This window comes from Mycobacterium sp. 852013-51886_SCH5428379, assembly GCF_001665575.1.
Lineage (GTDB): Bacteria > Actinomycetota > Actinomycetes > Mycobacteriales > Mycobacteriaceae > Mycobacterium.
The window spans coordinates 56,100-112,440 of sequence record NZ_LZSU01000022.1 but is presented as its reverse complement, the minus strand read 5'-3'; the positions used below and the strand labels follow the sequence as shown (position 1 = coordinate 112,440).

Annotated in this window: 56 protein-coding genes, 1 tRNA gene, 1 other RNA gene and 3 pseudogenes (2 of these 61 only partly in view); 30 read left to right on the top strand and 31 right to left on the bottom strand. The window is 68.5% G+C overall.

The window, feature by feature from the left end; translation table 11 throughout:
* Both A5757_RS11060 and A5757_RS11055 read left to right on the top strand, forming a co-directional pair.
* On the top strand, positions 1-159 hold the end of the coding sequence (locus A5757_RS11060) for an Rv1355c family protein (protein ID WP_066833170.1). 1,977 nt of this gene lie to the left of the window's left edge; only the last 159 of its 2,136 coding nucleotides appear in the window; the start codon falls outside the window, past its left edge; the stop codon is at positions 157-159.
* A 68-nt stretch (positions 160-227) separates the two neighbouring features.
* Positions 228-1,964, top strand: coding sequence for a bifunctional diguanylate cyclase/phosphodiesterase (locus A5757_RS11055; RefSeq protein WP_066833290.1), 1,737 nt, complete (start codon positions 228-230; stop codon positions 1,962-1,964).
* On the opposite strand, the gene A5757_RS11050 is transcribed toward A5757_RS11055, so the two are convergent.
* The gene (locus tag A5757_RS11050) at positions 1,911-2,789 is read right to left on the bottom strand and encodes a hypothetical protein (protein WP_066833169.1); all 879 of its coding nucleotides are present in this window, start codon (positions 2,787-2,789) and stop codon (positions 1,911-1,913) included. The two genes, A5757_RS11055 and A5757_RS11050, sit on opposite strands and share 54 nt — an antisense overlap.
* Positions 2,790-2,940: 151 nt before the next feature.
* On the opposite strand from A5757_RS11050, the gene A5757_RS11045 reads away from it, so the two are divergent.
* The 4 genes from A5757_RS11045 (at position 2,941) to A5757_RS11030 (ending at position 6,739) form a co-directional block, all read left to right on the top strand.
* Positions 2,941-3,612, top strand: a complete 672-nt coding sequence (locus A5757_RS11045; protein ID WP_066833168.1) for a TetR/AcrR family transcriptional regulator — start codon at positions 2,941-2,943, stop codon at positions 3,610-3,612.
* Positions 3,609-4,256, top strand: a complete 648-nt coding sequence (locus A5757_RS11040; RefSeq protein ID WP_066833167.1) for a ScbR family autoregulator-binding transcription factor — start codon at positions 3,609-3,611, stop codon at positions 4,254-4,256. Before A5757_RS11045 ends, A5757_RS11040 begins: the two co-directional genes overlap by 4 nt.
* Before the next feature lie 107 nt (positions 4,257-4,363).
* A complete protein-coding gene (locus A5757_RS11035; RefSeq protein WP_066833166.1) occupies positions 4,364-5,596 on the top strand; it encodes an acyl-CoA dehydrogenase family protein in 1,233 nt (410 codons plus the stop codon).
* On the top strand, positions 5,597-6,739 hold the full coding sequence (locus A5757_RS11030; RefSeq protein ID WP_066833165.1) for an acyl-CoA dehydrogenase family protein: 1,143 nt from the start codon (positions 5,597-5,599) through the stop codon (positions 6,737-6,739). It begins immediately after the preceding gene.
* 18 nt (positions 6,740-6,757) lie between these two features.
* On the opposite strand, the gene A5757_RS11025 is transcribed toward A5757_RS11030, so the two are convergent.
* Genes A5757_RS11025 through A5757_RS11015 form a run of 3 tightly spaced genes read right to left on the bottom strand, consistent with a single transcriptional unit; the run spans position 6,758 to position 8,657 of the window.
* Positions 6,758-7,399 carry a nucleoside/nucleotide kinase family protein gene (locus A5757_RS11025; protein ID WP_066833287.1) on the bottom strand — a complete coding sequence of 214 codons (642 nt, stop codon included), beginning with the start codon at positions 7,397-7,399 and terminating at the stop codon, positions 6,758-6,760.
* Positions 7,400-7,422: 23 nt separating this feature from the next.
* Entirely contained in the window at positions 7,423-7,929 is a 507-nt protein-coding gene (locus tag A5757_RS11020; RefSeq protein WP_066833164.1) for an SRPBCC family protein, read from the bottom strand.
* Complete coding sequence (locus A5757_RS11015; protein ID WP_066833163.1) at positions 7,926-8,657, bottom strand: DUF899 family protein; 732 nt, start codon at positions 8,655-8,657, stop codon at positions 7,926-7,928. Before A5757_RS11015 ends, A5757_RS11020 begins: the two co-directional genes overlap by 4 nt.
* Before the next feature lie 182 nt (positions 8,658-8,839).
* On the opposite strand from A5757_RS11015, the gene A5757_RS11010 reads away from it, so the two are divergent.
* Entirely contained in the window at positions 8,840-9,895 is a 1,056-nt protein-coding gene (locus A5757_RS11010) for a hypothetical protein (RefSeq protein ID WP_066833162.1), read from the top strand.
* Position 9,896: 1 nt separating this feature from the next.
* Here A5757_RS11010 and A5757_RS11005 read toward each other — a convergent pair whose 3' ends face one another.
* From A5757_RS11005 to A5757_RS23955, 3 genes are all read right to left on the bottom strand, one after another.
* Entirely contained in the window at positions 9,897-10,619 is a 723-nt protein-coding gene (locus A5757_RS11005; protein ID WP_197497314.1) for an LpqN/LpqT family lipoprotein, read from the bottom strand.
* A gap of 93 nt (positions 10,620-10,712) precedes the next feature.
* Positions 10,713-11,663 (bottom strand): GlxA family transcriptional regulator, encoded by a 951-nt coding sequence (locus A5757_RS11000; RefSeq protein ID WP_066833161.1) that lies wholly within the window; start codon positions 11,661-11,663, stop codon positions 10,713-10,715.
* A gap of 317 nt (positions 11,664-11,980) precedes the next feature.
* Positions 11,981-13,339: a PGRS repeat-containing protein gene (locus tag A5757_RS23955; protein ID WP_066833160.1), complete on the bottom strand. Its 1,359-nt coding sequence runs from the start codon at positions 13,337-13,339 to the stop codon at positions 11,981-11,983.
* Between the two features lie 789 nt (positions 13,340-14,128).
* Between A5757_RS23955 and A5757_RS10990 the strand changes: the two genes are divergently transcribed.
* Complete coding sequence (locus A5757_RS10990) at positions 14,129-14,932, top strand: GGDEF domain-containing protein (RefSeq protein WP_231983949.1); 804 nt, start codon at positions 14,129-14,131, stop codon at positions 14,930-14,932.
* 20 nt (positions 14,933-14,952) lie between these two features.
* Here the strand turns inward: A5757_RS10990 and A5757_RS10985 are convergent.
* The 3 genes from A5757_RS10985 to pgm form a co-directional block, all read right to left on the bottom strand.
* A tRNA-Ala gene (locus A5757_RS10985) sits at positions 14,953-15,025 on the bottom strand.
* Between the two features lie 54 nt (positions 15,026-15,079).
* Entirely contained in the window at positions 15,080-16,342 is a 1,263-nt protein-coding gene (locus tag A5757_RS10980; protein ID WP_066833159.1) for an MFS transporter, read from the bottom strand.
* Positions 16,339-17,973, bottom strand: coding sequence for a phosphoglucomutase (alpha-D-glucose-1,6-bisphosphate-dependent) (pgm, locus tag A5757_RS10975; RefSeq protein WP_066833158.1), 1,635 nt, complete (start codon positions 17,971-17,973; stop codon positions 16,339-16,341). Before pgm ends, A5757_RS10980 begins: the two co-directional genes overlap by 4 nt.
* Before the next feature lie 72 nt (positions 17,974-18,045).
* Here pgm and crcB (A5757_RS10970) point away from each other — a divergent pair, with 72 nt between their 5' ends.
* The 5 genes and pseudogenes from crcB (A5757_RS10970) to mbtN all read left to right on the top strand — a co-directional run bounded on the left by crcB (A5757_RS10970) (position 18,046) and on the right by mbtN (position 21,312).
* Complete coding sequence (crcB, locus tag A5757_RS10970; RefSeq protein WP_066833157.1) at positions 18,046-18,438, top strand: fluoride efflux transporter CrcB; 393 nt, start codon at positions 18,046-18,048, stop codon at positions 18,436-18,438.
* The gene (gene crcB, locus A5757_RS10965) at positions 18,435-18,803 is read left to right on the top strand and encodes a fluoride efflux transporter CrcB (protein WP_066833156.1); all 369 of its coding nucleotides are present in this window, start codon (positions 18,435-18,437) and stop codon (positions 18,801-18,803) included. Before crcB (A5757_RS10970) ends, crcB (A5757_RS10965) begins: the two co-directional genes overlap by 4 nt.
* Positions 18,800-19,822, top strand: coding sequence for a DUF190 domain-containing protein (locus A5757_RS10960; RefSeq protein WP_066833155.1), 1,023 nt, complete (start codon positions 18,800-18,802; stop codon positions 19,820-19,822). The genes crcB (A5757_RS10965) and A5757_RS10960 overlap by 4 nt, the downstream gene beginning before the upstream one ends.
* A gap of 24 nt (positions 19,823-19,846) precedes the next feature.
* A pseudogene (locus A5757_RS10955) lies at positions 19,847-20,146 on the top strand (acyl carrier protein); the annotation flags it as partial.
* Positions 20,143-21,312 (top strand): mycobactin biosynthesis acyl-ACP dehydrogenase MbtN, encoded by a 1,170-nt coding sequence (mbtN, locus tag A5757_RS10950; protein ID WP_066833153.1) that lies wholly within the window; start codon positions 20,143-20,145, stop codon positions 21,310-21,312. The pseudogene A5757_RS10955 and the gene mbtN, both read left to right, overlap by 4 nt.
* Positions 21,313-21,429: 117 nt before the next feature.
* On the opposite strand, the gene A5757_RS10945 is transcribed toward mbtN, so the two are convergent.
* From A5757_RS10945 to lnt, 3 genes and pseudogenes are all read right to left on the bottom strand, one after another.
* Positions 21,430-22,566: a transglycosylase family protein gene (locus A5757_RS10945; protein ID WP_369815934.1), complete on the bottom strand. Its 1,137-nt coding sequence runs from the start codon at positions 22,564-22,566 to the stop codon at positions 21,430-21,432.
* A 135-nt stretch (positions 22,567-22,701) separates the two neighbouring features.
* Positions 22,702-22,998: pseudogene (locus tag A5757_RS23635) on the bottom strand (transposase); the annotation flags it as partial.
* A gap of 28 nt (positions 22,999-23,026) precedes the next feature.
* A complete protein-coding gene (gene lnt / locus A5757_RS10940; RefSeq protein WP_231983948.1) occupies positions 23,027-24,562 on the bottom strand; it encodes an apolipoprotein N-acyltransferase in 1,536 nt (511 codons plus the stop codon).
* 53 nt (positions 24,563-24,615) lie between these two features.
* Here lnt and A5757_RS10935 point away from each other — a divergent pair, with 53 nt between their 5' ends.
* Positions 24,616-25,125: a ceramidase domain-containing protein gene (locus A5757_RS10935; RefSeq protein ID WP_066833151.1), complete on the top strand. Its 510-nt coding sequence runs from the start codon at positions 24,616-24,618 to the stop codon at positions 25,123-25,125.
* A 23-nt stretch (positions 25,126-25,148) separates the two neighbouring features.
* Positions 25,149-25,688, top strand: a complete 540-nt coding sequence (locus A5757_RS10930; protein ID WP_066833150.1) for a nuclear transport factor 2 family protein — start codon at positions 25,149-25,151, stop codon at positions 25,686-25,688.
* On the opposite strand, the gene A5757_RS10925 is transcribed toward A5757_RS10930, so the two are convergent.
* On the bottom strand, positions 25,628-26,275 hold the full coding sequence (locus A5757_RS10925; RefSeq protein ID WP_066833149.1) for a GNAT family N-acetyltransferase: 648 nt from the start codon (positions 26,273-26,275) through the stop codon (positions 25,628-25,630). The two genes, A5757_RS10930 and A5757_RS10925, sit on opposite strands and share 61 nt — an antisense overlap.
* An 81-nt stretch (positions 26,276-26,356) precedes the next feature.
* Here A5757_RS10925 and A5757_RS10920 point away from each other — a divergent pair, with 81 nt between their 5' ends.
* From A5757_RS10920 to A5757_RS23625, 3 genes and pseudogenes are all read left to right on the top strand, one after another.
* Entirely contained in the window at positions 26,357-26,557 is a 201-nt protein-coding gene (locus tag A5757_RS10920; RefSeq protein WP_066833148.1) for a hypothetical protein, read from the top strand.
* Between the two features lie 55 nt (positions 26,558-26,612).
* A pseudogene (locus tag A5757_RS23630) lies at positions 26,613-27,521 on the top strand (DUF1460 domain-containing protein); the annotation flags it as partial.
* A 21-nt stretch (positions 27,522-27,542) separates the two neighbouring features.
* Positions 27,543-28,256 carry a DUF1460 domain-containing protein gene (locus A5757_RS23625; RefSeq protein WP_308195056.1) on the top strand — a complete coding sequence of 238 codons (714 nt, stop codon included), beginning with the start codon at positions 27,543-27,545 and terminating at the stop codon, positions 28,254-28,256.
* Here the strand turns inward: A5757_RS23625 and A5757_RS10910 are convergent, their stop codons facing one another.
* The 13 genes from A5757_RS10910 to prfB all read right to left on the bottom strand — a co-directional run bounded on the left by A5757_RS10910 (position 28,257) and on the right by prfB (position 40,550).
* On the bottom strand, positions 28,257-29,711 hold the full coding sequence (locus tag A5757_RS10910) for an SDR family oxidoreductase (protein WP_066833147.1): 1,455 nt from the start codon (positions 29,709-29,711) through the stop codon (positions 28,257-28,259).
* A 55-nt stretch (positions 29,712-29,766) separates the two neighbouring features.
* Complete coding sequence (locus tag A5757_RS10905; protein ID WP_197497313.1) at positions 29,767-29,976, bottom strand: hypothetical protein; 210 nt, start codon at positions 29,974-29,976, stop codon at positions 29,767-29,769.
* Between the two features lie 295 nt (positions 29,977-30,271).
* The gene (locus A5757_RS10900; RefSeq protein WP_231983947.1) at positions 30,272-31,069 is read right to left on the bottom strand and encodes an SDR family NAD(P)-dependent oxidoreductase; all 798 of its coding nucleotides are present in this window, start codon (positions 31,067-31,069) and stop codon (positions 30,272-30,274) included.
* A 103-nt stretch (positions 31,070-31,172) separates the two neighbouring features.
* Positions 31,173-32,000, bottom strand: coding sequence for a cutinase family protein (locus A5757_RS10895; protein ID WP_066833144.1), 828 nt, complete (start codon positions 31,998-32,000; stop codon positions 31,173-31,175).
* Between the two features lie 173 nt (positions 32,001-32,173).
* Positions 32,174-32,541, bottom strand: a transfer-messenger RNA (tmRNA) gene (ssrA, locus tag A5757_RS10890).
* Positions 32,534-34,906, bottom strand: a complete 2,373-nt coding sequence (locus tag A5757_RS10885; protein WP_066833143.1) for a bifunctional diguanylate cyclase/phosphodiesterase — start codon at positions 34,904-34,906, stop codon at positions 32,534-32,536. The genes ssrA and A5757_RS10885 overlap by 8 nt, the downstream gene beginning before the upstream one ends.
* 92 nt (positions 34,907-34,998) lie before the next feature.
* Entirely contained in the window at positions 34,999-35,844 is an 846-nt protein-coding gene (locus tag A5757_RS10880; protein WP_082929406.1) for a DMT family transporter, read from the bottom strand.
* Complete coding sequence (smpB, locus tag A5757_RS10875) at positions 35,841-36,335, bottom strand: SsrA-binding protein SmpB (protein WP_066833142.1); 495 nt, start codon at positions 36,333-36,335, stop codon at positions 35,841-35,843. Before smpB ends, A5757_RS10880 begins: the two co-directional genes overlap by 4 nt.
* A gap of 3 nt (positions 36,336-36,338) precedes the next feature.
* A complete protein-coding gene (gene ftsX, locus A5757_RS10870) occupies positions 36,339-37,235 on the bottom strand; it encodes a permease-like cell division protein FtsX (RefSeq protein ID WP_066833141.1) in 897 nt (298 codons plus the stop codon).
* Positions 37,235-37,924, bottom strand: a complete 690-nt coding sequence (ftsE, locus tag A5757_RS10865) for a cell division ATP-binding protein FtsE (protein WP_066833140.1) — start codon at positions 37,922-37,924, stop codon at positions 37,235-37,237. The genes ftsX and ftsE overlap by 1 nt, the downstream gene beginning before the upstream one ends.
* A 40-nt stretch (positions 37,925-37,964) precedes the next feature.
* A complete protein-coding gene (locus A5757_RS23620; RefSeq protein WP_082929405.1) occupies positions 37,965-38,492 on the bottom strand; it encodes a hypothetical protein in 528 nt (175 codons plus the stop codon).
* On the bottom strand, positions 38,489-39,445 hold the full coding sequence (locus tag A5757_RS10855) for a mechanosensitive ion channel family protein (RefSeq protein ID WP_066833138.1): 957 nt from the start codon (positions 39,443-39,445) through the stop codon (positions 38,489-38,491). The genes A5757_RS23620 and A5757_RS10855 overlap by 4 nt, the downstream gene beginning before the upstream one ends.
* Positions 39,435-40,550 (bottom strand): peptide chain release factor 2, encoded by a 1,116-nt coding sequence (prfB, locus tag A5757_RS10850; protein ID WP_066833261.1) that lies wholly within the window; start codon positions 40,548-40,550, stop codon positions 39,435-39,437. Before prfB ends, A5757_RS10855 begins: the two co-directional genes overlap by 11 nt.
* A gap of 180 nt (positions 40,551-40,730) precedes the next feature.
* Here prfB and A5757_RS10845 point away from each other — a divergent pair, with 180 nt between their 5' ends.
* On the top strand, positions 40,731-42,131 hold the full coding sequence (locus tag A5757_RS10845; protein WP_066833137.1) for an FAD-dependent oxidoreductase: 1,401 nt from the start codon (positions 40,731-40,733) through the stop codon (positions 42,129-42,131).
* Between the two features lie 4 nt (positions 42,132-42,135).
* Here A5757_RS10845 and A5757_RS10840 read toward each other — a convergent pair whose 3' ends face one another.
* Positions 42,136-42,495, bottom strand: a complete 360-nt coding sequence (locus tag A5757_RS10840) for a hypothetical protein (RefSeq protein WP_066833259.1) — start codon at positions 42,493-42,495, stop codon at positions 42,136-42,138.
* 24 nt (positions 42,496-42,519) lie between these two features.
* Here A5757_RS10840 and hisN point away from each other — a divergent pair, with 24 nt between their 5' ends.
* The 3 genes from hisN (at position 42,520) to A5757_RS10825 (ending at position 46,099) form a co-directional block, all read left to right on the top strand.
* Positions 42,520-43,329 (top strand): histidinol-phosphatase, encoded by an 810-nt coding sequence (gene hisN, locus A5757_RS10835; RefSeq protein WP_066833136.1) that lies wholly within the window; start codon positions 42,520-42,522, stop codon positions 43,327-43,329.
* Positions 43,330-43,412: 83 nt separating this feature from the next.
* A complete protein-coding gene (locus A5757_RS10830) occupies positions 43,413-44,822 on the top strand; it encodes an acyl-CoA dehydrogenase family protein (protein WP_066833135.1) in 1,410 nt (469 codons plus the stop codon).
* Positions 44,823-44,887: 65 nt separating this feature from the next.
* Complete coding sequence (locus tag A5757_RS10825) at positions 44,888-46,099, top strand: acyl-CoA dehydrogenase family protein (RefSeq protein ID WP_066833134.1); 1,212 nt, start codon at positions 44,888-44,890, stop codon at positions 46,097-46,099.
* 4 nt (positions 46,100-46,103) lie between these two features.
* Here the strand turns inward: A5757_RS10825 and A5757_RS10820 are convergent, their stop codons facing one another.
* Positions 46,104-47,102: an acryloyl-CoA reductase gene (locus A5757_RS10820; protein WP_066833133.1), complete on the bottom strand. Its 999-nt coding sequence runs from the start codon at positions 47,100-47,102 to the stop codon at positions 46,104-46,106.
* Positions 47,103-47,189: 87 nt separating this feature from the next.
* Positions 47,190-48,164 carry an esterase family protein gene (locus A5757_RS10815; protein WP_066833132.1) on the bottom strand — a complete coding sequence of 325 codons (975 nt, stop codon included), beginning with the start codon at positions 48,162-48,164 and terminating at the stop codon, positions 47,190-47,192.
* 248 nt (positions 48,165-48,412) lie between these two features.
* Here A5757_RS10815 and A5757_RS10810 point away from each other — a divergent pair, with 248 nt between their 5' ends.
* Positions 48,413-48,979 (top strand): TetR/AcrR family transcriptional regulator, encoded by a 567-nt coding sequence (locus tag A5757_RS10810; RefSeq protein ID WP_066833131.1) that lies wholly within the window; start codon positions 48,413-48,415, stop codon positions 48,977-48,979.
* A gap of 35 nt (positions 48,980-49,014) precedes the next feature.
* Positions 49,015-50,178, top strand: a complete 1,164-nt coding sequence (locus A5757_RS10805; RefSeq protein WP_066833130.1) for an acyl-CoA dehydrogenase family protein — start codon at positions 49,015-49,017, stop codon at positions 50,176-50,178.
* Between the two features lie 75 nt (positions 50,179-50,253).
* Here the strand turns inward: A5757_RS10805 and A5757_RS23950 are convergent, their stop codons facing one another.
* Positions 50,254-50,757 carry a DapH/DapD/GlmU-related protein gene (locus A5757_RS23950; RefSeq protein ID WP_304440363.1) on the bottom strand — a complete coding sequence of 168 codons (504 nt, stop codon included), beginning with the start codon at positions 50,755-50,757 and terminating at the stop codon, positions 50,254-50,256.
* 127 nt (positions 50,758-50,884) lie between these two features.
* Between A5757_RS23950 and A5757_RS10795 the strand changes: the two genes are divergently transcribed.
* From A5757_RS10795 to A5757_RS10770, 6 genes are all read left to right on the top strand, one after another.
* A complete protein-coding gene (locus A5757_RS10795) occupies positions 50,885-52,000 on the top strand; it encodes a homogentisate 1,2-dioxygenase (protein ID WP_066833129.1) in 1,116 nt (371 codons plus the stop codon).
* A gap of 63 nt (positions 52,001-52,063) precedes the next feature.
* On the top strand, positions 52,064-53,254 hold the full coding sequence (locus A5757_RS10790; protein ID WP_066833128.1) for an alpha/beta hydrolase: 1,191 nt from the start codon (positions 52,064-52,066) through the stop codon (positions 53,252-53,254).
* Positions 53,251-54,450: a CaiB/BaiF CoA-transferase family protein gene (locus tag A5757_RS10785; RefSeq protein ID WP_066833127.1), complete on the top strand. Its 1,200-nt coding sequence runs from the start codon at positions 53,251-53,253 to the stop codon at positions 54,448-54,450. The genes A5757_RS10790 and A5757_RS10785 overlap by 4 nt, the downstream gene beginning before the upstream one ends.
* Positions 54,447-55,352: a hydroxymethylglutaryl-CoA lyase gene (locus A5757_RS10780; protein ID WP_066833126.1), complete on the top strand. Its 906-nt coding sequence runs from the start codon at positions 54,447-54,449 to the stop codon at positions 55,350-55,352. The genes A5757_RS10785 and A5757_RS10780 overlap by 4 nt, the downstream gene beginning before the upstream one ends.
* 2 nt (positions 55,353-55,354) lie before the next feature.
* Positions 55,355-55,972: a TetR/AcrR family transcriptional regulator gene (locus A5757_RS10775; protein WP_066833125.1), complete on the top strand. Its 618-nt coding sequence runs from the start codon at positions 55,355-55,357 to the stop codon at positions 55,970-55,972.
* A 32-nt stretch (positions 55,973-56,004) separates the two neighbouring features.
* Positions 56,005-56,341, top strand: the 5' end (the start) of a protein-coding gene (locus A5757_RS10770; protein ID WP_066833124.1) for an acyl-CoA dehydrogenase family protein. It continues 902 nt past the right edge of the window; the window shows 337 of its 1,239 coding nt (coding positions 1-337); it begins with the start codon at positions 56,005-56,007; its stop codon lies off the right edge, out of view.

Genomic DNA, 56,341 nt, shown 5'->3' with positions numbered 1-56,341 from the left:
CGGTTCGCCGACCGACTCGCCGAGTTGCGCCGGAGTTTCCGTACGCTGACCGATACCGGTCCGGACGAATCGCAGGCCCTGGTGCTCAGACTGTCCTACGCCCCACGGCCGACGACGAAGAGTCGGCGGCGCCGGGAGCGTAGCGCCCTGAGACCGTGAGAACGGCAGGAAGAGGACAGGTGCCCCCCGATATCGAGCTCGTCGTCACTGCGGTCGCGACCCGGCTGATGGGCACGGACGCGGCGACGTCGGCGGCGGTCAGCCGACGTGTGCTCGGCGATCTGGTGAACCACTTCGGCGTCGACGGCGGCCTTCTCGGTCACGACGACGGGAGTGGTCGCGTCGCGGTGCCGGTGGCCGGGTGGCCGGGTGGCCTTCCGGACACCGGCGCCGAGCTGCCGGGCGCCGACCGGGTGCTCACCGACTTCGCCACCTTCGTCGGGCCGACCGTCGTCGGGGTGCCGCAATCCGAGGGCAGGTCCGCGACCTGGTTGGTGGTGCCGCTGCGCAGCGGCGACGTCACCACCGGCGTGCTGGCGTTCACCGGCGAGCGCGACTGGTCGCCGGACGAACTGAACGCGCTGCGGGCGATCGCCTCGCTGTTCGCCCAGGTCCAGGCCCGTGTCATCGCCGAGCACCGGCTGCGCCACCTCGCCGAGCGCGACGACCTGACCGGGCTGCGGAACCGGCGTGCGCTGCTGGCCCATCTCGACGAGCGGCTCGCCGCTGGTCAGCCCGGACCGGTGGCGCTGCTGTTCTTCGACCTCGACCGGCTCAAGGCGATCAACGACTATCTGGGCCACACCGCGGGCGACTGGTTCATCCACATCCTGGCCGAGCGCCTGCGCGACGCCGGTCGCGACCACTTCATCGCGCGGCTCGGCGGTGACGAGTTCGTGGTGGTGCCCCACGCCGCCATGACCGTCGACGCCGCCGAGGAGGTGGCCTACCGGCTCCGCCGGGTGCTGGCCGAGCCGGTGTCCGTCGACGGTGAACTGCTCACCCGGACAGTGAGTATCGGCGTGGCTGTCGCGCAGCCGGGTGAGGACACTCCCTCGGATCTGCTGAGCCGTGCCGATCAGGCGGTGCTGGCCGCGAAGACCGCGAGCGGCAACCAGCTCGCGGTGTTCTCGGAGTCGATGTCTCAGGCGGGCGAACTGCGCAACGACATCGAGCTGCACCTGGCGGACGTGATCGAGCGCGGAGCGCTGGTGCTGCACTATCTGCCCGAGTTCGACATGCGCACCGGTGAGATCCTCGCCGCGGAGGCGCTGGTTCGTCTGCAGCATCCCACCCGTGGGCTGCTGTATCCGGATTCGTTCATCGGCGTCGCGGAATCGATCAACCTCGCGGGCGAGCTGGGCCGGTGGGTGCTGCGCAACGCCTGCGCGGAGTTCGCGCAGTGGCGCGCCAAGGGACTGGCGCACGACATCATGTTGCGGGTCAACGTCTCCCCCGTGCAGCTTGTCACCGAAGGCTTCGCGCAGTCGGTGACCGCGGTGCTGAGCGAGTTCGGCCTCGAACGCGATTCGGTGTGTCTGGAGATCACCGAGAGCGTCGTCGTCAAGGACATCGAGACCACCCGGGGCACGCTCGCCGGGATCAAGGACGCCGGTGTGAACGTGGCCATCGACGACTTCGGAACCGGTTACAGCGTCCTCTCGCTGCTCAAGACCCTGCCGGTCGACACCCTCAAGATCGACAAGAGTTTCGTCTCCGAGCTCGGCGCCAACACGCGCGACCTGGCCATCGTGCGCGCGATCATCGCGCTGGCGAATGCCTTCGATCTGGAGGTGGTGGCCGAAGGTGTGGAGAACGAGGCGGCCGCGCTGGCGCTGCTGCGGCACGGCTGCCACCGCGCCCAGGGGTTTCTCTTCTCGCGGCCGATCGTCGGCAGCGAGCTGGAGAAGCTACTCGCCGAAGGGCGGATACCGGTCGACTTTTCGTCCGCGCCGACTCTGTGAGCGGTTGCGACGGCTGTCCCGCAGCGTCGTCGTCACCCGCGGGCCGTCCTGGCACGGGCCGTTGCTGACCGGGGCCGGCGTCGCGGCCATGAGCACCTCGACCCGGGCGAACCGGCTGCCGGTCTGACTCACCAGACCGATCTGGACGTCCTCCGCGTCGGCCACGACGGCGGTGTCCCCCGCCGGGACCGCGGGCGCGAGGGTCACCCCGTGGCGGGCGCCGAGCGCGTACGGACCGTCCGGGGTGTTGAGCATCGCACCGATGACGACGCCGTCCTCGAAGACGAGCCGGTCCAGGGTGGTGTCGGTGTGGATGTTGATCCCGCGCGCGTCCGCCTCGTCGCAGAGCCACCCGATCAGGGAGGGCGCGTCTTCGCCGGACGCGAGCGACATCGTGCCCACAATCTTGACCTGCACCGGTTTGTCCTCGAGGGTGCGCATTCCCGTCGTCCCCCAGTCGGTGACGCGGGTGTGCAGCAACCCGTACGGAGAGGACAGGCATTGGGCGGCCCAGGCGTTGAGCCGGCTACCGAAGAAGGTCGCCACCTTGCGGCCGCGGCTCTCGTCCCGCGGGGCCTCCTGCACCACCCGCATCGGTACCTCGGCCACGGACGGCGGCTCGACCGGACCGAGGTCCGCGGTCAGCGCGGCGAAGTAGTCGAGCGTCTCGGCATCGGTGACGTCACTGCCGAGCCAGGTACCGCCGGGTGCGGAGGACGTCGCGACGAACACCTCGACGTCGGCGTCGACAGCCACCACGGCGCTCGCCAAAGTCCCTGCGACTCCGCCGAGACAGATGACGTCCACTTCGTCATCCCACGTCAACGGTGGGCACCTCGCACCAGACCGGGAGTCATCACCGGTGGCACTTTACATACTGTTCGGATGCGGAGCACTTTCGTGAATGGCTTAGGGTATGTGCGCTCGCATACACCCTGCGGGCCCGCCGTACCGATGCAGACTGCGAGGGCCGTACGTGACCGGACAGGTCGATCGACGGTCTGATACCACCCGCGGGCTGATCATCCGTTCCGCCGCAGCGCATTTCGCCGAGAAGTCCTACGGTATGGTCAATCTCGACGACATCCTCGCCGACGCTGCGGTGACCAAGGGCGCGTTGTACTTTCACTTTCGGTCCAAGCACGATCTGGCCACCGCGATCGTCCAACGCTGGGCGGAGGTGAGCTTGACCACGGTGGCGCAGGTGGTCGAGCGCAGGCAGTCGGCGATGGAGACCCTGGTCGACGTCACGTTTGACATCGCACTCGACGACGTCGCCGATCCGCTCGCGCGCGCCGGGTTCAACCTGCTCGAATCGCTCGGCCGCAACACGGAGATCGGCCGGCGCACCGTCGACACCTGGTCCGAGCCGGTGATAGCACTGGCGCGCCGCGCACAGGCCGACGGCGACATTCCCGCCGACCGTGACCCCTCCACCACCGCCCGGCTGCTGGTCGCTTTCTACCTGGGAGTTCGGGCGACCACCGACGTCGACGATCCCCATCGTTACCTGACTGACCTCGAAGAGGCGTGGGCACTGGCGCTGCCGGGGCTGGTCGCCCCCGAGCGGCTCCGCTACCTCACCACCCTCATGCGGCGCCGTGCGGCGCGGGCGATCGCCAAAGCCGGGAAGGCGTCGCCGGCGTGACCCGGCAGGCCCGCGCGGAACTCACCCGCCGCCGCATCATCGCGGCGGCGGTCGAGCTGTTCGCCGAGCGGGGTTATCCGGCAACAGCGCTCGGAGACATCGTGGAGCGCGCCGGGATGACCAAGGGCGCGCTGTACTACCACTTCGACTGCAAAGAGGCGCTGGCGGCAGCGATCGTCGCCGAGGGCGGCACCCGGCTGGCGCAGATCTTCGACACCATCAGGGCGTCGAATCCCCCTGCGCTGGAAGGCATCATCCACGGCACATGCCTGGTCGTAGACCAGCTGCGTACCGACGACCTCGCCCGGGTCGGCACCGCGCTGCTGAGGATGTTCGCCGGGTTCAGCGAGCCGGCGACGGCGATCTACACCGCATGGCTGCACTCCATCGCCACCGATCTGGCGCGCGCCCGCGACGAGGGCGATGTGCGCGCCGATGTTGACGTCCAAGCCGTCGCCCACACTCTGGTGAGCGCCATCATCGGCAGCGGTGCGCTCTCAGACGCGACCACCGACGGCGCCGATCTCCACGCGCGCGTCACCTCCGTGTTCGCGCTGCTTCTGCCTGCCGTCGTCACCGAGGACGCGCAGCACTACTTCTCCGAGTTCGTCGCTCGCGAAGCCCACCGCACCGTCCCACGCTGACGTCCTCCGCCGATGTAAGTGAACGTCCATTTCGCGAACCACCGTCGTTGACCTGACTAACTACGTTTACTCTGTCGGTACCACCACGACGACCGGGGATGAACGCTATGGAATTGGGCTGGTCCGATCGCGACGCGGCGTTCCGCGATGAGGTGCGCGAGTTCCTCGCCGAGAAGTTGACCCCGGAGCTGCAGCGGGCCGGCCGCTTGATGACGAGCGTGTACGCCGACCACGACGCCAGCATGGAGTGGCAGCGCATCCTGCACGAACGCGGCTGGGCCGCCCCCGCCTGGCCCGTCGAGTACGGCGGCTGCGACTGGACGCTGACCCAGCACTACATCTTCGGTCGCGAGTCGACGCTTGCCGGAGCTCCGTCGCTGTCGCCCATGGGGATTCGCATGGTGGCGCACGCGATCATCAAGTTCGGCACCCCGGAGCAGAAGGACTACTTCCTGCCACGCATCCTGACCGGTGAGGTCTTCTTCTGCCAGGGCTACTCCGAACCGGAGGCCGGTTCGGATCTGGCGGCCCTGACGATGGCCGCCGTCGACGACGGCGAACACCTGGTGTGTACCGGAAGCAAGATCTGGACCACCCATGCCGCAGAGGCGAATTGGATGTTCGCCCTGGTTCGGACGTCGAAGATGGAGAAGAAGCAGCAGGGCATCACGTTCCTGCTGGTCGAGATGACCAGCCCCGGCATCGAGGTGCGCCCGCTGGTGATGACGTCGGGCGAGGAGGTGCAGAACCAGGTCTTCTTCGACGAGGTGCGGGTACCGAAGAGCAACGTCATCGGCACGATCGACGACGGGTGGACGGTGGCGAAGTACCTGCTCGAATTCGAGCGCGGCGGCGGCTCGTCCGCGCCGGCGCTGCAGGTGCTGGCCGAGGAGATCGCCTCCGTCGCCGCCGACCAGCCCGGCCCGTCCGGTGGCCGGTTGATCGACGACGCGGCCTTCGCCCACCGACTCGCCGACGCCCGCATCCGCACCGACGTGCTGGAGATCCTCGAGTACCGCGTCCTGGCCGCGGTCGCCGCCGGCAAGAATCCCGGTTCGGCCTCCTCGATGCTCAAGGTGGTCGGCACCGAGCTGAGTCAGGAGCTGACCGAATTGGCTCTGGCCGCGGCAGGTCCGCGGGGGCGCGTCTACCAACCGCATGCCACCTGCCCGGGCGGCCCGATCGCGGAGTACGAGCCGCCGACCGACGGCTACGTCAGTGGGGAACCGTGGCAGGCGGTCGCCCCCCTGCGCTATTTCAACGACCGCGCCGGCTCGATCTACGCCGGTAGCAACGAGATTCAACGCAACATTCTGGCCAAAGCGGCATTGGGGCTGTAAATGGACTTCTCATTCACCGAGGAACAGGAACTGCTGCGGGGCGGCCTGACGAAATTCCTCGCCACCCGTTACAACCTCGAAAAAAGCCGTGCCGCAGCGAAGTCCGGCGCCGGCTGGCAACCCGATATCTGGCGCGGATTCGCCGAGGAACTCGGGATCCTCGGCGCAGCGCTGCCCGAGGACGCCGGCGGTATCGGCGGCGGCTCGGTCGAGACGATGATCATCGCCGAAGCGCTGGGCCACGCGCTGGTTGTCGAACCCTTCGTCGACACCGTGGTCGTGGCCGGCGGCCTGTTGCACCGCGCCGGGGGTGAGCGGGCGACGGCGGTTCTCGACGCGATCGTCGACGGCTCAGCCATCGTGGCGCTGGCGGCCGCGGAGGCGAGCTCAGGCGACCGCTGGTGCGACGTGTCGACCACCGCCGAGAAAGACGGGGACGAGTGGGTGCTGCGCGGCGAGAAGGTCGTCGTCGCCAGCGCGCCGCTGGCCACCCATCTGCTGGTGACCGCCCGCACCTCGGGCGACCGCGACGCCGCCGAGGGCATCTCGCTGTTCCTCGTGGACCTGTCGACGAACGCCGCCGGCATGGTGAGCCACGGCTACCGCACGATCGACGACCGCCGCGCGGCGGACATCACGTTCGACGGCCTGCGACTGCCCGGCGACGCGTTGCTCGGCGCACCGGGACAGGCCTGGGCGTCGCTCGGGCAGGCCCGTGAGGAGGGCGCCACCGCCGTCTGCGCGGAGGCCGTCGGCGCGATGCGCAAGGTCCTCGCCGACACCGTGGAGTACTGCAAGCAGCGCCAGCAGTTCGGGGTGCCGATCGGCAGTTTTCAGGCGTTGCAGCACCGCCTCGTCGACATGCACATGGAGGTCGAACAGTCGGTCGCGGCGACCTACCTCGCGGTGCTGCACGCCGGGGCCGATCCGGACACCCGCAGCAGGGCGGTGTCAGCGGCGAAGGCGACGATCGGGCGGGCTGCGCGGTTCGTCGGCCAGAACGCGGTGCAGCTGCACGGCGGTATGGGGATGACCGAGGAGCTGGCGATCGGCCACTACTTCAAGCGCCTCACCGCGCTGCAGTACGAGTTCGGCTCCACCGACCACCACGTCAGCAGATACGCGGCGCTCACCAAGCCCTGACGACCCTGATCACTGGACTCATGGCGCCTCGACGACGTCGAACACGCGATCGCACCGATTCCGGGTCGCGGCGATCCGGTCGGCGTTCGCGCCGTCCACCTCGTCAGCCCAGCGCCGCGCGTCAGCCTCGCTGCGACCGCCCGCCACATGGCGCGAAATCAGCCTGGAGCGCCGGAGTTCCGGGTCGGCGTCGAGGTAGTAGAACCGGTCCAGGCGGTCGCGGACGTCCTCCCACAGCGCCAGGTAGTTGCCCTCGGTGACCACGATCTGCGCCTGTGACGGCACCACCAGGGCGGCCGCCACCGGTTCGCCGACCGCCCGGTCGAAGTCGGGGACGTAGACGTCGCGCGCGCCGTACCCGGCCGCCACGCGCACGAGTATGGCGGCATATCCGTCGACATCGAACGTGTCGGGCGCCCCGCGGCGGTCGCGCCGTCCGAGTCGCTCCAATTGCGTTGTGGCCAGATGAAACCCGTCCATCGGAAGATAGCTCGCTGAAGCGCCCAGCGCGTCGACCAGACGACGGGCCACGGTGGACTTGCCGACTCCGGGCGGACCGGTGATACCCACGATCACCCGTGCTGCGTCTCGGAGGTGAGCGTGGAGGTCGTCGACCATCGCGGCCAGTGCCTCATCGGCCGTCACCACGCCGGGGGTCATGGCCAGCACCCTACCCAGGGGCGTCACCCAGGTGGCTGAGACTTCGTTGTCCCCTCCCCGGTGACCGCACGGTCGAGCGTCGCCAGTGATTCGGCGAGGTATTCCTCGGGGAACGGCGGCAGTCCACCGATTTCAGCGCGCAGGGCGTCGGGGGTGGCGCTCCAGTCGTAGGTCAACGTCACCTCGGTGCCGTCGGCGGCCGGCGCGAGGTCGTAGCGCCAACTCCACCCGGCCGCGTCGTGGGCGCCGGACTCGTCGAGTTGGCCGGGCAACCACTCGATGGTGCGCTCGGGTTCGAACACCTTCACGAGATTGTGCATGACGTAGTGGCCACCGATCTGCTCGAGATACATGTTCATCCCGAAGATCTGGCCGACCTGAGTGATCTGCCGGCCCTCGAGGGCGGTGCGCACCCAGTCACCTGGTTCGGTGTCCTGGTGGCGACCCGGGTCGGCGAGGACGGCGAAGACGTCGGCCGTAGGTGCGGCGATCCGCCGCGTCACGACGTAGCGCTCGGATCCGGCGTTCACCGATCACCCTCCGCGGCCGATCCTGCGGGGCCGTACATCGCGGCGATGTCCGGGGAGTCGAGCCATCCGGCGTACGTGGGTCCCGCGGGCCAGCCCGGCGGTGAGTCGAACCGGTCCTCCTGACGTCCCCACGGCAGGAGGTCGATGAGCGGGAACGTGTGGCTCAGCTGTTCGGTGCCGCGCCCGTTGGTGTGCCAGGTGCGGTACACGGTGTCGCCGTCCCGGAAGAACACGTTGACGGCGAAACCGCCGCCGGGCGGTGCGTCGACGTCGGCGGCGAAGGGGCTGTCCGCCGAGGAGTACCACGGCATCCGGTTGCCCACCTTCTCCCGGTAAGCCAGAACCTCGTCGATGGCACCGGTGGTGACGACGACGAAGCGGGCGTCGTAGTTGGCCAGGAATTCCAGCCGGGTGTACTGACTGGTGAATCCGGTGCACCCGCCGCACTGCCACTCCGCGCCGGGTGACCACATGTGGTGGTAGGTGATGAGCTGGGTGCGGCCGGCGAAGACGTCGGCCAGGCGCACGGGTCCCTCGGCCCCCATGAGTGTGTACTCGGGCAGTTCCACCATCGGCAGCCGGCGGCGCTGCGCAGCGATCGCGTCGAGCTCGCGGGTGGCGGCCTTCTCCCGCCGACGCAGATCGTCCAGTGCGGCCCGCCACGTCGCGTGGTCGGCCACCGGCGGCTTACCGCTCGTCTCGGCTGCGGTCTCGGGCAATACGGCCATGTCGTGTCCTCCTGTTCTGCTGTTCTCGAGTATCGACCCTTCGGGCGCGCAGAACTCATCGCGGCGTCAACGGAGCGCACCATCGGCGGAAGCTTTCGGCTACTGTCCGCGATGGTCCAGGATCCGAACCAGTGCAGGAGCCGCAAAAACACATGGCGTACAGAGCGTTTCACCGACCCCTGATGGCCGGCGTGGCGTTGGCGGGCGCAAGCGCCATCACCTTCGCCGCGGTCCCCGCGTTGCCCGGAGAGCGGGTCGTCGCGACTCCGGCCGCCGTCGTGGAACAGACGCACAACGTTGCGCTGACGGGTTTCGCCGAGGTCCTGACCAGTGTGGTGACCGCCATCCAGGAAAGTGGAAACGCTCTGGTGAACACGTCGCCGGCGCTGTACTGGCAGGTGCACGAGCAGTGGCCGGACCCGGAACTGCTGCCGTGGAACTACGCGCTGTTCACCGACATCTTTCTGGCGCCCATCGCGCCGTTGATCGTCGGTCCGGTCAACGATGCGGTCGCCGCTGCGTTTGCCGAGGTCTTCCCGGGGCAGTCGGACTTCATCCTGCGCGTGCCCGAGCTCATCGAGTACGCCGTGGTCAGGGCGATCGGACCGATCCTGAGCGCGATCGGGGGCGCCGGTGCCGCACACGAGCAGATCTACGAGTCGATGACGACCTACGAGATCGCCCCGTTCATCGAGGCGATCATCGCAGCCCCCGGACACGTCATCGACGGCTTCCTCAACGGCGGCTACGGCGATCTGCGGCCGTTGCTGACCGGCGAGGTGGGGGGCGATCCGATCCCGGCGCCCGGCCTGCTCACCCCGTGGGGCGCCGAACCGGTCCAGCGCTACGCCGACGACAACGCGTCGCTGGTCGACTTCGGAACCGAAGAAGAGACCACCGAGGGCCGTCCGGCGACCACCGTCACTGCCCCGGCGCAACGGGCGGCCGAGGCGAGCCTGGTGGCCGAGACGAGCGAGCAGACAGCGGACGACCCGACTGAAGCCCGGACGGGTCTGCGCGAAAACCTGCGGGAACTGCGAACTTCGGTGCGCGAGGGGGTCACCCGGTCCACCGGTGTGTCGTCGACCGATGACGGCGGCGGCGCCGTTGCCGATCGCGGTACGGCGAACATCGGGCGCTCGACGAAGGCGTCGAAGACGGGCGACGAATCCGGCTCGGGCGCGGCGGCCTCCAAGAGTGGCGTCGAGCGCAAGTCCTCGACCGACGACGCGGCCTGAGCTACTGGGCCGGCGCGGAGTCGGCGGGTAGGACCTCGAAGCCGTCGAGCATCTTGGCCGCGTCGCGTTGGTACACGGGGTTGTCCGGTTCGGTGGTCTGCACCGTGACGGAGATGAGCGTCGACCGGTCTCCGTCGCGGGTGGCGACGTACAGCGTCGTGAGTGACCTCTGCGCGGCGGCGGGGCCGGTGTCGGCGCCGCGGTAGGTGACCGTCTCCGCCGGCAGTCCGCACACGTCGGCCGGACTGGAGGCCACGTCCGTGGCGCCGGCCAACCGCACGAGGTTCCGGCGCGCTTGCTCGTAGATGGTGCGGGCGTCGGTGGGTGGCGTCTCCTCGACCGTGACCACGATGTTCGGCGCGAACTGATTGGCCGTGAGACTGCTGTTCACCAGGACGAAGCGGACGAGTTGACTGTCGAGTTGGGTGTTGCGTTCCCATCCCGGCGGCTGCGGGATGCGCATTCTGGGCTCGGTGTTGTCGGAACGCGGGATGTCGACCCATGGTCCGTCCACGCGCGCACAGGCGATCGGATCGCCCATCATTGCGGTCGGCGCGGCGGGCTGCCCGCTGAGCAGGTCTGTCACCTCCCGCTTCTCGGCACCGCATGCCGTCAACGCGACAGTGACGGCGACGCCCGCGACACAATGGCCGGCGATGCGGAACATGGTGCGCGCGGTCGCATACGACGTGAGAGCCGTGGAACCCGTCGTGCCCGTCACCATCGTGGCGTCCCCCTGTTGCTGTTGCGACGAGCGTAGGCGACAACGGCTGCCGACAGGGAGGGGTTGGGATTCCGGCCGGTTGCCGCGCATTGTTCAGTCCTGCGACTGGAAGCGTGACCGGTACTCGGTCGGAGCGAGGCCGACTTGATCGAGGAAGTGGTAGCGCAGGGTGGCAGGGGACTCGAAGCCGACGCGACGGGTGATCGTCTCGACGGTCTCCCGCGTGGTCTCCAAGAGCTGCATGGCAAGGAAGATACGTTGCCGGGTAAGCCATCTCATCGGTGTGGTCCCGAGTTCGTCACGGAACCGCCGGGCCAGGGTACGGCGGGAGACGCCCGCCGCCTTCGCCAGCGAATCCGTGTCGTGGTGGTGGTCGAGTTCGGCGAGGATGCCGTCGAGGATCGCGGCGAAGTCGTCGGACGGGTTGGGTGCGGTGTCGTGGTCGATGAACTGTGCCTGTCCCCCGTCGCGATGCGGTGCGGCGACCAGGTGGCGCGCGACGCTGTTGGCGGCGGAGGCGCCGTGGTCCTCACGGATCAGGGTCAGACACAGGTCGAGGCCGGCGGCAGAACCCGCGCCGGTGAGAATGTTCCCGTCGCGTACGTAGAGGTGCTCCGGCGTGACGCGCGCCTTCGGGAAACGGCGTTGCAGGGTGGCGGCGTGGCGCCAATGAGTGGTGGCTTGTCGGCCGTCGAGCAGACCGGCCTCGGCGAGCGCGAAGGCGCCGCTGCAGATCGATACCATGCGGGCGCCGCGGTCCGATGCGGCGCGCAGCAGTGGCGACCAGCCGGGCAGCTCGTCGCGGGTGACGCTGGCGACGCAGGTCGTGATCACGGTGTCGGCCTCGGCGATGGCCTCGACAGATTGTTCGGGGTGGAACGTCGCTCCGCTGACGACGGTGACACCCGAGGTGTCCCCGCAGGTGATCAGCTCATAGCCGAGATCGAGCTGATCGTTCCAGCGGAAGCCGAGCGCCTCGACGACGATGCCGGTCTCGAGCATCGTCATGCCGTCGCACACCGGAACCGCCACCACATGACCCATATGGCCCGATCTTAACGAAATATGGCAATCAGGCCACTGTCGATCTCCGGATGGCGCGAATACCGTTTCCAACAGACGGCCGAACACCCTGTACCGCAGCAGAATCGGAGACTCGAATGCATCCCACCCACACCTCTCGCCGCCGGCCGCACCGACCGCTGCGGGAGTCATTGCGCGCGTTCCTTGCCGGAGTCAACGCCGGATCGGCGGTCGCTCACGGCGCAGCCCCGGCGAGAGAGTCGCGGGCCCGCAATCACTGAAGCCAGACGGAGCTGCGACGGCCAGCGCTGCTGAGCGCTGGCCGTCGATCGACCGCTCTACGGCGTACCCCCGGCGCCGGGCGAGCCACCCGCGCCTCCCTTGCCGCCGACGCCGCCGGCGCCACCCGAGAATGAGTACGAGCCAGGCGTTTCGGTGCCGGGTGACCCGTCCTCTCCTGCGGACCCGTCGGCACCGACCGAGCCGGGATTTCCGTTGCCACTGAGCCCGCCGTTGCCACCCGAGCCGCCCGTGCCACCGGCACCACCATTGCCGCCCTTGCCGATGGGACGGCCGTCGGTCCGGATGATGCCGACGATTCCACCGTCGCCACCCTGGCCGCCTTCTCCGCCGACGCCGCCGAGGCCGCCGCTGCCTCCGGGGCCGGCTATCCCAGGACCGGTCAGGAAGGGGATGAAGCCGCCGGATCCAGGCTGGCCGCCTGTGCCGCCATCACCACCGTTCCCGCCTCGGCCGCCGGTCGCACCGTTTCCGCCGATTCCGGGATCGCCGTAACCGCCTGCGACGCTGCCGGATCCGCCGCTACCGCCCCTGCCACCTCGTCCGCCTTCGGCGCCATCACCGCCGTTGCCGCCCGGCCCTCCGGCGCCACCGTTTCCACCCACCCCAAGGAAGAGACCACCGCTGCCGCCCGCACCACCGTCGTACCCTCGCTCCCCGTCACTGCCGTCAGTGCCGGGTGCGCCCTTACCGCCGTTGCCGCCGTTGCCACCGGCACCCAGGAAGTTGCTACTTCCGGATCCTCCTGCGCCTCCCCAACCTCCTCGCGCCACGGCATGGCCACCATCACCGCCGCGCCCTCCTGCAATCTGACCCGAGCCCGGGCCGCCGGCGCCGCCTCGACCGCCGTCACCGCCCTCGAGCCCGCCGGCGCCGCCGTTCCCGCCGGCCTGACCGACCTCTACTCCGTCAGCTCCGTTGCCACCGTCCTGCAGCCCGACACCATTTCCGCCTTTGGCCCCCGGAGTGCTGCCGTCAGGAGCGCTCTCGATCAGCAAAGTGAACGGGTTGTAGCCGTTGAATCCGTCGTAGCCGGGAGCACCGTCGCCGCCGTTCCCACCGTTCCCGATCAACAAGCCGCCGTGGCCGCCTTTGCCACCGTTGCCCCCGAGGCCGAGGCCGGTGGCGGTCTGGCTGTAGCCGTCGCCGCCGTTGCCGAAGAGGAGACCGGCATTCCCGCCGTCGGGCCTCAGGATGGTGCCGTCGACGCCGTTTCCGATGAAGATGTTGAGTATCGGGATCAGACCGGCGATCTCGAAGATCGGGTCGAGGAACTCAGCGCTCAGACCGCCCGGTCCGAAGAACGGCGACGCGGACGTCTGTTGCGGCACCGGCACGAACGGCGCAGCCAGCGCAGACGGCGAGGCCGCGATGGTGGCAAGTGGAGCGGCGATCACTACGCCTGCTCCGCCGATCGCTGCGGCTACGGCCCTCAATGGCTTCTGCTGGGCTCGAGTGTTGATGTTCTGTTCGGGCACGGCACCCCTCGGCTCGATATTTATTGACACCTGGGAAAATTAACATCGGAACTTGTTGCCGGGTGGGAAGAATCGAGTTTCCTTTGCCATCTCAAACGGATTGTGCCCAAGATGCAGCTCCGACCACTTGGTTAGCCGGGCCACGTTTTGCGAATTTCTTCATCGTCGACGGCGCGGTCGGAACGATTTGCGGGCGCACATTCACTGAAACGCGGCCAGTCCGGCACGGGCGCACACGTCGTCGTTGGTGGTGATCGCCCCGCTCACGCGAGGTCGACGGTCATCGCGTCATCATTCCTCGCGGCCCGGTCGAATGTGCTCCGCGACGGGCCGTCGTCGCGGAAGATGGCGGTCAGGCGAAGACCCATTACTGATCGGGGAAGCCGGGGACGGATCACCACGGGGAAGCGGTAGCCGGTTTGAGGGGCGAAGGACATTTCGGCGGAGCGGCCCGCCGTTTGTGGACACAACCCGACCACTTCGAGTGGCTCACCAGCTATCTCGGCGCGCGCGGACTGGCGACGGCCACCCGCCGGTCGGTGGCGATCGTGGCCGCCGGTCTCGCGGCCATGCCGGTCGGCCTATTGAACGCGTCTCCGCAGCCCGTCATCGTGATGAGTGCGCTCACGGTCGGCGCGGCGATCGTCGGTATCGGATTCGCCATTCTGTGGCTTTCGTGGTTGGCCGACGCGCGGTCAGTCGCTGGCGATGATCGCGTGCGGCGGGGCGGTCACCGTGGGCACGTTGTTCGCCGCAGAACCGCTGACCGCACTGATCAGCTGTAGTGGCCTGGTGGTGCTCTGCGGATACCTGGCGTTCTTCCACAGCCCACGGTCGGTCGCGGTCAGCATCGTGGTCTCGATCGCCGTCAGCGCCGTGTGCGCCCACCGTGTCTCCGAAGCGCTTCCGGGTCTGTCGGTCGCGGTCGCTGGGTTCTGGGTCGTCGTCGAAGTGACGGTCATCGTGCCGATCGCGATCGTCGCGGTGGTGCGCACACTCGGGGTGGACGTCGTGCGCTCGGATCACGATGCGCTGACCGGCGTCCTGAACCGGCGCGCGTTCTACGAGCGCGCGGCCTCAGCGCTGAGCGCACCGGCCTGCGAATACGTGGTCGTCATCATGGTCGACCTCGACCGGTTCAAGTCGTTCAACGACACCAACGGTCACGCGGCGGGAGATCAGATCCTCACCGCGGTCGGATGGGCGTTGCGCGGGGCGAACAGCGGCACGGCGATCATCGGCCGCGTCGGCGGGGATGAGTTCCTCGTCCTGGACTGCCTTACGGCGGACCGATCCCACGCCCTGCCCCAGCGGGTGTGCGCTGCCATCGCCGCGCTGCCGCACCGCGTCACGGCCAGCGTCGGTGCCGCCATCGTCCCGTTCACCGCATTCACCGATCCGGCGCGGACCGTCTCAGACCTCGTCCGGGTCGCGGATGCGGCCATGTATCAGGCGAAGCGAGACGGCGGCAATCGGGCGGTTGTGAGTGTCACAGAAACCGGGCGACTATAGCCGCGGGTGATGCAAATGGGTGGAGCTAAGGGGATTCGAACCCCTGACCCCCACACTGCCAGTGTGGTGCGCTACCAACTGCGCCATAGCCCCTTGTCGTGCTCATCGAAGTTACACCACCCGCGGGAGCGGTCCCAAATCGCCAAATCAGGGCACCTCTCCGCCGGCTTCCGGACCCAGCGGACGCGACGGCGTGTGCTCCCCCGAGGGCCGCGGCCGCGTCTCCGGCGCGAACACCCAGCCAAGCGCCGCGATACCGAGGATCACCCCGCTGACCAGGAATGCCCACCCGTACGACGTGTACTGCGCGATCAACCCGACAAGTAGCGATCCACCGATCGACCCGAAGTCGGCCATCATCTGGAACGTCGCCACCGCTGTCCCGCCGCGCGACTTGTTGCCCACCACGTCGGCGACCGCGGCCTGCTGCGGTGAGACGAAGATGCCCGTCGCGGCACCGGCGATCACCGCCGCGACCAGGAACACCGGCAGCGACGTGGTGTAACCCACCAGCGCGGTCGACACCGCGGCCAGCGTCAGCCCGAAGATCAGCAGCTTGCGCCGGCCCAGCCGGTCCGACAGGTATCCGCTGGGGATGACCACGGCGATGTTGCCCACCGCGAACGCCGTCAACGCCAGCCCCGCCGCCCCCGGACCGCGGCCCAGCACCTCGACGACGAACAGCGGCACCAGGGCGATTCGCAAACCGAACGAGGCCCAGCCCGTGGCGAAGTTGGACAACAGCGCCGCCTTGTACGCCCGGTGCCGGAACACCGTCCGGAACGGCACCGGAGCGTGCACCTCGTCGTCGGCCTGACCGACCACCGCGGAGTTGCGCAGGCTCACGAACACCACCGCCGCCGCCACCAACAACGCGGCGCCGTAGATCAGGAACGGCGCCGCCAACCCGAATCCCGCCGTCAGGCTGCCCAGGATCGGACCGCCCACCGAACCGATCATGAACCCCGACGAGAACAGCCCGGCGACTCGTCCGCGCGCATCCGACGGCGAGATGCGGATCATCAGACCCAGCGCCGACACCGTGAACATCGCCGAACCCACCCCGCCCAGGGATCGGAAAAGCAGGAGCTGCCAATAGGTTTCAGCGAACGCACAGGCCCCGGTCGACACCGCCACGATGATCAGACCGCTGGTGTAGACCCGCCGCTCCCCCAGCCGCTGCACCAGAAAGCCCGCCGGCGGCGCTCCGACCAGACGCATCACCGCGAACGCGGTGATGACGAACGTCGCCGCCGCGATGCTGACGCCGAAGTGGCGCGCATACTGCGGCAGCACCGGGGCCACCACCCCGTACCCGAGTGCCACCACGACGTTGGCGACAACGAGGACCCAGACTTCTCGCGGCAGCCGCTGCTTCGTCGGACACTCGTCGTCCGTGCGTGAACTCAAGAAATGACCTTCGACACCACGTCACGCGCCGCGTCCTGCACCTCGGCGAGATGCTCAGGGCCGCGGAACGATTCGGCATAGATCTTGTAGACATCCTCGGTGCCCGACGGGCGCGCGGCGAACCACGCGTTCTCCGTGGTCACCTTCAGCCCGCCGAGCGGGGCGTCGTTGCCCGGCGCCGCCGTCAGCTTCGCGGTGATCGGCTCACCGGCCAACTCGGTGGCAGTCACCTGCTCGGGCGACAGCTTGGAAAGCCGGGCCTTCTGCTCGCGGTCGGCGGGCGCGTCGATCCGCGCATAGGTGGGCGCACCGTACTTCTCGGCGAGCGCGTCGTAGCGCTGCGACGGCGTCGACCCCGTCACCGCGAGGATCTCCGAGGCGAGCAGCGCGAGAATGATGCCGTCCTTGTCCGTCGTCCAGACGGACCCGTCCTTGCGCAGGAACGACGCCCCGGCGCTCTCCTCGCCGCCGAAACCGATGCTGCCGGCCAGCAGCCCGTCGACGAACCATTTGAAGCCCACCGGCACCTCGACCAGCGTGCGGTCCAGACCGGCCACCACCCGGTCGATGATCGACGAGCTGACCGCCGTCTTGCCCACGGCGGTGCCGGCCGGCCAGTCGGGCCGGTGGGTGTAGAGGTAGTCGATCGCCACGGCCAGATAGTGGTTCGGGTTGAGCAACCCGCCGTCGGGGGTGACGATGCCGTGGCGGTCGGAGTCCGCGTCGTTGCCGGTGGCGATCTGATAGGACTCCCGGTTGGCGATAAGGGAGGCCATCGCGTTCGGCGAGCTGCAGTCCATCCGGATCTTGCCGTCGGTGTCGAGCGTCATGAACCGCCACGTCGCATCCACCAGCGGGTTGACCACGGTGAGGTTCAGGTTGTGGCGCTCGGCGATCGCGGCCCAGTAGTCGACACTCGCGCCGCCCAGCGGATCGGCGCCGATGCGGACGCCTTCGGCGCGGATCGCGTGGATGTCGACGACGTTGGGCAGGTCGGCGACATAAGCGTCCATGTAGTCGTAACGCTGCGCGGTCCGCCGCGCCTGCGCCAGCGGCACCCTCTTGACCTCGCGCAGGCCGCCCCGCAGGATCTCGTTCGCTCGCTTGGCGATCGCGCCGGTCGCGTCGGTGTCGGCGGGGCCGCCGTTGGGCGGGTTGTACTTGAACCCGCCGTCGCGGGGCGGGTTGTGCGACGGGGTCACCACGATGCCGTCCGCGAGGTCACCCTGACGGCCGCGGTTGAACTGCAGGATTGCGTGACTCACCGCCGGGGTCGGGGTGTAGCGATCGGCCGAATCGATCATCGCCACAACGTCGTTCGCGGCGAGCACCTCCAACGCCGAGGTCCACGCGGGTTCGGACAGCGCATGGGTGTCCCGGCCGATGAACAGCGGACCGGTGGTGTTCTGGGCGGCGCGGTACTCGACGATCGCCTGGGTGGTGGCCAGGATGTGCGCTTCGTTGAACGCGCCGTCCAGGCTGGACCCGCGATGCCCGGACGTGCCGAACACGACCTGCTGCGCTACGTCCTCGGGATCGGGGTCGACGGTGTAGTACGCCGTCACCACCTGAGCGACATCGATCAGATCTTCGGGTTGCGCCGGCTGCCCAGCGCGGGGATTGGCGGCCATGGTGGTGATTCTGCTCCTCGAGCGACGTGGGTGCTCCGACGGTCGGGTGTATTCCCGTCATACTTGGTCCTCATGCCCCGATTCGACCGGCGCGAACTCGCCGCGATCTTCGTCGGCGGCGCGCTGGGCACCCTGGCACGGACCGGGTTCGAGGAGCTGGCCGCACCGGACCCCGGACAGTGGCCGTGGCCCACGTTCACCGTGAACGTCGTCGGGGCTTTCCTGCTGGGCTACTTCACGACCCGCCTGCTCGAGCGGCTGCCGGTGTCGAGTTACCGGCGTCCGCTGCTGGGGACGGGGCTGTGCGGCGGTCTGACGACGTTCTCGACCATGCAGGTGGAGACGGTCCGGATGCTCGAACACGGCCACGTCGGGCTGGCGGTCGGCTACACCGCGGCCAGCCTGACCGCCGGCCTTGCGGCGGTCGTCGTGGCGACCGGCCTGGTACGACGGGTGCGGCGATGACGATCGCGCTGGTGTGGACCGGGGTGGCGTTGCTCGGCGGCGCCGGCGCGGTGTGCCGGTTCCTCGTCGACCGCGCAGTCAACGCGCGGCTGGGCCGACCGTGCCCGTTCGGCACCCTGGTGGTGAACATCTCCGGCGCGCTGCTGCTCGGTTTCCTCGGCGGGCTGGCGCTCCCGCCGCATGTGGCGCTGGTGGCGGGAACGGGTTTCGTCGGCTCCTACACCACGTTCTCGACCTGGATGTTCGAGACGCAGCGGCTGGCCGAGGAGCGCAGGGTGGGCCCGGCCATCGCGAACATCGCGGTCAGTGTCGTCCTCGGACTGGCGGCGGCCGGGCTGGGACTGTGGCTGGGAGGACTGGTGTGAGCACCGACCGCCTCAAACTGACGGCTTACTTCGGCGAACGCCTGCGCAGTGGCGACCGGTTCGCCGTCGACACTCTGCTCGACCTGTTCGCCACCCACCAGGTGTCCACCAGCGTGGTCTTGCGCGGTGTCGCCGGCTTCGGCCCCCGTCACCAGCTGCGCACCGACGTGTCGTTGAGCCTGTCGGAGGACCCGCCGGTCACCGTCACCGCGTTCGACACCGCCGAGAAGCTCTCCGGGCTCGCCACCGAGGTGGTCGCCTCCCTTGGCCGCGGCCTGGTCACCCTGGAGTGGGCCGGTGGGCTCGACGACACGCCGCTGGACCGGTCGGCCCAGGTGACGGTCGTGCTCAGCCGGGGTGCTCGGGTCGAGGGGCGGCCTGCGTACGTCACGGTCGGAGAACGACTGCGCGCGCACGGTTTCGCCGCCGCCACCGCCTACTGCGGCGTCGACGGCACCACCGGCGGGCACCGCAGGCGGGCCACGTTCTTCGGCCGCAACCGGGAGGTGCCGGCGATGGTGCTGGCCGTGGGACCGGCAGCGGCGGCGCGCGCGGTGGGCGCGGAGCTCGACACGCTGCCCGGCGTGGAGACGGTCTGCACGGACGCCGCACAGCTGTGCAAGGTCAACGGACAGCTGCTCGCCCGGCCCGCGCTGCCGGCCCCCCGGCAACGGTTGATCCTGCACACGGCCGCGTCCGACCTGCACCGCGGTCTGCCCGTCCACCGCGCGGCGGTCCGGGCGCTGCTGGACATCCGCCCGACCGCGGGCCTGACCGTGCTGCACGGCATCTGGGGCTTCCAGGGCGACCGGCCTGCGCACGCCGACCGGCTGTTCCAGCTGGGCCGGGGCGCGCCGGTGACGACGGTCATGGTGGACACGGCCGACCGCATCAGCGCGGCATTCGACATCATCGACGGACTCACCGGTGACGTCGGGGTCGTCAGCGTGGGCGCTGTTCCCGCGGCCGTGTCGATCGACGACGGCGAGCACCGCGGCAGCCTCGATTCAGACCTGTGACCTCGCCGGGTAAGCCTAGCCTTACCTGAATGGTGGGGTGTACCGTCCCTGCGCGTGCAAGCAGAACAACCTGTGGACGTCAGCGCCGCGCTGACCGAGATCCTGCGCGACGACATGCAGGTCGACGTCCGCCGTGTGACACGCGAGTCGCGGCTCATTGACGACGTCGGACTCGACTCCGTGGCCTTCGCCGTGGGCATGGTGGCCATCGAGGACCGTCTCGGCGTCGCCCTCGACGAAGAGGACCTGCTGAGCTGCGATACGGTCGGCGACCTCGAAGCGGCGATCGCCGCCAAACTGTCGGGCGTTCCCAGCACCTCGTGACCGCGACCGTCGAGACCGGCGTCGACTACGGGACCCTCCTGGACCGCACCTTCGACGACCAGGTGGCCGCGTGGACGGCGGACGCCGAAGCGACGGAGCACTTTCCGCGCGCGCTGATCGAGCACCTCGGCCGGTCCGGTGTGTTCGCCGAGAAGTGGGGCGACGGCCAGCACCCGGACGTCGCGAAGCTCGTCGAATTGGCGATCCGGCTGGGCGGCCTGGGATCGGCAGGAATCGGCGTGGGCGTCAGCCTGCACGATTCGGCGATCGCGATTCTGCGCCGCTTCGGTAGCTCCGATCACCTGCGCGGGATCTGCGAGGCGGCGATCCGCGGTGACGCGGTGCTGTGCATCGGCGCCTCGGAGGAGTCAGGCGGATCGGACCTGCAGATCGTCGGCACCGAAATGCGTTCGGCGCGGGATGGATTCGAGGTCCGCGGGGTCAAGAAGTTCGTCTCGCTGTCGCCGATCGCGGACCACATCATGGTGGTCGCGCGCAGTGTGGACCACGATGCCACCAGCCGGCACGGCAACGTCGCCGTCATCGCGGTGCCCACCTCCCAGGTGGAGGTCCAGGCGCCGTACCGCAAGGTGGGGGCGGGCCCGCTGGATACGGCCGCGGTCCACATCGACACCTGGGTGCCCGCGGACGCACTGGTCGCCCGGGCCGGCACCGGGCTGGCGGCGATCTCCTGGGGACTGGCGCACGAGCGGCTGTCCATCGCGGGTCAGGTCGCCGGGGCGTCGCAGCGGGTCATCGGGATCACGCTGGCGCGCATGATGAAACGACGTCAGTTCGGCCACACGCTGTTCGAGCATCAGGCGCTGCGGATGCGGATGGCCGATCTGCAGGCGCGGGTGGACATGCTGCGCTACGCGCTGTCGGGCATCGCCGCGGAGGGTCGGCTGGACCTACGCTCGGCCGCAGCGATGAAGGTCACCGCCGCCCGCCTGGGCGAGGAGGTGCTCTCGGAGTGCATGCACATCTTCGGCGGATCCGGCTACCTGACCGCCGAGACGCCGCTGGGACGCTGGTGGCGGGATATGAAGCTCGCCCGCGTCGGGGGTGGCACGGATGAGGTGCTGTGGGAGCTGGTGGCCGCCGCCATGCGCCCCGACTACGAGGCCTACGCCGAGATGATCGACTCCTCCACCGGGGACAGCTGAGCGAATCGCGCCGCCAAGAAAGCTGGATCGCCGCGAGTGTGAACGCTCTGCGAAGTAAGGGCCGGCTCCTCGCAACATGTTCACACTCGAGTGGGAACCAGTTCGGGCGGGGCTCGGTCAGCGCCGCACGCGGGCGCTGCACACCGGCCAGGCGCCCCAGCCCTGACCTCCGCGGGTGAGTTCGGCGATCGCGATCTGCTCCTCGCGGGTGGCCAGATCGGCGCGCGGCGCGTAGCGCAGGCCGCCGAAGCTCTCCCAGGTGCTCTGGGTGAATTGCACGCCACCGTAGAAGCCGTTGCCGGTGTTGATGCCCCAGTCACCGCTGGATTCACAGTGCGCCAAGGCGTCCCAGGTCGCGGCGTTGCGGACCGGCGGGACCTGGGTGCCCGGCTTGGCGCCCACCCGCTGGATCTGCGGCCTCGCCGGCGAGATGACCTGGCGGTTCAGGACGTAGCGACCGGTCACCTGCCCGTTGACGGTCCTGACGGCGAACGTGACGTCCTGAACACCGGGTTTCCCGGGGTCGTCGACGATGCGGCGGCTGAGGTTGATCGACGGATCATGGACGCGTTGCAGCGACGGCGGCAGGGGTAGCCGCTCGGAGACCTCGTGCACCCTGATGCGGGTGACCACGATCCGCATGCCCTCCACGACCGGCGTCGACGCCGGTGGGGTGACCGTGTCGGACTGTTCGAGCGGGACGCCGGCCACCGCGAGCAGAGCGCCGACCGTGGGCGCGGCCAGTCGCTGCTCGGTGTGAAAGCCGCCGTCGTTGATCTGCACCTGTTTCGGAGTCACCACGTTCAGGGACATCCCGGCCAGCGGAACGTTGTCTGGACGCGAGGCGCCCACGGGTGCGGCATCCGGCATCGACAACCGGTTCAACGCTTCGTCGACGGTCCGCGCCGTCGTCCAGACCTGCTCGCCCGGGCGTCCGTCGACCGACAACTGCAGGGGGCGGGCACGATTCAGCACGATGGTGTCGGCATCGCGGACCACCTGATCTGCGCCCGGACTGATCTCATCATGCGGGCCGAGCACATAACCGTTGGCCCGCAACACCGAGTCGACCCGAGACGTCATCGTCGACACCGTCGTGGTGACACCGTCGACCGACAGCGTCACGCGCTTGGCCACGCCCACAGCGAACCCGCCGGCGCACATCAGCATGACCAGAAGTGCACCCAACCATGCGCGCCGGGCGTTCCTGGTGCCTGCGGGTCGACGATCGGTCTCCTCCTCGGCCGCATCTATCTGTTCCGCCTCGTCCAGAAGCGTCAGCACGTCATCGGCCAGAGCGTCTCTTGTCCGGCCGCGCAGCGTGATCCGGCCCAGCCGGGTGACTCCCACGGACTGGCAGCACACCAGGGTGTGCACGAAAAGCAGCGTCAACGCGGGCTGGTGCCGGCGACGGAACGACGCGAGATCCTGATGATGCGGCGCCCGACCCGCGGTGATCCACCGAAGTCGGGGTTCCTCGAAGCACTCTCGCGCGAGCCGCCGCGAAGAAGTGACTCCGGTGGCGTAGCCGTACAGCAGAACGGCCGCCGTCGAGGGTGATTCGTCCAGTTTCCCGTCCGCCAGTCCACTGATCAGCCGGACGAACCGGTCGGCCGCGAGGCCACCCTCTAGCGTCGGAGACGCGGACCTGGCCGCATCGCCGGGTCCGCGAGATGTCCTGTCCATCACCGCTGTCTGAGTCATCAGCGCCTCATCATGCCCCCGACACGCCGTCTCCGGCTGCACCCGACCGGCGTGTTGCCCGTTGAGCTGACCGAATCCGCAGCGCGGCCATCGCCATGGCGCCCGCGACGATCGAGAATGCCATCGCCAGTACCCAATTCCCGAACCGCTGGAACGCGGTGGTGTGGGATCCCAGCGGGACCTCGACTATCAGGACGCCGCTTTCGCCGGCGTCGAACCAGCCGAGTTGCCTGCCTCCTGCGTCGAAAGCGGAACTGTCCCCGGACAACCCGGTGTGCACGGCTGGGTGGCCGACCTCAACGGCGTGCACCGCGACCTTGCTGGCCAATTGCGCCTGGGCCCAACTTCCCTGATACGTCGAGGTCGAACTCTGATATGCCAGCAGCTGCGCGCCGCGCTGGACCACTTCGCGGGAAAGGTCGGAAAACGTTGTCTCGAAACTGATCAGCGGTCCGATAGCAAGACCCCGCCCGGTGTGCAGCACTATCGGCTCACTGCCACGCTGCCGATCCTCCGCCGCGGCCTTGGTGTGTCGGGTGGCCCACCCGAGCAGTGGCCGCAGCGGCACGTACTCCCCGAACGGCACCAGCCGCATCTTCGAGTAGGCGCCGCGCGATCCGTCCGGCCCGATCAGAACCGACGATTTGCGGATCGCACCGGTGCGGTCGCGGGCGTCGACGTTGACGAGCAGGTCGGCACCTACTCGCCGGGACAGGTCCGCCAGAGGAGCCATCGCCTCCGGCCGGCCGACGACATCGACTCCTACACTGCTCTCACCCCAGACGATCAGGTCGAGACGCTCGCCCCGCAATCCCTCCGTCAGCGCTTCGCCGGCCGCCTGACGTGCCCCGGAGTCCTCGATGGCGCCGGGTTGCACGAGAGCCACCCGGACGGTGGGCCCGGCCGGTGGCTCCGGCCCGAGCCAGAACCATGCCGGACAGAGTGCCGCGCAGGCCAGGGCCACCGCTGCGACGAGGACGCGGTCGGCGACGCGTCGCTGCAGCATCACGACGACGATTGCGGTGTTCGCCGCGACGATCAGAAAGCTGGTCAGCCACACGCCGCCGAGCGAGGCGGAGGCAAGAGTGGCCGGCTGATTCCATTGCGACGCCCCGAGCAGCGCCCACGGTCCGCCCAGTGCGGGCAGGGAGCGCACCGCTTCGGCGAGAACCCACACACTGGATAGCACCGCGATCGCCGCGATTGTCCTGCGAGCCGTAAGCGGTTGGCGGAGGAGCACATACGTCGCCACTCCCCACGGCAGCCACAGCGCACCCAATCCCACGGCCAACACGATGAACAGCGGACCCGTACTCGAGATCAGCCAGTACTGGGTGGCCATGACGTAGCCCGCCATCCCGCACCACGCCCGCAGGGCCGCTGTCCGGGCGCTCGGCGCCGAGCGCACGACGAGCAGGAGCGGGACGACGCCCACCCAGGCCAGCCACCACCAGGACGGCGCGGGAAAGGCCAGTGCCGGCAGTGCGCCCGCGAACAACGCCGCGGCGAAGCCCGGCCAGGTGCGCCTCGACACCGATGCACTCACACCGCCCACCGCCCAACCTTTCGTGCGATATCCACACGCTACGGTGATCGACCATGCGGTTCCTGACCGCTCCAACCGAATTCGGCCTTTCGGACTGTGAGCGCATCGCCGAGGGGGTGCTCGCACAACCCGTCCTGGCCGTCACCAGCCTGGCCTACGTCGCCGCCGGGTTGGTCGTGCTCTGCTGGGCCAGGCGGTGGCGGGCGCCGCTGGCGTGGGCCGCCGCCGTGGTGCTCGTGGCAATCGGGATCGGTAGCTTCGCATTCCACGGCCCGCAGCCGTCGTGGGCGAAGCCGGCGCACGATCTGCCGATCATCGCCGCCGCAGTGGTTTACGCCGCCGTTCTTGCCCGTAGCCGGCGCTCACGGTGGCGGTCGGTCTGGGTGCCGGCCGCCGGAATCTTCGCGCTGGGATTGGTGGCCTACGCCGCGGGACGGTCCGGTTCGCCGCTGTGCCGGCCCGACAGTCTGTGGCAATACCACGGCGCATGGCATGTCTTCTCCGCCATAGCCGCCGTGTATGCCGCCCGTGCGATGGCGCCGTATGGCACCGTGTCGACGTGAGTTCTGATGCGCTGACGCAGGAAATGCTCGACGAGTTCCAGCTCCGGAAACTGGTGCACAGCTACAGTCGCTTCGTCGATCGCGGCGATATCGAGGCGCTACGCGGGCTATATCACCACGACGCCGAGGATGACCACGGCGCATTCTCCACGGGCTCAGTCGACGGCTTCCTCCAGGGGCTCATCGCCTCCCGCCCGTATCTGCGCTCGATGCAACACCACATCACCACGGTGAACTTCGCCGTCGACGGTGACCGTGCCGAAGGCGAGATCTACAGCATCGCCACGCACACGTTCGCGGCCAAGGGCCGCGATGTCGACGTCACGGTCGGTGGCCGCTACCTCGACAAGTACCGAAGACACGACGGCACATGGAAGTTCAGCGAACGCAAGATCGTCACCGATTGGGCCACCGTCGACGACCCGTCCCGTCTTGACTTGAGTCATCCCATCACGCGGGACACCGCCACGGGCTGCCCGGATGCGAATGACCCGTCCTACGGTTACTTCTCGTTACTCTCAGGCGACGGCGGAGCATCGTCCGGCGTGCGCGGCAGCGCGTAGAGCGCCATGCGCCGGTTGGCCATATCGTGCTCGCCGAGAAACACACAGCCGGCGAACTCGCACACCTGGCGGGCTCCGGTGTTGCGGTGGTCCGGGTCGAACATGATGCGGCGGCACTGCGGTTCGGTCTCGAAGATGTTGGCCACCACCCGGGGTAGCAGCAGCGGCCCGAGCCCCCGGTTGACGAACTTCTCGTCGGCGATCGCGACGTGCATACCGAGGTCGTACGGGTCGGCGTCGTAGCGCGGGGCGATGGAGTCCTTGGCGGCGCGGTACAGCTCGACATAGGCGACCGGGGTGCCGCGGAAACTGCCTATCAGCGGCCGCGAGAACGCCCCGTCGAGTTGCGCCTGCAGATATCGCCGCCACCGTTCGGGTGGCCACGGGTACTCCCAGGCCTCGACCAGGTGCGGGCGGTTCATCCACTCCGAGATCAGCTCACAGTCGGCGTCCGCGTCGACGAGCCGCACCGAGAACGGGGCTGCCACGACTGGCAGCGGCGGTGCGGGGACCGCCCTGACCTCGGCGGAGATCGACGTCAGTTCGCGCGGCAGGATCGGCTTGAGCGCCTCGTCGGTGTCGGTCATTTGTCGGCCGAGCCTACCGGAGCCGGATCGCCGCAGGCCGGATACGTCGTCCCGGTCGGACGCCTGTGCGATGGTGGATCCATGACCGTCCGTGACCGGGTCGCCGAGTTGAGGCGCTGGGAGGACAGCGGCGCCCTGTGGTCGGTGGTGTCCCGCGGGCCCGGCCGGCTGACCGTCGCCCTGATGACGTGTGACGGGGGCGAGGAGGTCGACCGGTTCGAATCGACCGATCCCGCGGTGCTGGAATTCGTCGGCGACCGGTCCAGCAGCATGGACGCCTGACCGACCAGCGACGCTGGATGGGAGCGGTACGTTCGGACGGGTGGAGTACCAGCGGCTGACGGCCACCGCGGCCCGGCGCATCGCCGCTCTGTCGGTGGCGGTCGTCGTCGGCGCGTGCGGCGGTGCCGAATCGACGCCACCCCCGGCCACGGTCGAAGCTCCGGCTGCCGCACCCGCCCCGCAGGCCGCGCCGGACCGGGTCCTGGCGATGGACCCCGCGCGGCTGGCCGACGACCTCATCGCCGATGAGCGTGCGCTGCGCGACCCCAAGTCCTCCGGCGACGTTCTCGACGCGGCCGCCCACCGCCAGCAGGCCGCCTACCGCGCCCTGGGCCGGCATCCCGAGTGGGACCCGGTCGCACGGCCCCGCATCCCGCCCGAACTCCTCGCCGCCTATGACCGCAACATCGACGCCCGCCGGCAGCTCTCCGCGATGGGCCCGGACGTGAGCACCCGAGACACGCTGCCCGCGTGGCGTATTCGCCCGCCCGAACCGCTCGACGAGTTGATGGCGCACTACCGGGCGACCGAGGCCGCATCCGGCGTCGGATGGAACTATCTGGCGGCGATCAACTTCATCGAGACCGCGTTCGGGCGCATCGAGGGGTCCAGTTCGGCCGGGGCGCAGGGGCCGATGCAGTTCATGCCGTCGACCTGGGCCATCCACGGTCAGGGCGGCGACATCGGCTCCCCGCGCGACAGCATCGCGGCGGCCGGCCGCTTCCTCGCCAGCCATGGGTTCGCCCGGAACCCAGAGGCGGCGCTGTTCCGGTACAACAACTCGAACAACTACGTCCGGGCGGTCCGCGATTACGCCGAGGTCCTCGCCGCCGACCCTGCTGCGATCGCCGGCTTCTACCGGTGGGACGTGTACGTCAACACCGTCGCCGGCGACATCGTGCTGCCCACCGGTTACGCGGAACGGTCACCGCTTCCGGTCGCTGAATTTCTCAGACGTCATCCTGACGCGCTGTCGGCCGATCGGATGTCCAACCGAAGCCTGCGAGCGCTGGAACGGATGCTGGCGTTCCGGGCCGGCCAACCGTCGGCAGGCAGTCCGGAACGCTCCGATGCCCTGTCGCGGCAGTTCCTCGGAATCCCTTACGGCGCAAACAGCCTCATCGGTTCGGCGATGGTGCCCGAACAGCTGGTCGTGGATCTGGAGAGGGTCGACTGCTTCACCTACGCCGACTACGTCGAGGCGCTCAAACGTTCCGACACCCGCGAGGCGTTCTTCGACGAGCTGGTCGGCGTCCGGTACCGCGACGGCGTCGTCGGCTTCCAGACCAGGAAGCACTTCTTCACCGACTGGTCGACGGTAGCGCCCACTGTCGCCGACGACGTCACGAATACGCTGAGCGACAAGGCGATTCGCGTCACGAAGGATCTGAATCAGAAGGACTCGGGCGGTGTCTACCTACCCGGGCTGCCCGTGGTCACGCGCACGCTGTCCTACATCCCCAGCCGCGACGTCGACGGCGGCGTGCTCAGCCGGTTGCGCACCGGTGACTACATCGGGGCCTACTCCCCCGACGGTGGCCTCGACGTCACCCACGTCGGCATCTTCGTCGCCGGTCCGGACGGACCCGTCCTGCGCCACGCGTCGTCCCTCGAGAGGGAGAACAAGGTCGTCGACAGCCCGCTGGAGGACTACCTGCGGTCCATCCCCGGCATCGTGGTGCTCCGTCCCGTGCAGTGATCACCACTTCGCAGGCGAATAGTCCTTGAGGAAGCAGCCGTACAGGTCTTCGCCCGCTTCGCCGCGCACGATGGGGTCGTAGACCCGGGCCGCCCCGTCGACGAGGTCGAGTGGCGCGTGGAAGCCTTCGTCCGCGAGCCGCAGCTTCGTCGGATGCGGACGCTCGTCGGTGATCCAGCCGGTGTCGACAGCCGTCATGAGAATGCCGTCGCGCTCGAGCATTTCGCCGGCACTGGTGCGGGTGAGCATGTTCAGTGCGGCCTTGGCCATGTTGGTGTGCGGGTGGCCGGGTCCCTTGTAGGCCCGGCTGAACTGCCCTTCCATGGCCGAGACGTTCACGATGTACTTGCGGCGGGCCGGTGAGGCGGCCATGGCCGGCCGCAGTCGACTGACCAGGATGAACGGCGCCGTCTGGTTGCACAGCTGCACCTCGAGCAGTTCCATCGCGTCGACCTCGTGCACACGCTGGGTCCAGCTGTTGACCGGTGCGGTGTCGGGCAGCATTCCGCCTGCGTCGATGGCGGTTCCCGCGGCGATCCGCTCCGGGGACGCACTGCGGGCGGCCAGTGCCAACTCCGACACCGGAGGGCAGGAGCGAAGCGACCCGGGAGAAGACGGCGCGTGCGGAGTGTGGTGGGTCGCCAGGCTTCCCGCCAGCGCGGCCGGGTGGGCGTCACTGACGCGGTCGAAACTGACCACGTCGACGAGCTCGGGCGCCGGGGTCTTCTCCGCTTCGACGAGTGCCGCGTAGGAACCGGGTGCGCGGCGCACCGTCTGGGCCGCATTGTTGATCAGGATGTCGAGCGGGCCGCGGGCGGCCACGGTGTCGGCGAGGGCGACGACCTGGGCGGGGTCCCGCAGGTCGATGCCGACGACGCGCAGCCGGTGCAGCCAGTCGGCGCTGTCGGGCATCGAGGCGAAGCGCCGCACCGCGTCGTTCGGGAAGCGGGTGGTGATGGTGGTGTGGGCGCCGTCGCGGAGCAGTCGCAACGCGATGTACATGCCGATCTTGGCGCGGCCCCCGGTGAGGAGCGCGTGCTTGCCGGTCAGGTCGGTGCGGGCGTCGCGTTTGGCGTGGTTGAGCGCGGCGCAGTCCGGACAGAGTTGGTGGTAGAAGGCATCGACGACGGTGTGGTGGGTCTTGCAGATGTAGCAGGCGCGCGAGCGCAGCAGGGTGCCCGCAGTCGCCCCGGGCGCGGTCGACACCAACGGCAGACCCGCGGTCTCGTCGTCGATGCGGCCGGGCGCCGCCGTGGCGGTGGCGGCGATGACGGCCCGGTCGGCCGCCGCCACGGCATCACGCTTGGCGTGCCGACGGGCTTTGCGCACCGACTTGAAGATGCCTGCGGTCGCCCGACGCACGGCGACGGCGTCGGGATGCTCGGGCGGTAGCGACTGAACGTCGGCCAGCACCTGCAGGCACATCTCGAGCTTGTCGGGGTCGATCGCGTTCACCGGGGAAGAGTACGGCGCTGCGGGCCTAGGTCCCGAATCGTCGGCGACGGCCGCCTCACGACAGCGCGCTGACCGCCTTGATGCCACTACCGACAAGTGCGCACGTGCCGGCCACGATCGCCAGCGCCGCGGCAGTGGTGAACAGTCCCGCCTTTTTGTCGGTGTCGACGACGTCATCGCATTCGAGCGGCAGAGGGTACGGCGGCGGCATGAGGGTAGGTCGGGTGACGCTCTCGGTAACCCCAGGTTGCGTGAGCATCAGCATGTCGTCGTCCGCCGTCTCGTCGTTGCCACAGATTCCTCGCACAGCACCACCCCAGGCAGGCTGATCATGACGAGCGTAGCGCGGTGGCGGGCGGAGTCAAGCAATGACGACACGCGATTTGGTTACAGTTTGCATAAACAAGAGACTGCTATGCCAGTAACTCCACCTATGAGCGCATTGTGCAGCTCAGATGCCATGTCGGACGCGAACCGAAGTTGGCCGAATGCTGCGTCTGATGGACGTAATCAACATCACTTTGCAGATGTAGCAACTAGCAGGTCACAGCAGCAAAACGCTACTGTGCGAGGTATCCGCCGTCGACGGGCAGCACGGCGCCGGTGATGAAGGAGGCGTCGTCGGAGGCGAGGAAGACGATGGCCTTGGCCACCTCTGCCGGCTCACCGATGCGTCCCATTGGGTGCATGCTCTCGATCGCTGCCAGATACTCCGCTCCGCCGGGCTCGTCGGGGAGTTGCTGGACGCGTTCGGTGCGGATCGTGCCCGGGGCGACTGCGTTGACCCTGATGCCGCGGTCGGCCCACTCGACCGCCAGGTGCTGAGTCAGACCGGTGGCGACGTATTTGGCGGGCCCGTAGGCGGCCTGGCGCTTCTGTCCGGCGAGTCCGGAGATCGAGGACAGACAGACGATCGAGCCGCCGCCCGTCTCGAGCATGGCCCCGATGGCGAATTTGCACGTGAGAAACATGCCGCGCCCGTCGACCGCCATGACCTGGTCCCAGTCGGAGGCGCTCATCTCCATGACATCGCCGAGCGGGATGATGCCGGCGTTGGCGACGAGCACGTCGAGACGGCCGAAGCGCTCGGTCGCCGCCGTGATCATTCGCCGCGCGTCGGCCTCGACGGAGACGTCGCCGACGACGGTCTCGACCTCCGTCCCCGCGTTCCGCAACTGGTCGGCCAGCGCGAGCAGCGGTTCGGCCTGGATATCGGTCGCCACGATGCGGGCGCCCTCGCGGGCGAAGAGTTCGGCGGTCGCGCGACCGATGCCGAATGCCGCTCCGGTGACCACTGCCGATTTGCCGGCGAGACGTCCTGATTGGTGGGTCATCGCGTCAACACCGGGTGAATTCATCGCGCCATCGTGTCATCACGGGTTGACGCTGTCCTGTTATTGATGATCGCGCCCAGGGCCGGTCTCAGGGAGGTGGTACGGGCGCTGAAGTAGCTTCGTGAAGTCAGGGCAAGCCCGCCACAGCGGACGGGTTGTACGTCGACAGCGTCGGATCGAATGTCGGCGTCTGCGTCCCATATCCCGGCGGCATGTGGTCCGATCCCGCCGGCGGTGAGGCATAAATCGGAAACTGCCCGTACCCAGGCGCCTGCCCGAAACCGGGCCTCATGTGGTCGATCCCAACCAGCAGCTTGGAAGCAGTGAAGGCGGCGGCCTGCGTGGTGTACGCGGGAACGTAGCCGTTGGTGTGCTCGCTCCACGCGTTGCCTTCGCCGGCGTGACAGATCGGATCGGCTGGGTTGCAGAGGTCGATCCCCTTCCCGGCGAACAGCGCGGTCTGGGATGGCAGCTTGGTGCCTGCGCGGTTCGCGACGTTGCCGAAGGTGGCGATCGCCACGACGCTGCCCGCCAACGAGGACGGAAGCGCGGCGCCCCAGGCGATTCCGACGATGGGATTGCCGACGAGGATGTTGACGACGTTCGCGCCCTGCGAGTATCCGCCCAACACGATCTTGGTGTCGGGACACGAGGCGAGCGTGGATTTGATGTGGGAAATCGCGTCCTTGGCGCCGTCACCGGTGCCCAGCTGCAGCTTGCCCGCGTCATAGTCCACCGCGTAGGTCGCGATGTTCAAGCCGAAGGTTTGCGCACGCAACGAATCTGCGAAGGCGTTACCGACCTGACCCATACCTTTGGGCTCGTCGGTGCCCCGGGCAAACACGACCTCGGCGTCGGCGCAGTCGTCAGCCGACGCAGGCGGGACGGTCGAGATGACGTTCAACGCCGCGACACCGAGGAGTGCCGTCACACCCACCCGGGCCCAGCGAGACATGCGTGTGAATCTACTGGGAAAACGGAATCGGTAGGAACGCTTGCGGAATTGGATCGCGTCGGATCACCTGCAAATTAACTGCTGCGTCAAGCAGGGAGCAAACCCCACGAGGCGTACCGGAGCGCCCCAACAACAAAGCGGGCCAGGACTTCTCGTCCTGGCCCGCTTCTTGTCGGTGGAGCTGCCGGGAATCGAACCCGGGTCCTACGGCATTCCCTCAAGGCTTCTCCGTGCGCAGTTCGCTATGTCTCTACTCGGATCTCCTGATCACGCGAACAAGTCAGGATGACGATCCCAGTCGCTGTTTGATGTCCCCACGGGTTCCGCGACCGAACCCGTAGGTGGTTCCCTCTAGATGACGCCAGGGTCCGGGCCGAGGGCCCTCCCGGTCTGACGGACTAGCTTCGCTTAGGCAGCGAGAGCGTAGTCGCGCTGATTGGAATCGGCGCTTAATTGGTTTGCAACGACGCTTACGGTGGTCTTTGCCTGCACCGGCACGCTTCCCTTGATTCGATGCGCGAAGTCGAAACCGTTCAGCCCCTCGCATCCCCGTCGACCTTCGGCGGGATAGTCAATGGTACGTGAGACTCAACGCTGCGCTCCACCGGATTCTTCCGGACACGGTCACGGATCGTCGGCCCGAGACGATCGACGGGGACCGGCCGGCCGAACAGATGCCCCTGCGCCAATCGGCAGCCTGCCGCCATCACCGTCTCGCCCTGGGCCGCGGACTCGATGCCCTCCGCGATGACCTCCAGCCCCAGCGCGTGACACAGCCCGATCACCGAGCGGTACAGCGTGACGTCGCGGTCCGGGTCCGCACCCACGGCCAGCCCACGGTCGAGCTTGATGATCTGCACCGGCAGCGCGTGCAGGTAGGTCAGAGAGTTGTAGCCCGCGCCGAAGTCGTCGAGTGCGACGCGGATACCCGAGGCGTTGAGCTGCTCGATCTCCGCGGCCGCTTCCGCGAGGTCCACGATCGGAACCGTCTCGGTGATCTCCACGACCAGTCGCTGCGGCGGCATCCCGTGCCGGGCCGGCGTCTGCCTCACCTGCTCGGTGAAGTCGCGGTTGCCCAGCCGGGCCGCCCCGACGTTCACGTGGACTGCGACCTGCAGATTCGCTTCGCCGACCTCGCGGCATGCAGTGTCGAGCACCAGCAGATCCAGGGTCGCGCCGAGGCCGGCAGCTTCGGCGCTGGCCACGAACGTCTCGGGCGGGATCTCCATGCCATTGGGCGCGGTCCACCGCGCCAGCGCCTCCACGGCCACCGGCATCGCGTCGTCCAGACGCACCACCGGCTGATAGACCAGCCGGAAACCGGACGGCGTGCCCCCGTCGGCTTCCCGCAGCGCTGTCGGGAAACTCGTGGTGGCCGACGACGACGGCTGGTACACCACCGCGGTGTCCTTACCCGACCGCTTACCCGCGTACATCGAGATGTCGGCCTGCCGCAGCAGGTCGTCCGACGTGGGTGTCGGACCCTCGGTCGGCGGCCGGACCAGACCCATGCTCGCGCGCACCCGCACCGCGGACCCGTGGACGGCGAACGGTTCCCGCAACGCCAACCGGAGGCGGTCGGCGACCTCCTCCGGCGGCCCCGCTCCACCGTCGACGAGGATGGCGAACTCGTCGCCGCCGATGCGGGCCAGCGTGTCGTTCTCCCCCATGCACCGCTGCAACCGCTCGCCGACGGCGCAGAGCAGGTTGTCCCCCGCCGCGTGACCGAACCGGTCGTTGACCTCTTTGAAATCGTCGAGGTCGACGAAGATCAGCACGAAATGGCCCGCCTCGATGGCCTCCTGGAGCCGTTCGGCGAACAGCAGCCGGTTGGGCAGACCGGTCAACGCGTCGTGGTTGACCTGATGGGCGAGCTTGCGCTGGGTCTGGAACAGCCGAAGGGTCAGCAGCCACTGCGCCCGCATCGCGATCACCTGCCGCGACGCGACCAGCAGGATCAGGATCAGCGCCGACACCGTCACCGACGTGTCGACGTAGCGGCCGACCCTGAAGTGGAAGGCGAACAACACCGCGACACCGAGAAAGCCGCTGTAGGGCAGGATCAGCTGCGCCCAGTCCATCGCACGGTGACTACCGTCGTTGGCCCGTCGCGGCCGTGCCTGCAGGTCGAGCACGGCGAAACCGATCAGCAGCGGACCGACAACGAACCCGATTCCGCCCCACAGCTCCTGGCCCTCGACACCGACACTCTCCAGATAGGCCAGCAGCCGGTCCGACGCCGCGATCACCGCCACGCCGCACGTGAGGAGCAATCCGTTGGCCCGGTATGGCCGGTTGGGCCGGTACACCATGGCCATCACGATCGCGGTGACCACGACGACGGATTCCAGCACCGCGAACGCGATCTGAACGGACTCGTCACTCGAACGCGGCAGGGAGTTGGTGGTGGAGAACATCCCCCGACCAGCGATAAGCACGAAGATGACGAACGACATGATCGCGACCAAGCCGTCGAGCACGGTGGTCACGACGTACAGCCGCGTCGGGCCATCCAGTCTGCCGAGGACGCCTTGACCGGCCCGGGCCAGCAGCAGCAGCGAACCGAGGGCGCACAGCAGGAACAGGAAGTAGCTGGCGACGCCGACCGACGCTCCCAGCTCGCCACCGCCGACAGTTGCGCGGCGCGTCCACCACAGGACTTCGCCGAACAGCCAGCAGGCCAGCCCGGCGGCGATGAGAAGTCGCCACCATCGCAGGATGCCGCTCATCCGGCGGGCCACCACGAGCCCGCAGATCACCGCGCCGGCGGTGACCACGAACTGGATGCCGGCCGCAACCCGTCCGGCCAGCGCGTCGCCGTGGAAGGCGAGGGCATTGACCGTCCACAGCAGCAGAACGCCGGAGAACAAGATGAGGCGCTGTTGATAGCCCCTGACCGCCAACACCCCCTTTGGCAAATCCGACAGGAGACCATCGTGCCACGAATCTCTCACCCGACCGCCGCGAATTTCGCGTGCCGTGCGCCGACAGCTAAAGGTCAGCCACCGGCGATCATCGCGACGGCCACCAGCGCGAGCACCATGCCCGAGGCCTGCCAGCGCGTGACCCGTTCACGTAGCACGACGATCGCGAGCAGCACCGTCGCCGCCGGGTACAGAGACATCAGCACCCCGGCCAGCGACAGCAGGGAGGCCTGCAGCGCCAACAGCATCGCAACGTTGGCGCCGGTGTCGAGCAGCCCGGCCAACACCGCCAGGCGTAGCGGCACACCCGACGGCGGGCGGAGCTGACGGCTGGCGATCGCAATGCCGAAGACCAGCACCGTCGCCGCGACCCGGGCGAAGACCAGCGGCCACAGGTTTGCCTCGACCGGCGCCTGGGCGATGAGGACGAAGTTCAGACCGAACCCGATTCCGGCGCCGACGGTCAGCCAGGCAACGGCCTTGGTGAACCGGTGCGGCCGGACGTCCTCGTCGGTCGCCTCGCGGCTCACCAGCACCACGGCCGCCAGGGCGACGGCGACACCGACGGCGGCGATCAGGCCGGGGCGCTCCCCCAGCGCCAATCCGACGCCGACGGGCAACCCCGCCACCAGCACCGCCGTCAGCGGTGAGACCACCGAGATCGGCCCAGAGCCCAACGCCGCGTAGAACCACCAGACACCCAGACCCTGGGCGATACCGCTCAGCGCACCCCACACGACCGCGGGTGTGGAGATGTCGCCGCCGATCAGCACAGCGAGGGCGGCCAGCAACACCATCGCGATCGGGTAGGACACCACGACGATGCGCAATGCGGCGACGCGCCGGGCGGCCACACCGCCCACGAAGTCGCTGACCCCATAACCCACAGCGGAAGCCAGCGCTAACAGGACTCCGATCAGGACATGCCCTTGGCGCGTCGACCGAGTTCACGAACGACTTCACGCTGGGCATCGCGGCGTGCGAGATCTTGCCGCTTGTCGTGGGCCTGCTTACCGCGGGCCAGGGCCAGTTCCACCTTCACCTTGCCGTCGGTGAAGTACAGCGACAGCGGCACCAGGGTCAGGTTGCCGTCCCGGATCTTGCCGACGAGCTGGTCGATCTGCTTGCGGTGCAACAACAACTTCCGGTTGCGCCGTGGTGCGTGGTTGGTCCAGGACCCGTGGTGATACTCCGGGATGTGCAGGTTGCGTAGCCAGATCTCGCCGTCGTCGACGGTGGCGAACGCATCCGCCAGCGATGCCTGCCCGTCTCGCAGACTCTTGACCTCGGTCCCGACGAGTGCGATACCGGCCTCGTAGGTGTCGAGAATCGAGTAGTTGTGGCGGGCCCTGCGGTTGGTCGCGACCACCTGGTTGTTGCGGTCCTTCGCCGCACCGGCCTTTTTCGCCACGACCTACCTTCGCACGTACAGCCGCAGCGTGACGTATGCCGTCAGACCCGACATGGCCAAGCCGAGGAACAGCATCCACGGTGCGCAGTAGTAGACGACGTCCCGGAAGTCGACCTGGGCGATGAGGTTGGCTTGATAGAACTGGTCGAGCGCGTTCTCCAGGAACAACGACCGCACCAGGATCAGCCCCACGATCGCGAGCACCACACCGATCAACGCGGCGAGCATCGCTTCGACCAGGAACGGTAGCTGGGTATACCACCGGCTGGCGCCGACGAGTCTCATGATGCCGATCTCGGTACGCCGGGTATAGGCCGCGACTTGGACCATGTTCGCGATCAGTAGCACCGCCCCGACCGCTTGGACCAGAGCTATCGCGAACGCCGCGTTGCTGATCCCATCGAGCACCGCGAACAACCGGTCTATCAGGTCCTTCTGGTTGAGGACATTGAGTACGCCGGGTTGCCCGACCATCGCCTCGTCGAACCCCTGGTGTTCCTCGGGGTTCTTGAGCTTGACGACGAACGACGCCGGGAACGCGTCCTTACCTGCGACGTCCTTGTACTGCGGGAACTTTGCGATGGCGTCGTCGTAGGCCTGGTCACGGTTGAGGAACCGCACCGAGGCCACGTCGTTGCGGTCCTCGATCTGCGAGCGCAGCGCCTTGCAGGGGTCGGCGTCACACGTGGGGTCGCCGGCCGAGACCTCGGGGGTCAGGAAGACCTGGCTCTCCACCCGGTCCAGGTAGATCGCGCGTGACTGGTCGGCCAGCCGGATGACCAGCAGGCCGCCGCCGAAGAGGCCGATCGAGATGGCGGTGGTGAGGATCATCGCCACCGTCATGGTGACGTTGCGACGAAGTCCGGTCAGGACCTCATTGATCAGGAACCCAAAACGCACTAGCGATCCATTCCGTAGATGCCGCGCTGCTCGTCCCGGACCAGGCGGCCCAGCTCCAGTTCGAGGACGCGTTGGCGCATCGAATCGACGATGTGATGGTCGTGGGTGGCCATCAGCACGGTCGTTCCAGTGCGATTGATGCGTTCCAGCAGATCCATGATGTCTTTACTCGTCTCCGGGTCGAGGTTGCCGGTCGGCTCGTCGGCCAACAGCACCAACGGCCGGTTCACGAACGCCCGCGCGATGGCGACGCGCTGCTGCTCACCGCCGGACAGCTCGGCCGGCAGCCGGTTGGCCTTACCGGACAGCCCGACCATCTCGAGGACATCGGGCACGACCCGGTTGATCACCTCCGACCGCTTCCCGATCACCTCGAGCGCGAAGGCCACGTTCTCGAACACCGTCTTCTGCTGCAACAGCCGGAAGTCCTGGAACACGCAGCCGATCACCTGGCGCAGGCCCGGGATGTGCCGACCGGGCAGCTTGTTGACGTGGAATTTCGACACCCGGATGTCGCCCTTGGTCGGCGAGTCCTCGGCGAGCAGCAGCCGCATGAACGTCGACTTGCCCGAACCGGACGGTCCGATGAGGAACACGAACTCACCCTTGTCGATCTTGAGCGAGACGTTGTCCAGCGCGGGCCGCGCCGAGGACTTGTACTGCTTGGTCACGCTGTCGAGGGTGATCATCACGGCACGCCAGTGTAGCGGTGGACGGGCGCGGTCCCCGCTACCCCGGCAGGCCCGGCAGTCCCGGGAACGGCGCTGGGGGTGGCGCTGTCGACGGAGTCGGAGCCGGCGGCACCGTGACCGTGCGCGGCGGTAGCAAACCCGATCCGTCGGGATCGATGACCGTGGTCGTCGGCGCGAACGGCTCCGGCGACTCCGGCGACTCCGGCGACGTCGGTGACGTCGGTGAGGTCGGGCTCGTCGTCGGGGTGGTGGTCGTGGTGGTCGGCGGCGTCGTCGTGGTCGTCGTGGTCGTGGTGGGCCATTGGGTCGGGACCGGTGTCTGCACCTGGGTGCGCGGCACCCAGGTGTAGTCCGGATCGGGCACGAACCCGGGCGGCACCACTTGTTGGTGCGCCGGGGGCTCAGGTGGGGCAGGCTCCGGGGTGAAGGTCTGCTGCAACCAGGCGAGCGCGATGAACAAGGCGATCAGCCCCGCGGTCGAGGTGCGAACCCGGCCGCCCGGCAGATAGCGCGGCCACCCGCGGTCGTCACGACGCCATCTGCGCAACACCTGTGCGACGTTCACTGCTTCGACTCCGGCCGGCTCTGCTGCGCCTCCCCGTGGCCGCCGATGGTGTCGACGGTCGGGGTGTGGTCCGGGGTGGCGATGCCGGCCCGCGCCAGGGCCGCGATGATGCGGATGCGCAGCCGCCTGCCGACGTCGAACTGCTTACCGGGCAGCGTGCGGGCGACCATCCGCAGATTGACGGTGTCGAGTTCGATGCTCTCGACGCCCATGAGCTGTGGCGTGTCCAGCAGCAGTGCCCGCAGACCCGAATCGTCCATGGCGTCCTCGCCGACCGCGTGCAGCAGCTCGTTGACGCGGTTGAGGTCGACGGTCGTGGGGACCGGGATGTCGACGACGGCGCGGGCCCAGTCCTTCGACATGTTCAGCGAGCGGACGATGTTGCCGTTCGGGACCGTGAAGACCTCACCTTCACTGGTGCGCAGTTTGGTCACCCGAAGGGTGACCTCCTCGACGGTGCCCTCCGCGGCCTCGTTGGCGCCGACCATGCTGAGCTGCACCAGGTCGCCGAAGCCGTACTGACGCTCGGTGATGATGAAGAACCCGGCCAGCAGGTCCTGCACCAACTTCTGCGCACCGAAGCCGAGAGCGGCACCCAACACGGCGGCCGGGGCGACGAGCGATCCGACGGGAACGTTGATCACGTCGGTGATCTCGACCGCGACGACGACGAACAGGACGGCGATCGACACCCAGGAGATCACCGACGCCACGGCCTGCCGGTGCTTGGCGCTCTCGGAGCGCACCAGCTGATCGCTCTCCATGTACTCGGCGTCGATGCGCCGGGTGACCCGGCGGGCGATCCAGTTGATGAACCGGGCGGCCAGGAGCGCGCCGACGACGAGCAGGGCGATCTGCAACCCCTGCGTCAGCAGCCAGGTGCCGATCTCGCCGTGCCAGAAGTTGTGCCAGCCGTCGGCGAAACCGTTCGCCTGGAACGTGCTACTCGTCATCGCGCCTGTTACGCCAGCGGATGCCGGCTTCGAGGAATCCGTCGATGTCGCCGTCGAGCACGGCCGCCGGACTGCCGACTTCGTAATCGGTGCGTAGGTCTTTCACCATCTGATACGGGTGCAGGACGTAGGAGCGCATCTGGTTGCCCCAGGAACTGCCGCCGTCTCCCTTCAGGGCGTCGAGCTCGGCACGTTCTTCCAACCGCTTGCGTTCCAACAACTTAGCCTGCAACACCCGCATCGCGGAGACCTTGTTCTGCAGCTGCGACTTCTCGTTCTGACAGGTCACCACGATCCCGGTCGGGATGTGGGTCAGCCGGACCGCGGAGTCGGTGGTGTTCACCGACTGCCCGCCGGGGCCGCTGGAGCGGTAGACGTCGACGCGCACGTCGCCCTCGGGGATGTCGATGTGGTCGGTGGTCTCGGTGACCGGCAGCACCTCGACGTCGGCGAACGACGTCTGGCGGCGGCCCTGATTGTCGAACGGGCTGATCCGGACCAGGCGGTGGGTGCCCTGTTCGACCGACAGCGTTCCGTAGGCGAACGGCGCGTGCACCGCGAAGGTCGCGCTCTTGATCCCGGCCTCTTCGGCGTAGGACGTGTCGAACACCTCGACGGGGTACTTGTGCTGCTCGGCCCAGCGGATGTACATGCGCATCAGCATCTCGGCCCAGTCGGCGGCGTCGACGCCACCCGCACCCGACCGGATCGTCACGACCGCCTCGCGCTCGTCGTACTCGCCGGACAGCAGCGTGCGGACCTCCATGGCCTCGATGTCCTCGCGCAGCTTCTCGAGTTCGGCGTCGGCCTCGTCTGTGGCGTTCTGGGCGTCCGCCCCCTCCGCCTCCGCGGCGAGCTCGTAGAGCACCGGCAGATCCTCGACGCGCTGGCGCAGTTCCTCGACGCGGCGCAATTCGCCCTGGGCGTGCGACAGCTCGCTGGTCACCTTCTGGGCGTGCGTCTGGTCGTCCCAGAGGTTGGGATCGGAGGCGTCCTGCTCGAGCTTGGCGATCCTGTCGCGCAGACCGTCGACGTCGAGCACGCGCTCCACCGTCGTCAAGGTGGTGTCCAGTGCGGCGATGTCAGCTTGTCGGTCGGGTTCCACGAGCATTGAGGTTACCGGCCGTGTGGTGGGCCTCCGCCCCGACGCCTGCCGGTCCGAGACGAGTCCCCGCGACTTCCGACGAGCGAGGCGTCCACTTGATTAGAGTCGGGATGGTACCCAGCCGGACACGTCGCGACAGCCCCCAGCGCGCGTCCGGGTAGTGACAGGAGGCACCCTCACATGCCCCAAGAACGCCCCTACTACGTGGCGATCGTCGGATCCGGCCCGTCCGGTTACTTCGCCGCCGCATCGTTGCTGAAGGCCGCCGACGGTCAGGACGGCGCCGATCCGCCGCGCGACGTCCGGGTCGACATGTTGGAGATGCTGCCCACCCCCTGGGGTCTGGTCCGCTCCGGCGTGGCGCCCGACCACCCGAAGATCAAGTCCATCAGCGCGCAGTTCGACAAGACATCGAGCGACCCGCGGTTCCGGTTCTTCGGCAACGTCGCGGTCGGCGAGCACGTCCAGGCCGCCGAACTCGCGGAGCGGTACGACGCGGTGATCTACGCCGTCGGCGCCCAGTCCGACCGGGCCCTCGGCATCCCGGGCGAGGAGCTCGAGGGCAGCGTGGCCGCGGTCGACTTCGTCGGCTGGTACAACGCCCACCCGCACTTCGAACAGATCACGCCCGATCTGTCCGGCGCCCGCGCGGTGGTGATCGGCAACGGCAACGTCGCCCTCGACGTCGCCCGCATCCTCATCACCGACCCCGACGCGCTGTCGCGCACCGACATCGCCGACCACGCACTGCAGACCCTGCGGCCGTGCGGCGTCGAAGAGGTGGTGATCGTCGGCAGGCGGGGTCCGCTGCAGGCCACCTTCACCACCCTCGAGTTGCGCGAGCTCGGCGCGCTCGAGGGTCTCGACGACGTCGACGTGATCGTCGACCCGGACGACCTCGCCGACATCACCGACGAGGACCTCGAGGCCGCGGGCAAGACGGTGAAAAACAACGTCAAGGTGCTGCGCGGTTACGCAGAGAAGGGCGCTGGGCGCGGTGCGTCAGAGGCGAAGCGGCGCATCGTGTTCCGCTTCCGCACCTCCCCCATCGAGATCCGGGGCGACGGTCGGGTCGAGTCGATCGTGCTGGGCAGCAACGAACTGGTCACCGACCCCACCGGCCGCATCGTCGCCAAGGACACCGGTGTGCGCGAGGACCTGCCTGCCCAGCTGGTGGTCCGCGCCGTCGGCTACCGCGGCGTCGAAACCCCCGGGCTGCCCTTCGACGAACGCACCGGCACCATCCCGCACACCGACGGACGCGTCGAGGACAGCCGCAACGCGTACGTCGTCGGCTGGATCAAACGCGGTCCGTCCGGGGTGATCGGCAGCAACAAGTCGGATTCGCAGGCCACTGTGGACCGGCTCCTGGCCGATCTGGCCACCGGCGAGCTCGCCGACTTCGGCACGGGTCACGCCGAGGAGGTCGTCGAGTGGCTGCTGTCGCGTCAGCCGAAACTGGTGACCGACGACCACTGGCGCGTCATCGACGAACACGAGCGGACCGCCGGTGAGGGGTCCGGGCGGCCACGGGTGAAGCTGACCAACGTGGCGGAGATGCTGCGCATCGGCCACGGCTGAGCCGTCAGAGCTGCTCCGGTGAGGCGGGCGGCGTCGGCGGCTGCTCGGGCGGGGCGAACGCCCAGTTGTCTGCGTTCTTCGCCGAGTAGACGACGGGGAACAGCGCGCCCATGGAGGGCCAGTCGTTCACGTCGACCGCCATGCGCTGATAGACCACGTGCTCGTTGACGTTCGGGCCGTTGATGACGCCGCTGATGGTGACGAACTGTTCGCCGGTCACCCCTTCAGGGCGCGGGCTGACGCCGGTCACCAGCAGCGTGCCCTGCAGTGCGTCGCCGCCGATCCCGCGACGTCGCCTGATCCACGGCGCAGCGAGCAGCACCAGTCCACCGATGATCAACAGCATCACGAGGAATTCCCACACCCCGCCCATGGTAGGACTGCTGCCATGAGCCCCGCTTCGTCCGACGTCTCCGCCGATCTCGCTCTCGCGCTCTGGCTGGCCGACCATGCCGATGCGCTGACCGCCGACCGCTTCGGCGCGCTGGATCTGCGGGTGGACACCAAACCCGACCTGACGCCGGTGTCCGATGCGGACCGTTCGGCCGAGACCGCGATGCGCGACATGTTGGCCCGCGAACGTCCCGACGATCTGGTGCTCGGCGAAGAATTCGGCGGTACCGCCGCGTTCACCGGCAGGCAGTGGGTGATCGACCCGATCGACGGCACCAAGAACTTCGTCCGGGGCGTGCCCGTGTGGGCCACGCTGATCGCGCTGCTGAACGACGGCGTCCCCGTGGTCGGCGTGGTGAGCGCGCCGGCACTGCGCCGGCGGTGGTGGGCGGCCGCCGGTCAGGGCGCGTTCGGCGTGGTGTCCGGCGAGTCCCCGCGCCGGCTGGAGGTATCGGCGGTATCCGATCTGGAGTCGGCCAGCCTGTCGTTCTCCAGCCTGTCCGGATGGGCGAAACGCGGGGTGCGCGACCGGTTCATCGAGTTGACCGACGCGGTGTGGCGGGTTCGCGGGTTCGGCGACTTCTTCTCCTACTGCCTGCTCGCCGAGGGTGCGGTGGACATCGCGGCCGAACCCGAGGTGTCACTCTGGGACCTGGCTGCACTCGACATCCTGGTGCGGGAGGCCGGCGGAGTGTTCACCAACGTCGAGGGAGTCGCGGGGCCGCACGGCGGCAGCGTGGTGGCGTCGAACGGACTGCTGCACGACGCGGTGATCAACCGCTTGTCCACACCGCGACGAGTGTGAGCCTCACAACACAGCGGCCCGACCTTACTCTGGAGTAAGATACGGTCAGAGTCATCGCCCCCCAACCACGTGAGGCTGCTGACATGACCGACATCCTGTCGTCCAACAACGGAAAAGACACCCGGCCGAGGCGAACCGGCAGGGAGAGCGCCGTGGGCCTGCAGCGACACCGCCGGACCGCGACCGACGTCGGGTTGGCGCTGCTCACCCCGCTGGTCGGGCAGGAGTTCCTCGACCGGTACAACCTGCGGGATCCGCTCAACCGCGGCCTGAAGCACGGCATCAAGCACGCCTTCTCCGCAGCGGGCGCGTCGAGCCGGCAGTTCAAGCGGATCCAGGGCGTGGGCAAGCCCCCGGCGCGGCTGAAGCCCAGCGGTGCGGACTACTTCGATCTGACGCCCGACGACGACCAGAAGATGATCGTCGAGACGGTCAAGGAGTTCGCCGAGGAAGTCCTGCGGCCCGCCGCGCGCGAGGCCGACGATGCCGCGACCTACCCCCCAGACCTCATCGGCAAGGCCGCCGAACTCGGCATCACCGCGATCAACATCCCCGAGGACTTCGACGGCATCGCCGAACACCGTTCCACGGTGACCAACGCACTGGTCGCCGAGGCGCTCGGCTACGGCGACATGGGGCTCGCGCTGCCGATCCTGGCCCCCGGCGGAGTGGCCGCCGCGCTGACCCACTGGGGCAGCGCCGACCAGCAGGCCACCTATCTGCGGGAGTTCGCCGGCGACAAGGTCCCGCAGGGCTGCGTCGCGATCGCCGAACCGCATCCGCTGTTCGATCCGACCGCCCTGCAGACGACCGCGGTGCGCACGCCGGGCGGCTACCGGCTCACCGGCGTCAAATCGCTGGTGCCCGCCGCCACCGAAGCCGAACTGTTCATCGTCGGCGCCATGCTCAACGGCAGGCCGGCGCTGTTCATCGTCGAATCCGCCACCGAGGGCGTCAGCGTCCAGACCGATCCGAGCATGGGTGTGCGGGGGGCGGCGATCGGCCGCGTGGAGCTCACCAATGTCGCGGTCCCGCTGCACAACCGGCTGGGCGAGGACGGTGCCTCCGAGGCGGAGCACGCTCAGAATTACTCGGAGGCGATCGCGTTGTCCCGGCTGGGCTGGGCCGCGCTGGCCGTCGGCACCTCGCACGCGGTGCTGGACTACGTCGTGCCCTACGTCAAGGAGCGCGAGGCGTTCGGCGAGCCGATCGCCCACCGGCAGTCGGTCGCCTTCATGTGCGCCAACATCGCCATCGAGCTCGACGGGCTGCGCCTGATCACCTGGCGCGGCGCCTCCCGCGCCGAGCAGGGCCTGCCTTTCGCCCGCGAGGCCGCGCTGGCCAAGCGGCTCGGCAGCGACAAGGGCATGCAGATCGGCCTCGACGGCGTTCAACTGCTCGGCGGCCACGGCTTCACCAAGGAGCACCCCGTCGAGCGCTGGTACCGCGATCTGCGAGCCATCGGCGTCGCCGAGGGCGTTGTCCTCATCTGAGCGTCCTCATCTGAGCGTCCTGATCTGAGCCACATACCGAACCGAACTGGAACGGAACACCCGATATGGCAATCAATCTCGAAATGCCACGCAAGTTGCAGGCCGTCATCGAGAAGGGGCACCAGGGCGCCGCGGAGATGTTGCGCCCGATCTCCCGCAAGTACGACAAGGCCGAACACGCCTACCCCGTCGAACTCGACACCCTCGCCAGCCTTTTCGAGGGAATCTCCGCGGCCAAGACCATCTCGTTCGCCGGGGCGGAGGCGTTCCGGGACGACGAGGACGGCCCGAAGGGAAACATCAACGGCGCCAACATGTCCGCCCTGCTCAACGCGCTCGAGATCAGCTGGGGCGATGTCGCGCTGCTGCTGTCGGTGCCCTACCAGGGGCTCGGCAACGCCGCGATCTCCGGGGTGGCCACCGACGAGCAACTGCAACGGCTCGGCAAAGTGTGGGCGGCGATGGCGATCACCGAGCCCGGCTTCGGGTCGGACTCCGCCGCGGTGTCGACCACCGCCAAACTCGACGGGGACGAATACGTCATCAACGGCGAGAAGATCTACGTCACCGCCGGCTCCCGCGCCAGCCACATCGTCGTCTGGGCGACGCTGGACAAGTCGCTGGGCCGCGCCGCGATCAAGTCGTTCATCGTGCCGCGCGACCATCCGGGCGTCATCGTCGAACGGCTCGAGCACAAACTCGGGATCAAAGCCTCCGACACCGCGGCGATCCGCTTCGACAACGTCCGCATCCCGAAGGACAACCTGCTCGGCGATCCGGAGATCCACGTCGAGAAGGGTTTCGCGGGGGTCATGGAGACCTTCGACAACACCCGGCCCATCGTGGCGGCGATGGCCGTGGGCGTAGCCCGCGCCGCCCTGGAGGAACTGCGCAAGATCCTCACCGATGCCGGTATCGAGATCTCCTACGACAAGCCCGCCCACGCCCAGAGCGCAGCGGCCGCGGAGTTCCTGCGCATGGAGGCGGACTGGGAGGCCGGTTATCTGCTGACGGTCCGCTCGGCGTGGCAGGCCGACAACGCCATTCCGAACTCCAAAGAGGCGTCGATGGCCAAGGCCAAGACCGCCCGGGTGGGCAGCGACATCACGCTCAAGGCCGTCGAGTTGGCCGGGACCGCAGGCTATTCCGAACAGACGCTGCTGGAGAAGTGGGCCCGCGACAGCAAGATCCTCGACATCTTCGAGGGCACACAGCAGATCCAGCAGCTGGTGGTGGCCCGGCGCCTGCTGGGCCTGACCTCCGCCGAACTCAAGTAGCCCGTCAGAACCCGCCCTGCACCGCGACGCGGGTGCGGCCGGTGACGCCGCCCCCGATGATCCTGCTCAACGTCTTCGGGGCGTCGAGCACGGGCACATCGCGGGTGATGACGTCGAGGTGGACCGGCTTGAGGTCGGCGCCGATCGACGCCCACAGTTCTCGGCGACGCGCGATCGGCAGCTGCACCGAATCGATACCGGCCATCGTGACGCCGCGCAGGATGAACGGCAGCACCGTGGTGGGCAACTGCGGTGAGCGGGCCAGACCCGAGATCGCCGCGACGCCGCCGTAGTTCATGGTGCTCAACGCGTAGGCCAGGGTGTCGCCGCCGACGCTGTCCACCACGGCCGCCCACTTCGAGCTGCCCAGCGGCCGCAGCTTCTCCCCCTCGGCGGGCAGCCGCCCGATCACCTGGTAGGCGCCGATGGCCATCAGGTAGTCGTGGGCCTCGGCCTTACCCGTCGAGGCGATGACCTCGTAGCCGAGGCCGGCGAGGATATCGACGCTGATGCTGCCGACGCCGCCGGTCGCCCCCGTGACCAGGATCGGGCCGTCCTGAGGCCGGATGCCGTTGGCCCGGATCGCGTCGACGCTCATGGCGGCGGTGAAGCCGGCCGTGCCGATCGCCGCGGCCTCGGCCGTCGTCAGGCCGTCGAGTTTGACCACGTATTCGGCCGGGAATCGCGCCCGGTCGGCGTAGCCGCCGTGACGCCCGGTGCCGATGTCGTAGCCGTGGGCCACCACGCGGTCCCCCTCGGCGAAGTCCGGCGACGAACTCGCCACCACGGTGCCGGCCGCGTCGATGCCGGGGATCAACGGATACCCCTGAGCGACACCGCCTTTCGGCGTGACGGCCAGCGCGTCCTTATAGTTGATACCGGAGTACTCCACGGTGATGGTGACGTCACCTTCAGGCAGGAAGGTCTCGTCGACCACTTCGGGGTTCAGGGTGATGGAGCCTTCGGAGTCCTGATGTGCCACGAGAGCGTTGACGGAAGTCATGACGCAGTCATACCGCCTTCCTGGAGACGCGAAACCCCCGCGACGCCACCTCGGCGTGCGGGGGTTCCGCGCTGGAACGGATCCGGCTCAGCCCAGCAGCACGCGCTGCAGGTCCGGCTTCATCTGCTGGAGCTGCTGACCCCAGTAGATCCAGGTGTGCGTACCACCGGCCGGGAAGTTGAACACCCCGTTCTGGCCACCGGCGGCGATGTAGCGCTCCTGGAAGGTGATGTTGGTGCGCAGCGTGAGGCTCTCCAGGAATTCCTGGGGCAGACCCGCCCCGCCCAGCTCACCGGGCTTGCCGCTGCCGCAGTACACCCAGATGCGGGTGCCGTTGGCGACGATCTTGTCGATGTTGACCATCGGATCGTTGCGCAGCCACGCCTCGCTGCCGCCCGGCCCCCACATCGCGTCGGCCTTGTAGCCACCCGCATCGCCCATCGCGAAGCCGACCAGCGTGGGCCACCAGCCCTCGGACAGGTTCAGGAAGCCGGACAGCGAAGCGGCATAGATGAACTGCTGCGGGTGATAGATCGACAGGATCAGCGACGCCGACCCGGCCATCGACAGACCGACGGCCGCACTGCCGGTCGGTTTGACGTCACGGTTGGCCGCCAGCCAGTTCGGCAACTCGGAGGTCAGGAACGTCTCCCACTTGTAGGTCTGGCAGCCGGTGTTACCGCACGCCGGTGCGTACCAGTCGGTGTAGAAGCTGGACTGGCCGCCGACCGGCATGACGATCGACAGACCGGAGTCCAGGTACCACTCGAAGGCCTGCGTCTCGATGTCCCAGCCGTTGAAGTCGTCACGTGCGCGCAGTCCGTCGAGCAGGTAGACCGCGGGTGAGCCCGGTCCGCCGCTCTGGAACTGCACCTTGATGTCGCGCCCCATCCCCGGCGACGGCACCATCAGATACTCGACCGGCAGACCCGGCCGGGAGAACGCGCCGGCGGTGGCCGACACCCCGGTCAGACCGATCAGGCCGGGCAGCATCGCTGCGACGACCGCGGTGATGGTGAGCCGGCGGGCCCAACGGCCCCGGATCTTGTCAACAAAGGTCATAGGTGGGAATCCATCCATCTTCGGTTTGTGTTTGACACGCTCCTACCCCCGCGGACGACCGCCGCACCGCAGCAGTCCCTGCTGCGATATGGCGCCGCCCAACTGATGAGTTCGGCAGGTGAGCGGACCGAGAGAGCTCTTCGTTGTTGCGCTGTCGAGTAAAACACGCCCGTTCAACTGAGAAAACCCCATTTGCGCAGTTGGGACCGGACGCGGGCGGACCGCACTCGGCACTAACCTCGGAGGCCATGCCCCGTCCCCGCTCCGCCGGCCCCGGCCGGTTGTCGGTCGACGACTGGATCCAGCAGGGTTATGCGGTGGTGGCCGAGGAGGGTCTGGCCGCGCTGAAGCTGGACCGGTTGTGCGCGCGACTCGGCGTGACGAAGGGCAGTTTCTACTGGCACTTCGAAGACATGCCCGCGTATCGGGCGGCGCTGGTGGCGACCTGGGACCGGCTCCGCGACGACGACCGTCGTCGCTTCGCTGCGATGGCCGATCTACCGCCCCGGCAGCGGTTGGCGAACATGACCGCCGAATTGATCGGCGCCCGCCACTGGACCATGGAGCGCGCGATGCGGGAGTGGGCGCGCGCCGACGAGGCGGTCGCGGAGCGGCTGAGAACCGCCGACCGCGCGCTGGTGCGCGCGATGCGCCGGGCGCTGGTCGAGGACGGGTTGGACGTCGCGGACGCGGGGTTGCGCGCCGACGCCATCTTCGCCGCCGGGGTGGGGTTCATCCACCTGTCCGCGCAGCCGCCCTCGGGTGCGCAGGCCACCCGTCTCGAGCGGTTCCTCGAGTTGATGCTGCGGCACTGATTTCCATACTAAAAAGTATGGTAACTTCCGGCGGCATGACCGCCTCGGATGCCAGGCACGCCGTTCCGTCCGCCGAATTCGTGGCTGCCCTCGCCGAGCGGGCGCCGGAGGCCGAGGCCCTGCGCCGACTTCCCCAAGGCACCGTCGACGATCTCGTCGCCTCCGGTTTCACCGATCTGCTCGTGCCCGCCCGGTACGGCGGCCGGCAGGCCGACTTCCCCGCGATCCTCGACCCGATCAGAGCGATGGCGCACGGGTGCGCGTCGAGTGCGTGGACCATCGGCTTCTACACGCTGCACAACTGGATGCTGGCGCTGTTCCCTGCGCAGGCACAGGAGGAGGCCTTCGCGGAGCGGCCGTTCCTGGCGCCGGCGCCGCTGGCCCCCACCGGTCGCGGCCGCCCGGAACACGGCGGGGTGCGGCTGAGCGGGCGCTGGTCCTGGGCCACCGGGGTCACGCACGGCAACTGGATCATGGTCGGTGCGCTGTGCGGTCCCGACGACGACATCTACCCCGCCCTGGCGCTCCTGCCGATGTCCGAGGTCGTCGTCGACGACGTATGGCACACCGACGGGATGCGGGCGACGGGATCCAACGACGTGGTCGTCGAGGACGCCTTCGTCCCCGAGCACCGCCTGGTGCGGGTCACCGAGATCTATGGCGGCACCGCCCCGGGCGCCGCGTTGCACGATGCGCCGACATACCGCTGGCCGATGGTTCCGGCGCTGGCGCTGCTGGCGGCGATGCCCGCGCTCGGCAGCGCCGAACGGGTCGCCGAGATCTACGCCGAGCGCCTCGGCGAACGCGTACTTGCCTACGAGGGCGTCCGGCAGAAGGACAAGCCGCTGGCCCAGGCGCGGCTGGGCGAGGCCAACGTACGACTGCGCGCACTGCACGGCCTGCTCGAGCACACCGTCGACGCGGTCGCCTCAGCAGTCTCGGAGGGTCGGGTACCACGCCGGGTGCGCGCGGAGGCGCGGATGGCGGCGGCGCACATCGTGCACGAATCGCGTGCGGTGATCGGGCTGCTGCTCGCCGCGTCGGGCGCGAGCGCCCACTTCGTGACGAGTCCGCTGCAACGGTTCCGTCGCGACGTCGACGTCCTCGCCGGCCACGTCATCTTCGACTACGACACCGGTCGCGAATTGGCCGGCGCCCTGGCGATCGGCGCGACGATCCCGCCGTTCTCGATGGTGTGAGGAGGGGGCCTCGCGAGCCTGCCCGACACGGCGACGCACACGGTTGAGAAGCCGATCGCAGGCGCGGCCCTGCGGTCAGTCGATCGCCTTGATCACCCTTGCAGGCACGCCGGCTACCAGCGTTCGCGCGGGCACGTCGCGGGTGACGACGGCACCGGCGCCGACGACGGCGTCAGCACCCACTGTGACACCCTGCATGATCAGCGCCGACGCCCCGATCCAGACGTTCCGTCCGACTCTGATCGGCGCCGAGGTGATGCCTCGTCGCCGCTCTGCCGGGCCGAGGGGATGCCCCGAGCTGATCAGGCTGACGCTCGGACCGAGCATGACATCGTCTCCGATGTCGATCCCACCGATGTCGTTGAAACGGCAGTTCTGGTTGACGAAAACATTCGTGCCGACCCGGATGTTGATTCCGTGGTCGGAGTAGACCGGCGGGATGAGGTGGAAGGCCTCGTCGACGGTCTGTCCCGTGAGTTCGCGCCAGCCCTCGCGGATGGCATCTTGATCCGCGTACGGAATGGCACTGATCTCGGCGGTCACCCGAATGGCGCGCTGCACCCTCTCCGCGAAATCCACCCTCGATCCTTCCGTCCGAACCGGCAGCCGGATCGAGAATAGTGCCCTTGTGCGCGATCGAATATAAAAGTAACGTCAGTTTCAGTTACCTGCCGCACCACCCGTCGAGACGTCATGGGAGACAACGATGGAATCATTCGTGCACCTGCGTAAAGGCACGACACCGAAGCGGCCGCACGCCGACCTGAATGGGCAGAAGGACGACGAACTCGGCCGCGGCGGCTTCACCGGCCGCACCGCCAATATGTATCGGCGCAACGACCCCACAGCCTTCCGCAGTGCCGGTCCGCTGCGCCCGATCGACGTGCTCGGCGACCAACTCAAGCCGTCCGACGCGACCGACGCCCACGGTGCCCCGCTGCTGATGTTCTCGAACCCCGACTGTCTGGTGCTGCTGTCCCGGCGCACCGAGGAGATGCCGTTCTTCGCGCGCTACATCGACGGCGACCTGCTGTCGTTCGCGCATAAAGGTTCCGGGCTGATCGAGACCGAGTTCGGCCCACTGCGCTACCGCGAGGGCGACTGGATCTACATCCCGAAAGCCTGTACGTGGCGCCAGATTCCCGACACCGAGTCGACCTGGCTGATGATCCAGGCCACCGACGAGTTCCGGGTGCCGCCGCCCGGTGCACTCGGCAGGCACTTCCCGTTCGACCCGTCGCAGGTGGTCATCCCTGACCCCGAACCGATCGACGACGGGATCGGTCCGCAGGTCGACGGCGAGTACGAGGTCCGGCTATACCACGCCCCCGTCGACGGTGTGGGCACGACGTCGCTGTTCTACCAACATCATCCACTCGACGTGGAGGGCTGGCAGGGCGACAACTTTCCGTTCACGTTCAACATCGCCGACTACCACGTCATCACCTCCGACAGCGTGCACCTGCCCGCGACGGCGCATCTGTTCATGCAGGCCACCGGCGTTTACGTGATGAACTTCCTGCCCAAGCCGGCCGAAGGGGTGCCGGGCACCGAGCGCACCCCGTGGTATCACCGCAACGTCGACTACGACGAGATCGCGTTCTTCCATGGCGGCTCGCTCTACGGCATTCCGATGCCGCCCGGGCTCATCTCCCATGCGCCACAAGGGGTTCACCACGGTGCGCCGGAGAAGGCGCGGGAGCGAGCGAGGCGCAAGTTCGACGAGCACACCCGGGTGGATTGGCAGGTGATCGCCGTGGACACCCGCAGGCGGCTGACGCCGTCGCCGGAGATCCTGGCGAACGATCTGGGGCAGCACTGATGAGCGCTCGCGCGAAGAAGAGACAACACTGATGAGCGCTCGCGCGAAGAAGAGACAACACTGATGAGCGCTGCGATCAAATACGACTACGACCGGATTCCGTATCTTGTCGCCTACCAGAACACCTCGGGTGTCCGCGACGTCTACGGCGGCGTCGCGGAACTGGTCGTGCTCGAGAGCCACCTGCTCAAACCGCGCGACAAGCCGTCGGACACCGTGCTGGTCTTCATGCATCCGATCGGCGGCGGCGCCTATCTGCCGATGATGAACGCGCTGGCCAAGGCCGGCCACCACGTCATCTACTGCAACAGCCGGTTCCGCGGCACCGATTCGGCCCTGCTGATGGAGAAGGTGGTCGAGGATCTGGGCGAGGCGATCAAGGACGCCAAGAACCGGCTCGGGTACGAAAAGGTGGTGCTCGCCGGCTGGAGTGGCGGCGGATCGCTGTCGGTGTTCTATCAACAGCAGGCCCAGCACCCGACGGTGACCGCCAGCCCGTCCGGCGACGGTCCGGACCTGACGGCGCTCGGCCTGATTCCGGCCGACGGCATCATGCTGTTGGCCGCCCACATCAGCCGACACGGCACGCTGACCGAGTGGCTCGACGCGTCGATCATCGACGAATCCGACCCGACCAGGCGGGACCCCGAACTCGACCTCTACAACCCCGACAATCCGAACCAGCCGCCCTACACCCCGGAGTTCCTCGAGCGTTACCGCGCCGCTCAGATCGCTCGGAACCGGCGAATCACGGCCTGGGTCAAGGAAAAGTTGGCCAATCTGTCCGAACAGGGCCGTCCTGATGACGAGTTCGCCTTCGTTGTGCACGGCACCATGGCCGACCCACGCTGGCTCGATCCCACCGTCGATCCCAACGAACGCACACCGGGGACCTGCTACCTCGGTGATCCACAGGTGGTCAACAACTCCGCCGTCGGGCTCGCCCGCTTCTGCACGCTGCGCAGCTGGCTGTCGCAGTGGAGCTATGACGACGCCAACGGTGACGCCGTCAAGGCGGGTCCGGACATCGCGGTGCCGGCGCTGGTGATCGGCAACCTGGCCGACGACGCCTGCACGCCGAGTCACACTCGCCGGCTCTTCGAGGCGATCGGCCACTCGGACAAGGAGATGCACGAGATCTCCGGGGCCAACCACTATTACTCCGGACCTGACCAGCGCGAGACGCTGCGGGAGGCGGTCGGCATCTGTACGGATTGGCTGTACCGGCACGGGTTCTCGACGGACGTGGCATGACAGGCGCGCTGGACGGTATCCGGGTCATCGAACTCGGAACGCTGATCTCCGGCCCGTTCGCCGGACGGCTCCTCGGCGACATGGGCGCCGAGGTGCTCAAGATCGAACTGCCCACCGCGCCGGATCCGTTGCGCACCTGGGGGCAGGCCGAACTCCACGGCCACCACTTCTTCTGGACGGTGCACGCCCGCAACAAGAAGGCCATCACGCTCGATCTGCGCACCCCGCGCGGCCGCGACCTGTTCCTCGACCTCGTCGAGCGCACCGACATCATCGTGGAGAACTTTCGGCCGGGCACGCTCGAGAAGTGGGATCTCGGTTACGACGTGCTGCGCGAACGCAATCGGGGCATCATTCTGGTCCGGGTGTCCGGCTACGGGCAGACCGGTCCTGACGCCCACCGCGCCGGCTACGCCTCGGTCGCTGAGGCGTCCAGCGGTCTGCGCCACCTCAACGGGTTCCCCGGCGGTCCACCGCCGCGGCTGGCGCTGTCGCTCGGCGACAGCCTGGCCGGGATGTTCGCCGCCCAGGGCGCGCTCGCCGCGCTCTACCGGCGCACCGTCACCGGCGAGGGCCAGATCGTCGACACGGCGCTCACGGAATCCTGTCTCGCTGTTCAGGAGTCGACGATCCCCGATTACGACGTCGGCGGGGTGGTGCGCGGCCCGTCGGGCACCCGGCTGGAGGGGATCGCGCCGTCCAACATCTACCAGTCCGCCGACGGCAGCTGGGTCGTCATCGCCGCCAACCAGGACACGGTGTTCCGGCGGCTGTGCGCGGCGATGGGTCAGCCGGAACTTGCGACCGACGACCGCTTCGCCACCCACCTCGCCCGCGGCCGCAACCAGGACGAGCTGGACGCGATCATCGGCGCGTGGGCCGCCGAGCGGGCGCCCGGCGACATCATCGAGACGCTGTCGGCGGCCGGGGTGATCTCCGGGCCGATCAACACCGTCGCCGAGGTCGTCGAGGACCCGCAGCTGCGGGCCCGCGGGATGATCGCCGAACACTGGGATGAACGCGTCGAGAGGACGGTCCTGGGACCGGGTGTGGTGCCGGTGCTGTCGGAGTCCCCCGGCGGCATCCGCAACGCGGGATCGGCGCGTCCCGGCCAGCACAACGACGAGGTCTACGGCGAGCTGCTCGGCAAGTCCGCGGCCGAGCTGGAGGAACTGCGCGCCGAGGGGGTGCTGTGACCGAGCTACCGAAGAAGGTGCACATCCGTGAGGTCTCGTTGCGCGACGGGCTGCAGATCGAGGACCCGGTCCCGCTCTCGGCCAAGCTGAGGCTGCTGGAGGCGGTGGTGGCCACCGGCGTGCGCGAGGTCGAGGCGACCGCGTTCGTCTCACCGTCGAAGGTGCCCGCGCTGGCCGACGCGGCCGAGCTCGCCGCCGAACTCCAGCGCTTCGATCACGTCGAATTCTCAGCGCTCGTGGCCAGCCCGAACGGGGCCAAGCGCGCCGTCGCCGCCGGGCTGCGCTCCATCGAGTACGTCGTCTCGGCTGCGGACGGGCACAGCCGCGCCAACGTCGGCCGCGACAGCGCGGCGGCGACCGCGCAGACCCGCGACATCGCCGCCATCGCCCACGACGGCGGCGCCGCCGTGGAGGTCATCGTCGCCACCGCGTGGGACTGCCCGTTCGACGGTCCCACACCACCGCAGCGAGTGCTCGCCATCGTCGATGCCGCCGTCGGATTCGGCGTCGACCGGCTGGCGATCGCCGACACGATCGGGACCGCCACCCCCCGGCGGGTGAGCGACCTCGTCGCGCAGGTGCGTCCCCGCATCGGTGACCTGCCACTGGGCGCGCATTTCCACAACACCCGCGGCGCCGGCCTGGCCAGCGCGTACGCGGCCGTGAGCAGCGGCGTGACCCGGCTCGACGCGTCCGTCGGCGGGCTCGGAGGCTGCCCCTTCGCGCCCGGTGCCAGCGGCAACATCGCCACCGAGGATCTGGTGTATCTGTTGCGCGACAGCGGGATCGACACGGACGTCGACCTCGACGCGGCGATCGCCGCCGCCGGCGTCGCACGCGACGTCGTCGGCCACGAACTACCGAGCGCGCTACTGCGCGCGGGTGACCGGATCATCGGCTGAGCATGGCGCCCGAGTCGTCGACGCTGAGCAGCAAGGGTCGCCAGACCCGGCTGGCGATCGAGCAGGCGGCCCGGAAGCTGTTCGCCGAACGGGGTTTCCACGGCACCACCCTCGCGGAGATCACCTCGGCCGCAGGCAAATCGTCGGCCGCGTTCTACCGGTACTTCGACGACAAGGAGGATCTGCTGGCGGCGCTGGCCGAATCCTTTCTACGGGACGTCGTGGCCCCGTCCAGCGCCGAGATACCACTGCCGGCCTCCGCCGAGGACTCCGAGTTCTTCACCGCGGTGGTGACCGGCTACTGGAACATGTTCAAACAGAACATCGGCATCATGATCGCGGTGTCGCAGCTCGCGGCGTCGCAGCAGCGATTCGCCGACGTGCAGAACGAGTTCCGCCGGTTCGGGATGGACATCGTGGCGGCCTCCGTGCGACAGGCCCAGGAGCAGGGATACGGGACCGGACTGGATCCACAGCACACCGCCGCGGCCATCGCGCTGCTGTTCGAGAACTTCACCTCCGTGGTCGCCGGCAACTCGGCGCTGGGCCTGCAGATCGACGACGCCGCCGCGGTCGCGACGCTGTCGACCATCTGGAAGAGGACGCTGTACGGGTTCTGACCGCACTACGACGCTCGAGGAGAGAGATCACCGTGGATTTCACCCTGCCAGAACACCTTCCGGGTGCGCTCGCCGAGATGGACGCCTTCATCGAGGCCGAGATCAAACCGCTGGAACGCGAACACATCCAGTACTTCGACCGGCGGCGCGAGTACGCACGCACCGATTGGGAGAACGGCGGTATCCCGCAGCGCGCGTGGGAAGAACTGCTCGACGAGATGCGCCGACGTGCCGACCGGGCGGGATGGCTGCGTTACGGTTTGCCGTCGCGGTTCGGCGGCCGCGACGGCGCCAACATCGACATGGCCGTGATCCGGGAACATCTGGCGCACAAGGGTCTCGGCTTGCACAACGACCTGCAGGACGAAT

What these genes read in the sequence shown, in the direction of transcription:
- A5757_RS10930 (WP_066833150.1), top strand. Translation starts at nt 25,149, where the DNA reads ATGCTCGACGAGTTCCAGCTCCGGAAACTGGTGCACAGCTACAGTCGC.
- hisN (WP_066833136.1), top strand. Translation starts at nt 42,520, where the DNA reads ATGAGCCCCGCTTCGTCCGACGTCTCCGCCGATCTCGCTCTCGCGCTC.
- A5757_RS11030 (WP_066833165.1), top strand. Translation starts at nt 5,597, where the DNA reads ATGGACTTCTCATTCACCGAGGAACAGGAACTGCTGCGGGGCGGCCTG.
- A5757_RS10905 (WP_197497313.1), bottom strand. Translation starts at nt 29,976, where the DNA reads ATGCTGATGCTCACGCAACCTGGGGTTACCGAGAGCGTCACCCGACCT.
- A5757_RS10815 (WP_066833132.1), bottom strand. Translation starts at nt 48,164, where the DNA reads ATGACCTTTGTTGACAAGATCCGGGGCCGTTGGGCCCGCCGGCTCACC.
- A5757_RS10795 (WP_066833129.1), top strand. Translation starts at nt 50,885, where the DNA reads ATGGAATCATTCGTGCACCTGCGTAAAGGCACGACACCGAAGCGGCCG.
- A5757_RS10855 (WP_066833138.1), bottom strand. Translation starts at nt 39,445, where the DNA reads ATGACGAGTAGCACGTTCCAGGCGAACGGTTTCGCCGACGGCTGGCAC.
- A5757_RS10810 (WP_066833131.1), top strand. Translation starts at nt 48,413, where the DNA reads ATGCCCCGTCCCCGCTCCGCCGGCCCCGGCCGGTTGTCGGTCGACGAC.
- A5757_RS11055 (WP_066833290.1), top strand. Translation starts at nt 228, where the DNA reads ATGGGCACGGACGCGGCGACGTCGGCGGCGGTCAGCCGACGTGTGCTC.
- ftsE (WP_066833140.1), bottom strand. Translation starts at nt 37,924, where the DNA reads ATGATCACCCTCGACAGCGTGACCAAGCAGTACAAGTCCTCGGCGCGG.
- A5757_RS10775 (WP_066833125.1), top strand. Translation starts at nt 55,355, where the DNA reads ATGGCGCCCGAGTCGTCGACGCTGAGCAGCAAGGGTCGCCAGACCCGG.
- A5757_RS11010 (WP_066833162.1), top strand. Translation starts at nt 8,840, where the DNA reads ATGGCCGGCGTGGCGTTGGCGGGCGCAAGCGCCATCACCTTCGCCGCG.
- A5757_RS11015 (WP_066833163.1), bottom strand. Translation starts at nt 8,657, where the DNA reads ATGGCCGTATTGCCCGAGACCGCAGCCGAGACGAGCGGTAAGCCGCCG.
- A5757_RS10895 (WP_066833144.1), bottom strand. Translation starts at nt 32,000, where the DNA reads ATGTCTCGCTGGGCCCGGGTGGGTGTGACGGCACTCCTCGGTGTCGCG.
- pgm (WP_066833158.1), bottom strand. Translation starts at nt 17,973, where the DNA reads ATGGCCGCCAATCCCCGCGCTGGGCAGCCGGCGCAACCCGAAGATCTG.
- A5757_RS10845 (WP_066833137.1), top strand. Translation starts at nt 40,731, where the DNA reads ATGCCCCAAGAACGCCCCTACTACGTGGCGATCGTCGGATCCGGCCCG.
- A5757_RS10935 (WP_066833151.1), top strand. Translation starts at nt 24,616, where the DNA reads ATGCGGTTCCTGACCGCTCCAACCGAATTCGGCCTTTCGGACTGTGAG.
- A5757_RS11000 (WP_066833161.1), bottom strand. Translation starts at nt 11,663, where the DNA reads ATGGGTCATGTGGTGGCGGTTCCGGTGTGCGACGGCATGACGATGCTC.
- A5757_RS10790 (WP_066833128.1), top strand. Translation starts at nt 52,064, where the DNA reads ATGAGCGCTGCGATCAAATACGACTACGACCGGATTCCGTATCTTGTC.
- A5757_RS10820 (WP_066833133.1), bottom strand. Translation starts at nt 47,102, where the DNA reads ATGACTTCCGTCAACGCTCTCGTGGCACATCAGGACTCCGAAGGCTCC.
- A5757_RS10805 (WP_066833130.1), top strand. Translation starts at nt 49,015, where the DNA reads ATGACCGCCTCGGATGCCAGGCACGCCGTTCCGTCCGCCGAATTCGTG.
- crcB (WP_066833157.1), top strand. Translation starts at nt 18,046, where the DNA reads ATGCCCCGATTCGACCGGCGCGAACTCGCCGCGATCTTCGTCGGCGGC.
- A5757_RS10825 (WP_066833134.1), top strand. Translation starts at nt 44,888, where the DNA reads ATGGCAATCAATCTCGAAATGCCACGCAAGTTGCAGGCCGTCATCGAG.
- A5757_RS10990 (WP_231983949.1), top strand. Translation starts at nt 14,129, where the DNA reads ATGATCGCGTGCGGCGGGGCGGTCACCGTGGGCACGTTGTTCGCCGCA.
- A5757_RS11005 (WP_197497314.1), bottom strand. Translation starts at nt 10,619, where the DNA reads ATGGTGACGGGCACGACGGGTTCCACGGCTCTCACGTCGTATGCGACC.
- crcB (WP_066833156.1), top strand. Translation starts at nt 18,435, where the DNA reads ATGACGATCGCGCTGGTGTGGACCGGGGTGGCGTTGCTCGGCGGCGCC.
- A5757_RS10920 (WP_066833148.1), top strand. Translation starts at nt 26,357, where the DNA reads ATGACCGTCCGTGACCGGGTCGCCGAGTTGAGGCGCTGGGAGGACAGC.
- A5757_RS10925 (WP_066833149.1), bottom strand. Translation starts at nt 26,275, where the DNA reads ATGACCGACACCGACGAGGCGCTCAAGCCGATCCTGCCGCGCGAACTG.
- A5757_RS10830 (WP_066833135.1), top strand. Translation starts at nt 43,413, where the DNA reads ATGACCGACATCCTGTCGTCCAACAACGGAAAAGACACCCGGCCGAGG.
- A5757_RS11025 (WP_066833287.1), bottom strand. Translation starts at nt 7,399, where the DNA reads ATGACCCCCGGCGTGGTGACGGCCGATGAGGCACTGGCCGCGATGGTC.
- A5757_RS11035 (WP_066833166.1), top strand. Translation starts at nt 4,364, where the DNA reads ATGGAATTGGGCTGGTCCGATCGCGACGCGGCGTTCCGCGATGAGGTG.
- A5757_RS10785 (WP_066833127.1), top strand. Translation starts at nt 53,251, where the DNA reads ATGACAGGCGCGCTGGACGGTATCCGGGTCATCGAACTCGGAACGCTG.
- A5757_RS23625 (WP_308195056.1), top strand. Translation starts at nt 27,543, where the DNA reads ATGTCCAACCGAAGCCTGCGAGCGCTGGAACGGATGCTGGCGTTCCGG.
- A5757_RS10900 (WP_231983947.1), bottom strand. Translation starts at nt 31,069, where the DNA reads ATGAATTCACCCGGTGTTGACGCGATGACCCACCAATCAGGACGTCTC.